The 57,671-nt window shown below is 62.0% G+C and carries 40 protein-coding genes and 2 pseudogenes (2 of these 42 only partly in view); 23 read left to right on the forward strand and 19 right to left on the reverse strand.

Features of this window, described 5'->3' with window-relative positions:
* The 3 genes from ABD833_RS16670 to ABD833_RS16680 form a co-directional block, all read left to right on the forward strand.
* Positions 1-557 carry the 3' end of a GMC family oxidoreductase gene (locus tag ABD833_RS16670; protein ID WP_345074523.1) on the forward strand. 1,117 nt of this gene lie to the left of the window's left edge, so the window shows 557 of its 1,674 coding nt (coding positions 1,118-1,674); its start codon lies off the left edge, out of view; it ends in the stop codon at positions 555-557.
* 109 nt (positions 558-666) lie between these two features.
* Positions 667-2,004, forward strand: a complete 1,338-nt coding sequence (locus tag ABD833_RS16675; protein WP_345074524.1) for a family 1 glycosylhydrolase — start codon at positions 667-669, stop codon at positions 2,002-2,004.
* Positions 2,005-2,169: 165 nt separating this feature from the next.
* Positions 2,170-2,892: a M16 family metallopeptidase gene (locus tag ABD833_RS16680; protein WP_345074526.1), complete on the forward strand. Its 723-nt coding sequence runs from the start codon at positions 2,170-2,172 to the stop codon at positions 2,890-2,892.
* Positions 2,893-3,151: 259 nt separating this feature from the next.
* Here the strand turns inward: ABD833_RS16680 and ABD833_RS19405 are convergent.
* Positions 3,152-3,359: pseudogene (locus tag ABD833_RS19405) on the reverse strand (catalase); the annotation flags it as partial.
* Between the two features lie 389 nt (positions 3,360-3,748).
* Here ABD833_RS19405 and ABD833_RS16690 point away from each other — a divergent pair.
* From ABD833_RS16690 to pulA, 3 genes are all read left to right on the forward strand, one after another.
* A complete protein-coding gene (locus ABD833_RS16690) occupies positions 3,749-5,998 on the forward strand; it encodes a T9SS type A sorting domain-containing protein (protein ID WP_345074527.1) in 2,250 nt (749 codons plus the stop codon).
* A 352-nt stretch (positions 5,999-6,350) separates the two neighbouring features.
* Positions 6,351-7,106, forward strand: a complete 756-nt coding sequence (locus ABD833_RS16695; protein WP_345074528.1) for an alpha/beta fold hydrolase — start codon at positions 6,351-6,353, stop codon at positions 7,104-7,106.
* Between the two features lie 192 nt (positions 7,107-7,298).
* Positions 7,299-9,305: a type I pullulanase gene (gene pulA, locus ABD833_RS16700; protein ID WP_345074529.1), complete on the forward strand. Its 2,007-nt coding sequence runs from the start codon at positions 7,299-7,301 to the stop codon at positions 9,303-9,305.
* A gap of 203 nt (positions 9,306-9,508) precedes the next feature.
* Here the strand turns inward: pulA and ABD833_RS16705 are convergent, their stop codons facing one another.
* Positions 9,509-11,845: a patatin-like phospholipase family protein gene (locus ABD833_RS16705; RefSeq protein WP_345074530.1), complete on the reverse strand. Its 2,337-nt coding sequence runs from the start codon at positions 11,843-11,845 to the stop codon at positions 9,509-9,511.
* A 386-nt stretch (positions 11,846-12,231) separates the two neighbouring features.
* On the opposite strand from ABD833_RS16705, the gene ABD833_RS16710 reads away from it, so the two are divergent.
* Entirely contained in the window at positions 12,232-12,648 is a 417-nt protein-coding gene (locus tag ABD833_RS16710; protein WP_345074531.1) for a transposase family protein, read from the forward strand.
* A 71-nt stretch (positions 12,649-12,719) separates the two neighbouring features.
* Positions 12,720-13,175 (forward strand): annotated as a pseudogene (locus tag ABD833_RS16715) (transposase family protein); the annotation flags it as partial.
* 34 nt (positions 13,176-13,209) lie between these two features.
* On the opposite strand, the gene proS reads toward ABD833_RS16715, so the two are convergent.
* Complete coding sequence (gene proS, locus ABD833_RS16720) at positions 13,210-14,685, reverse strand: proline--tRNA ligase (RefSeq protein ID WP_345074532.1); 1,476 nt, start codon at positions 14,683-14,685, stop codon at positions 13,210-13,212.
* A 210-nt stretch (positions 14,686-14,895) separates the two neighbouring features.
* Here proS and ABD833_RS16725 point away from each other — a divergent pair, with 210 nt between their 5' ends.
* Positions 14,896-16,293, forward strand: a complete 1,398-nt coding sequence (locus tag ABD833_RS16725) for a hypothetical protein (protein WP_345074534.1) — start codon at positions 14,896-14,898, stop codon at positions 16,291-16,293.
* Between the two features lie 61 nt (positions 16,294-16,354).
* Complete coding sequence (locus tag ABD833_RS16730) at positions 16,355-17,902, forward strand: OmpP1/FadL family transporter (protein ID WP_345074536.1); 1,548 nt, start codon at positions 16,355-16,357, stop codon at positions 17,900-17,902.
* Positions 17,903-17,974: 72 nt separating this feature from the next.
* On the opposite strand, the gene ABD833_RS16735 is transcribed toward ABD833_RS16730, so the two are convergent.
* Positions 17,975-18,907, reverse strand: coding sequence for a hypothetical protein (locus ABD833_RS16735; RefSeq protein WP_345074538.1), 933 nt, complete (start codon positions 18,905-18,907; stop codon positions 17,975-17,977).
* 280 nt (positions 18,908-19,187) lie between these two features.
* Between ABD833_RS16735 and ABD833_RS16740 the strand changes: the two genes are divergently transcribed.
* A complete protein-coding gene (locus ABD833_RS16740; RefSeq protein WP_345074539.1) occupies positions 19,188-20,675 on the forward strand; it encodes an energy transducer TonB in 1,488 nt (495 codons plus the stop codon).
* 2 nt (positions 20,676-20,677) lie between these two features.
* Here the strand turns inward: ABD833_RS16740 and ABD833_RS16745 are convergent, their stop codons facing one another.
* The 5 genes from ABD833_RS16745 to ABD833_RS16765 form a co-directional block, all read right to left on the reverse strand.
* Positions 20,678-22,120 carry an aldehyde dehydrogenase gene (locus tag ABD833_RS16745; protein ID WP_345074540.1) on the reverse strand — a complete coding sequence of 481 codons (1,443 nt, stop codon included), beginning with the start codon at positions 22,118-22,120 and terminating at the stop codon, positions 20,678-20,680.
* Between the two features lie 120 nt (positions 22,121-22,240).
* Positions 22,241-23,782, reverse strand: coding sequence for a DUF2079 domain-containing protein (locus ABD833_RS16750; RefSeq protein WP_345074541.1), 1,542 nt, complete (start codon positions 23,780-23,782; stop codon positions 22,241-22,243).
* Between the two features lie 69 nt (positions 23,783-23,851).
* Positions 23,852-24,847: a glycosyltransferase family 2 protein gene (locus ABD833_RS16755; protein WP_345074542.1), complete on the reverse strand. Its 996-nt coding sequence runs from the start codon at positions 24,845-24,847 to the stop codon at positions 23,852-23,854.
* Between the two features lie 14 nt (positions 24,848-24,861).
* Entirely contained in the window at positions 24,862-25,605 is a 744-nt protein-coding gene (locus ABD833_RS16760) for a class I SAM-dependent DNA methyltransferase (RefSeq protein WP_345074544.1), read from the reverse strand.
* A gap of 91 nt (positions 25,606-25,696) precedes the next feature.
* A complete protein-coding gene (locus ABD833_RS16765) occupies positions 25,697-27,997 on the reverse strand; it encodes a DUF6311 domain-containing protein (RefSeq protein WP_345074546.1) in 2,301 nt (766 codons plus the stop codon).
* Between the two features lie 397 nt (positions 27,998-28,394).
* Between ABD833_RS16765 and ABD833_RS16770 the strand changes: the two genes are divergently transcribed.
* From ABD833_RS16770 to ABD833_RS16780, 3 genes are all read left to right on the forward strand, one after another.
* Positions 28,395-28,940, forward strand: a complete 546-nt coding sequence (locus tag ABD833_RS16770) for a carbohydrate binding domain-containing protein (RefSeq protein WP_345074548.1) — start codon at positions 28,395-28,397, stop codon at positions 28,938-28,940.
* Between the two features lie 138 nt (positions 28,941-29,078).
* A complete protein-coding gene (locus ABD833_RS16775) occupies positions 29,079-29,633 on the forward strand; it encodes a hypothetical protein (protein ID WP_345074550.1) in 555 nt (184 codons plus the stop codon).
* 8 nt (positions 29,634-29,641) lie between these two features.
* Positions 29,642-31,534 (forward strand): hypothetical protein, encoded by a 1,893-nt coding sequence (locus ABD833_RS16780; RefSeq protein ID WP_345074552.1) that lies wholly within the window; start codon positions 29,642-29,644, stop codon positions 31,532-31,534.
* Between the two features lie 67 nt (positions 31,535-31,601).
* Here ABD833_RS16780 and ABD833_RS16785 read toward each other — a convergent pair whose 3' ends face one another.
* The 3 genes from ABD833_RS16785 to ABD833_RS16795 all read right to left on the reverse strand — a co-directional run bounded on the left by ABD833_RS16785 (position 31,602) and on the right by ABD833_RS16795 (position 34,415).
* The gene (locus ABD833_RS16785) at positions 31,602-32,747 is read right to left on the reverse strand and encodes an acyltransferase family protein (protein WP_345074554.1); all 1,146 of its coding nucleotides are present in this window, start codon (positions 32,745-32,747) and stop codon (positions 31,602-31,604) included.
* A gap of 52 nt (positions 32,748-32,799) precedes the next feature.
* Positions 32,800-33,522 (reverse strand): glycosyltransferase family 2 protein, encoded by a 723-nt coding sequence (locus tag ABD833_RS16790; protein ID WP_345074555.1) that lies wholly within the window; start codon positions 33,520-33,522, stop codon positions 32,800-32,802.
* Positions 33,523-33,623: 101 nt separating this feature from the next.
* Positions 33,624-34,415, reverse strand: a complete 792-nt coding sequence (locus ABD833_RS16795; RefSeq protein WP_345074557.1) for an SDR family oxidoreductase — start codon at positions 34,413-34,415, stop codon at positions 33,624-33,626.
* A gap of 800 nt (positions 34,416-35,215) precedes the next feature.
* Here ABD833_RS16795 and ABD833_RS16800 point away from each other — a divergent pair.
* The 5 genes from ABD833_RS16800 to ABD833_RS16820 all read left to right on the forward strand — a co-directional run bounded on the left by ABD833_RS16800 (position 35,216) and on the right by ABD833_RS16820 (position 39,627).
* Entirely contained in the window at positions 35,216-35,737 is a 522-nt protein-coding gene (locus ABD833_RS16800) for a 3-hydroxyanthranilate 3,4-dioxygenase (protein ID WP_345074559.1), read from the forward strand.
* A 110-nt stretch (positions 35,738-35,847) separates the two neighbouring features.
* Entirely contained in the window at positions 35,848-36,858 is a 1,011-nt protein-coding gene (locus tag ABD833_RS16805; RefSeq protein WP_345074561.1) for an amidohydrolase family protein, read from the forward strand.
* A 90-nt stretch (positions 36,859-36,948) separates the two neighbouring features.
* Positions 36,949-38,235 (forward strand): kynureninase, encoded by a 1,287-nt coding sequence (gene kynU / locus ABD833_RS16810; protein WP_345074563.1) that lies wholly within the window; start codon positions 36,949-36,951, stop codon positions 38,233-38,235.
* 76 nt (positions 38,236-38,311) lie between these two features.
* Complete coding sequence (locus tag ABD833_RS16815; protein WP_345074564.1) at positions 38,312-38,998, forward strand: hypothetical protein; 687 nt, start codon at positions 38,312-38,314, stop codon at positions 38,996-38,998.
* 26 nt (positions 38,999-39,024) lie between these two features.
* The gene (locus ABD833_RS16820; protein ID WP_345074565.1) at positions 39,025-39,627 is read left to right on the forward strand and encodes an alpha-ketoglutarate-dependent dioxygenase AlkB family protein; all 603 of its coding nucleotides are present in this window, start codon (positions 39,025-39,027) and stop codon (positions 39,625-39,627) included.
* Between the two features lie 65 nt (positions 39,628-39,692).
* Here ABD833_RS16820 and ABD833_RS16825 read toward each other — a convergent pair whose 3' ends face one another.
* On the reverse strand, positions 39,693-42,359 hold the full coding sequence (locus ABD833_RS16825; protein ID WP_345074566.1) for a TonB-dependent receptor: 2,667 nt from the start codon (positions 42,357-42,359) through the stop codon (positions 39,693-39,695).
* A 626-nt stretch (positions 42,360-42,985) separates the two neighbouring features.
* Here ABD833_RS16825 and ABD833_RS16830 point away from each other — a divergent pair.
* Positions 42,986-44,383 carry an FAD-dependent oxidoreductase gene (locus ABD833_RS16830; RefSeq protein WP_345074568.1) on the forward strand — a complete coding sequence of 466 codons (1,398 nt, stop codon included), beginning with the start codon at positions 42,986-42,988 and terminating at the stop codon, positions 44,381-44,383.
* 51 nt (positions 44,384-44,434) lie between these two features.
* Here the strand turns inward: ABD833_RS16830 and ABD833_RS16835 are convergent, their stop codons facing one another.
* On the reverse strand, positions 44,435-44,935 hold the full coding sequence (locus ABD833_RS16835; protein WP_345074569.1) for a hypothetical protein: 501 nt from the start codon (positions 44,933-44,935) through the stop codon (positions 44,435-44,437).
* Between the two features lie 269 nt (positions 44,936-45,204).
* Here ABD833_RS16835 and ABD833_RS16840 point away from each other — a divergent pair, with 269 nt between their 5' ends.
* Both ABD833_RS16840 and ABD833_RS16845 read left to right on the forward strand, forming a co-directional pair.
* Positions 45,205-47,832 carry a T9SS type A sorting domain-containing protein gene (locus tag ABD833_RS16840; RefSeq protein ID WP_345074570.1) on the forward strand — a complete coding sequence of 876 codons (2,628 nt, stop codon included), beginning with the start codon at positions 45,205-45,207 and terminating at the stop codon, positions 47,830-47,832.
* Between the two features lie 189 nt (positions 47,833-48,021).
* Positions 48,022-50,973, forward strand: coding sequence for a T9SS type A sorting domain-containing protein (locus ABD833_RS16845; protein WP_345074572.1), 2,952 nt, complete (start codon positions 48,022-48,024; stop codon positions 50,971-50,973).
* A gap of 91 nt (positions 50,974-51,064) precedes the next feature.
* Here ABD833_RS16845 and rpoN read toward each other — a convergent pair whose 3' ends face one another.
* Positions 51,065-52,645, reverse strand: a complete 1,581-nt coding sequence (rpoN, locus tag ABD833_RS16850; protein ID WP_345074573.1) for an RNA polymerase factor sigma-54 — start codon at positions 52,643-52,645, stop codon at positions 51,065-51,067.
* Between the two features lie 238 nt (positions 52,646-52,883).
* Here rpoN and asnS point away from each other — a divergent pair, with 238 nt between their 5' ends.
* A complete protein-coding gene (gene asnS / locus ABD833_RS16855; protein ID WP_345074574.1) occupies positions 52,884-54,287 on the forward strand; it encodes an asparagine--tRNA ligase in 1,404 nt (467 codons plus the stop codon).
* A 140-nt stretch (positions 54,288-54,427) separates the two neighbouring features.
* Here the strand turns inward: asnS and ABD833_RS16860 are convergent, their stop codons facing one another.
* The 4 genes from ABD833_RS16860 to ABD833_RS16875 form a co-directional block, all read right to left on the reverse strand.
* Entirely contained in the window at positions 54,428-54,685 is a 258-nt protein-coding gene (locus ABD833_RS16860) for a hypothetical protein (protein WP_345074575.1), read from the reverse strand.
* A gap of 64 nt (positions 54,686-54,749) precedes the next feature.
* Complete coding sequence (locus ABD833_RS16865; protein WP_345074576.1) at positions 54,750-55,784, reverse strand: hypothetical protein; 1,035 nt, start codon at positions 55,782-55,784, stop codon at positions 54,750-54,752.
* Positions 55,785-55,923: 139 nt separating this feature from the next.
* Positions 55,924-57,342: an MBOAT family O-acyltransferase gene (locus tag ABD833_RS16870; RefSeq protein WP_345074578.1), complete on the reverse strand. Its 1,419-nt coding sequence runs from the start codon at positions 57,340-57,342 to the stop codon at positions 55,924-55,926.
* 143 nt (positions 57,343-57,485) lie between these two features.
* On the reverse strand, positions 57,486-57,671 hold the 3' portion of the coding sequence (locus ABD833_RS16875; protein ID WP_345074579.1) for a hypothetical protein. Its footprint extends 324 nt past the window's final position; the window shows 186 of its 510 coding nt (coding positions 325-510); the start codon falls outside the window, past its right edge — the gene reads right to left on this strand; the stop codon is at positions 57,486-57,488.

Consider the following 57,671-nt stretch of genomic DNA (forward strand, 5'->3'; position numbering starts at 1 on the left):
ACCGGCCCAAGGATGCGGACTTTGCCGGCGGCTACCTGCTGCAGAGCATTGGCGTGATGCCCGTGACGTTTGCCGGGGAGGTGGCCCGGGGGCGCGGGTTCTGGGGGCCGAAGCTGCGCGCCTACATGCAGCAGTACAACCACGTGGCCGGCATCAACATCCTGGGCGACTGCCTGCCCCACGCCGATAATTTCCTGGAGCTGGCCGAAGAGAAAGATGCCCGCGGCCTGCCCAAGCCGCGCATTCACTTCACCAACCACGAAAACGAGCACCGCATGAATGCCCACGCCGAGCAGCTGATGCGCCGCATCTGGGAAGCGGCCGGGGCCACCGATATCTGGTCGTTTCAGCGCAGTGCCCACATCATCGGCACCGCCCGCATGGGCCTCAGCGGCGACGACGCCGTGGTGGATGCCCACGGCCGGGCCTTCGACGTGCCGAATCTATACATCTGTGACAACTCGGTTTTCCCGAGTGCGTTAGGCGTAAATCCGGCCTTGACGATTATGGCCCTGAGCCTGCGCACGGCCGACAAGTTTCTGGAGAACCTGACGTAGCCGTAACGCGAAGTTTTACTTCGCGCCCGGCACCCGACCCGTACAACTGCACCTCAATCCACCCCCTCACCGCGCGGACGAGCCGCGAAGTGAAACTTCGCGTTACACCATGGCCAAAGGCTTTTTAACTCAGATTAAGGACCGCTTCGGGGCGGGCGGCTACGCCGGCGACCAGTACGGCGGGGCCGGGGGCCAGGATGGCAGCGGCCTGCCATCGGGCGACCCCGGCAACTTCATGTTCGCCACCGGCATCGAGTGCTCCTACCCGACCATCGACCACGGCAAAACCCGCCGCGACCTGCTGGCCGAGTGCGACCACTACAACCGCTACCAGGAAGACCTGGGGCTGGTGAAGGAAATGGGGCTGAAGGTGCTGCGCTACGGGCTGCCGTACTACCGCATTCAGAAAGCGCCCGGCAAGTACGACTGGGAGTTTGCCGACCGGGCCATGGCCGAGGTGCAGCGCCTGGGCATCACCCCGATTCTGGACCTGCTGCACTTTGGGGTGCCCGACTTCATCGGCAACTTTCAAAACCCCGAGCTGCCGGTACACTTCGCCGAGTATTGCGGGGCCGTGGCCAAGCGCTACCCCTGGGTGCGCTATTACACGCCCGTGAATGAGATTTACGTCACGGCCAAGCTCAGCACTAAGGACGGCGTGTGGAATGAGCAGCTGAAAACCGATAAGGCCTTCGTGACGGCGCTCAAACACCTGGTGGCGGCCAGCATTATGGGGACCCAGCAGATTGCCCTGAACCGGCCCGACTGCATCATCGTGCAAAGCGAGTCGGCCGAGTTCACCCACGAGCTGCGGGCCACCCGCACCCCGGCCATCCAGATTGAGAACAAGCTGCGCTTCCTGGCTCTGGATCTGCTCTACGCCTACCATCCGGATGCTGAGGTGCTCAACTATCTGTTCGATAACGGCATGACGCGCCGCGAATACGACTGGTTTATGGCCGGCGAGCCGCCGGGCTACCAGATCATGGGCAACGACTACTACGGGCGCAACGAAAAAATCGTGCTGCCCGACGGCACCATGCACACCAGCATGGATGTGCTGGGCTGGTACAACATCACCCACGACTATTACCAGCGCTACCTCAAGCCGGTAATGCACACCGAAACCAACGTGTTCGACCCCAAGGAAGCCCCGGCCTGGCTCTGGAAGCAGTGGGTGAACGTGCTGCGCATGCGCAAGGAAGGCATCCCCGTACTCGGCTTCACCTGGTACTCGCTTATCGACCAGGTCGACTGGGACATTGGTCTGGGGCAGAAGCTGGGCCGCGTGAATGCCTGCGGCCTCTACGACCTCGACCGCAAGCCCCGCCTCGTAGCCGACGCCTATAAAATGCTGCTGCAGGAATACGGCAACATCACCATCGTGCCCCACGGCGAGCTGTTCGAAGTGACCCGAAAACCGGCCACGCTGAAGGTGGAAGTATAGCTGCGAATACGATGCAGGTTCAGTAGGAGAATTCCGGGTTGGGTTTGGCGGATATTGCGTAGGCTGAGGACGTTTTGCGGACTTCTTCACCCCCTATTCCTATGAAAACCCTAGTGAAGCGCCGCGCGGCCAGCTGGAGCGTGGCCGCCGGATTGCTGACGCTGGGTGCGTGCTCCCCGAAAATGGCGGCGGTGGCTCCGGCTCCGCCCGCCGCCCCAATGGCTGCCGCCGCGCCGGCCCGGGCGGCGGCCCCCGGGTTTCAGACCCCCGGGCCCGGCCCCGCGCATCGAAGTAGCCAGGTCCCGGACCCGCCCCGACGTGCTGACCCTGGACCGCCCCGGCGCACCCCAGTCCACCATCATCCTCGGCCTGCCCGTGGTTGACCCGTCTCACCCCGACTACCTGCGGATGCGGGTGATGAACTCGTTGCTGGGCGGCTCGTTCGGCTCGCGCATCACGCGCCACATCCGCGAGGACAAGGGCTACACCTATTCGCCCTACAGCTACCTCGAAACGCACTACCGCACCGGCAACTGGAGCCAGAACGCCGACGTGACCACCCAGGATACCGGCAACTCGCTCCGGGGAATCATGTACGAGATTGAGCGCCTGCAGAAAACCCCGCCCTCGGCCGGGGAGCTGAAAGGCATCCACAACTACGAGTCGGGCCTGTTTGTGCTGCGCAACTCCACGCCGGGCGGCATCATCGGCCAGCTCAACACCCTGGACCTGCACGGCCTGCCCGATTCCTACCTCACCGAGCAGGTGAGCGAAACCGCCCGCAAGTACGTGCGCCCCGAAGCCATGACCATCGTGGTGGTCGGCGACAAGAAGATCATCGACCCGCAGATCAGGAAGTTTCAGGCCTCGCGCAAAAAGGCGCTGTAACCAGCCCGCGCCGTGGTGCCACGACTTTTTCGGTCGTGGTACCACTATCGTTGCTGACGCGGGGGGGGCGTTCAATGATAGTGGTACCACGACCGAAAAAGTCGTGGCACCACGGGGTTGTCGATCAGGTTGCGCTGGGCCGGCGGAACAGGTTGCCGGCCCGGGTGTAGTGGTCGTCGGGGCCGGGGCCGCCGTTGTCGCCGGTGCTGAAGCGGGCCAACAGCTTGCACTCGTTGCCCACTTTGCTGAACAGCCTGGCACGGGCGGGGTGGGTGATGTCGTGGGTGACGGTGCACGTGCCAGGCGCCGCTGCCCCTGGCGCGGACCACGCGCTTCGGAATCCGCTCCCGGTTGCAGTGGGCCGACTTCCCGTGCAGGAAATAGTCCTGGAGCCGCAGCGGACCGCGGGCACCGGCCGACTGGGAGCTCTGGTTATCGAAAACCGGGCGCCCCGAAGCCGTCGTCAGCTTCCTGGGGTGGGTTGCAAGCGGGCCGGGGCCGGGGGGTGAGGCGCAACGTTAGCGTAGCCAGGCCGCGTCTGTCCTGCCGGGCAACTCAGGAAAATGGCTGGTTCGCCGGCTTATTGTTCTATATGATTTATTATATATAAAGTATTTTTTTTCGGCTAAAAACGCCCATTAAAGCCTGATTTTACATAATTGATATTTCTTTTATACAAAAAAGCCGGAAATGTCGGCCTTATTCCCGGGAGACCGTATATGCGCTTCGAATCTGCTACGCGAGTGTGCACCAGCGGCGGTTCTTCGTCTCATCTTTCCTCCCGAACAACATGAAACCCTCAACTTTTACTCGTAACGCCCGGTTGGTTCTCCGGCAGTGGCAACCTCTGCTACCCTTGCTCGCCTTGTTCGCGAGTCTGGGCCTGACGCATACCGCGCAGGCCCAGGCCAACAGCAGCATCACGGGCTCGTCCATCATCATCGACCGCGGTACTGGCAACGAAACCTTCGTAGGCAAGGGCGGTACTGCTCCTTCCGGTTTTGAAGGACAAAATCTGGGTACGTTTGATGTATCTGACTTCGGCACCAGCCTGGTGCTCAATGGTGGGAGCCTGTTCACTACCGAGGCCGCTCCGGATATTATCCAAAGTGGTGTTCTTTCATATGGGGTAACCAACACTGCTACCGGTGCAACCAACGGTGTTAAAACGGTGCAGTTGCCGCTGGTAAATACTACCGGTGGCGCCAAAACCTTTTTTACTGACCTGGCCAACCAAAACCTGCTCATTGGCACTACTGCCAACTCTACCCTGGCCCCTGGTAGCTACGTAGTGAACATATTTTTCACCGCCAACGGGTTCAACTCAGCAGAACCGCGTGCTTTCACCATTCAGGACCCACCCGGCTCAACTTACCAGGCCACCTTCACCGTAACCGGCGTGCGCCCCACCGAAGGCCCGAACTCCACGACCTGGACCGGCGGCAAAAACGACAACTGGTTTGATGATGCCAACTGGACGCAGGGCGTACCCACAGCCACCAAGGATGCCACGGTTCCGGACTTCGGCTCCGGCTCTACGGTCCAGTACCCCAACATCTACAGCGACGCCATCAAGCCCGCTACTACCACTACCACCACCGTGCAGAACCCCGATGGGACGTTTTCGACGGTGACCACCACCACGCCCGGCTACAACAACACGGGCTCGGGCCCGGCCCGCACCCGTAGCCTCACAATGCAGGGCACCAGCCAGGCCCAGCGGTCTATTACCCGCCTGAACGTGGGTCGCCTGGAAGTCTACGGCGACTTCAACAATAACCAGGACAGCTTCATCCAGCGCGAAAACACGACCATCAGCTTCACGGGCACCACGCAGTCTATCAGTGGCTCGACCTCCGGTTTCGTGAACGTGGAAATTGACGGTGGCGGCGTTAAGACGCTGGTAAACAGCTTTTCCATCACGCCCGGTGGCCAGCTCCGTTTTATCAATGGCATTCTGAGCACTGATATCGGCAACACGAAGAACAACTTCGTGGAGCTTGCTCCTCCTACCGTGGTGGGCACCACGCCGATTGCCTCGGGCCGGCTCGTGGGCGAGTCGGAAACGAGCTACCTGCGGGGATTCGTGAAAATAGCGCAGCCCGGCACCCTCACGACGCAGGATTACGGCAACGTTGGCCTGACGCTGACCTTTTTCACCAACGACCCCGGCCTGGTAACCGTGACCCGTAATACGGGCGAAAACTTCCTCACCATCAGCAACGGCGCCAACAGCAAGCCCAGCATCCGGCGCATCTTCGGGGTGCGGCCCGCCGACGCTCAAACCAGCAACGGCGGCCTGCGGGCTACTATGGTATTTCATTACCTGGACAACGAAACCAAAAACCTGGCTCCCAACAGCCAGATGCTGGATGAAAGCAAGCTGGCCCTGTTCGTATCTACTTCCTCCGGCGACCTCTTCGGTCAGTTGGGCCGCGATGCCCTGGATACCGGCACCAACAACCTGACCAAAAACAACGTCACCTCGTTTGCCACTTTCACCCTGAGCGAGTTCACGTCGCCGCTGGCAGTGCCACTGCCCGTCACGCTTACGGCTTTCGGAGCCAAGCGCATCGGGCCCAATGCCGAGATTACCTGGGAATCGGTGACGGAGCTAAACAGCCGGGGCTACGAGGTGCAGGTATCGTCTGATGGTCGCGTGTTCCGCGCCCTTGCCTTCATCCCAAGTGCCTCGCCCAACAGCAACCGGCTGCGGGGCTACCAATACCTGGATACTGAAGCCAATAAAGGCGGCATCCGCTACTACCGTCTGCGTCAGGTTGATGTGGATGGTAAAGAGCAGTTCTACGCCCCGAAAGCGTTGAACTTCACGGGGACGGCCGCGGCAGAATCCCGCCTCGAGGCGTATCCTAACCCTTTCCAGAGCGACGTTCGCCTGACGGTACAGTCCACGGTCGTCGGCAAAGGCCGGCTGGTCCTGCTGGATATGACCGGCCGGGTGGTGCGCGAGCAGGCGGCCGAAATCACGGCCGGTGCCAACGACCTGGAGTTGCCGGGCCTGACGAATCTGCCGGCCGGCGCTTACGTGTTGCGCGTGCTGATGCCCGATGGCAAGGCCCAGAGCCTCCGCGTGCTGAAGCGCTAAACCCGCCTTGCACTCCTGCAAAGAGCCGACTTCCTCTCCGGAAGTCGGCTCTTTGCTGTCCGCGCAGGTCGGCGCGGAACCAGTTGCAGTGCTGACCCCGGTTTTTGAAGTGCGCGTGCCAACGCTTTTTTTACCCGCCAGGAAAACTTGCTGACTCTTCCCGATCCTGCTTCTGGCTGCGGCCTGCGCCGAAGCGCCCAACGCAGAAACCTGTACCGGCCGCGACTCGGCCCAGCTGCCCGCCCGACTACAGGTGGGGCAGGCCGGGCAGAAAATTCGGTGGAAGCAAGCGGATCATACTTTTTTCGCCTCCGTAAGTTCAGTACCTGTTCCACCGCTTCGCCCTTCCGCCATGCTCACTACCGCCCCGCTTACCTTCGTTTGTCTGCATTATTGGGCTGGTTCCGGGCTGGAATGGCAAGCGGTGGCCGGGCTGCTGGCCCCGGAATACGAGGTGCTGGGGCTCGACCTCGGCGGCTTTGGCGCGGCCCCGGACCCGGCCGGCGGCTACTCCGTGGCTGCCTACGCCGACCAGATTGCGGCGCAGATTCAGGAAAGCCGGCTGCCGCGCTACGTGCTGGTGGGGCACAGCATGGGCGGCAAGATTGCCCTGGCCCTGGCCGCCCGGCAGCTCCCGGGATTGGCGGGGCTGGTGCTGCTGAATCCCTCCCCGCCGACCTCCGAGCCCATGACCGACGCCGAGCGGCAGACTAGCTTGAAAGCCTGGGGAAAGCCTGGGGCAGCGGAAAAGACCTTTCGTAAAATTGTGGTGCGGCCCGTGCCGGAGGTGATGCACGCGCAGATCGTGGCCGACAACCTGCGCAGCACCAAAGCGGCCTGGGAAGCGTGGCTGCTGCACGGTAGCCGCGAAGATATTTCCGGCCGCCTCAGCCCGCTGACGGTGCCGTGCCTGATCATCGCCGGCGGCTCCGACCCGATTATGTCGCCTTCCGTCCACGGCCTCGAAACGCTGCCGTTTCTGCCCGAAGGCACACCGCTGGAAATCATTCCCGGCGCGGGCCACCTGCTGCCCTACGAAGCGCCGACGGAAGTGGCCGCGCTGCTGCGCGAATTCGCCGGGAAGCATATGCTGGCGGCCGGTATGTAGTCAGCAGAAAGCAGTAACGCGAAGTTTCACTTCGCGATGCCTGAACGAGTCGTCTGCCGCCGTCAGCAACGACTCGCGAAGTGAAACTTCGCGTTACCCAATAGCAGTATTCTGATTCGGAAACTGCTGAAACGGCGGCGGCAGTTCTCCTGCAAAGCCGGAATGCTGCGGGCTTTTCAGCAACTTTGCCGCATGAATTTTCTGCCGTTTCTAAGCCTGCTCCTCGTGGCCACCGCCTGCGCCGTTTCGCCGAAACCGAACCCCAAGCGGCCGGATTTCGCCGCCTATCCTACCTACGGCGGTTCCGACCTGGGCCTCACGTTCGTGCAGGGGCACGCTCAGCTGCGGGTGTGGGCCCCCACGGCCGACGCCCTGCAGCTCAAGCTTTACGCCGCGGGTACGGGCGGGGAGCCGGTGGCCACCTACGCCATGCAGCAGTCGGCGGGCGGCACCTGGGTGTACAAGCTGCCGGCCCCGGCCCCGGGGCGGTTCTACGTGGTGCAGGCCACTATTCAGGGCCGGCAGATGGCCGAGGTACCCGACCCCTACGTGCACGCCGTGGGCCTCAACGGCCTGCGCGGCGCCATCCTGGACCCGGCTACCGCCAACCCCGCCGACTGGTTCGACGACCGGCGGCCGCCGCTGAAGCAGGCCACCGACATCGTTATCGGCGAAGCCCACGTGCGCGACCTGACCATGCACCCGCAGGCGGGCATCGCGCCCAGGGGCAAGTTTCTGGGCGTGGCCGACACCGGTACGAAGGGTCCCGGCGGCGTCAGCACCGGGTTGCGGCATCTGCAGGAGCTGGGCATCACCCACCTGCACCTGCTGCCCACCAACGACTTCGCTTCGGTAGACGAAAGCCGGCTGGCCGACAACCGCTACAACTGGGGCTACGACCCGCTGCACTACTCCGTGCCCGAGGGCTCCTACGCCACCGACCCCGCCGACCCCGCCGCCCGCATCCGGGAGTTCAGACAGCTGGTCCAGACCCTGCACCGCCGCGACCTGCGCCTGGTGCTCGACGTGGTATACAACCACACCGCCAACGCCGCCCGCAGCTCTTTCGACCAGCTGGTGCCCGGCTACTACTACCGCCAGAACCCCGACGGCCGCTATTCCGACGCCACGGCCTGCGGCAACGAGGTGGCTTCGGAGCGGACCATGGTGCGCAAGCTGATCGTGGAGTCGGTGGCGTACTGGGCCCGGGAGTACCACGTCGATGGCTTTCGGTTCGATCTGATGGGGGTGCTGGACATCCGCACTATGCGGGCCGTACGCGTGGCGCTGGACGAAATCGACCACAGCATTTTCGTGTACGGCGAAGGCTGGACGGCCGGGGCCAGCCCCCTGCCCGAAACCGAGCGGGCCGTGAAAGCCAACCTGCCTAAGCTTGACCGCGTGGCGGCCTTCGGCGACGAGCTGCGCGACGGCGTGAAGGGCCACTACGCCCGCCAGACCGAGCCCGGCTTTGCCAGCGGCCAGCCCGGTCTCGAAGAAAGCGTGAAGTTCGGTATCGTGGCCGCCACCCAGCACCCCCAGCTCGACTACGCCAAAGTGAACTACTCCAAGGCCGCCTGGGCCAACGAGCCCGGCCAGGCCATCAACTACGTGGCCTGCCACGACGACCGGGTGCTGTGGGACAAGCTCACGGTGGCCAACCCCGGCGCGACGGAAGCGGAGCTGATCCGGATGGACCTGCTGAGCAATACCATCGTATTCACGTCGCAGGGCGTGCCGTTTCTGCCCGTCGGCGACGAGTTTCTGCGCACCAAGGGCGGCTCCCACAATTCCTACAACCTGCCCGACAGCGTGAACCAGCTCGACTGGGCCCGCAAAAGCCAGTACCCGGGCGTGCTGGCGTTTTACCAGCAGCTGATTGCAATGCGTCGGGCCCACCCGGCCTTCCGGCTGCCCACCCGCGCGCTGGTGCAGCAGCACCTGCACTTTCTGCCCGCCATGCCGGCCAACACCATCGGCTACCAGCTGCAAAACCACGCCGGCGGCGACGCCTGGGGTACCATTACGGTCCTGTTCAACGGCAACCGCGCCCCAACCGCAGTTCCCGTGCCGGCCGGAGCCTACACCGTAGTGCTGCGCGGCGCCGAGCTGAACACCAAAGGCCTGGAGAAGCTCACGCACGCCGGTCAGTCCCTAAGCCTGCCCGCATCCTCCGCCCTGATTCTGGTGCAGAATTGAGTTGCCAGTTGCGTGTTGCCAGTTGCCAGTTGCGTGTTGCCAGTTGCCAGTTACGTGTTGCCAGTTGCCAGTTATGTGTTGCCAGTTGCCAGTTCGTTCAACCGCCCCACACCGGCAACATGCAACTGGCAACTGGCAACACGTAACTGGCAACACATAACTGGCAACTGGCAACACATAACTGGCAACTGGCAACTGAAAACTCAATCCAACGACCGGTCGCGGAAGAGGACGTAGCCGATGTGGGCGAAGACGCCGAACTGGTTGTTGGGGTCGTCGTAGCGGATGAACTGCAGGGCGGCGGGGCCTACGGGGGTCTGGTAGACGAAGCCCGTCATGGCCGTGAGGTAGGGGCGGCTGAGGGTGGTGCCCCGCTCGGCAAATAGCGGATTGAACTCCTGACGCTCAAACGGGCGTACCACGGTATGCACGTACACTTCGGTGCGCCATTCCAGCTGCCCCAGAACAGCCTTCACGTAGCGCAGGCCGGCGGCGGCGTAGGCCGTGCCCCGGTAGCGGTCCAGAAACAGGGTGCGCGAATCGGGCAGGGGCAGGAAGGCGGGCGACATGGTGAGGGAGGCGCGGTAGGTGGCAAATGCGCCCTGGGTGGTCGCCACCGCCTCCAGCAGGTAGCCCCAGGCGTGCACCTGCCGGCCCACGGAATCGACTTTGTTGAAAGTGAAATAACGCTCGCTGAATATCTCGCCCTTTAAAAACCGATGGTTGCGCGTCAGGCCCTGCAGGTCGCCGGCCGTAGAGCCGGGAGCGTAGGTTTCCTGGCCCGTTACGGCCCGCGCCCCTACGCGCACACGCTTGCCGCTGACCGCGTATTGCCGGCGGTTCAGCGAGTTGCGGTCGAAGCGGCCCGCCGCCGTGAAGCCGTCGAAGCGGTCCTGGTCGAGGGTGGCGTTGTTGCTGATTTCGTTGGTATTGGCGTACCGGTCGCGGTTGCTGAAAGCGCCGCCGCTCAGGATGTAGCGGCTGCGGAAGTTGGGGCTCAGGCCCACCTGAAGCTCCACCTTCAGGTCGCGCTGCTGGAGCTGGGTGTTCTGAGCGGCCGAGCCCAGCAGGCCGCCCGTATCCTGGAAGTTGAAATTGTTGAACGTGACCGTGGGCTCGAAGTACAGCGGCGTCCGCCCCGGGATGCTGACCCGGAAGGAGCCGCGCGCGCCGTTGTAAAAGCGGCCCACCGTGGCGTCGGCCTTCACCGTGTAGAGGTAGCGGTAGAGGTAGCGGTAAGCCACGCCCAGGTAGAAATTGCTCACGGAGCGCGTCGAGAGCAGCACGCCCAGGTCGGTGGTCAGGTTGCTGTTCTGGCGGGCATCAATACCCAGCACGTAGCCCTTCTGCCCCCCGTCGTAGCGGATGCGGGGGTACACGTCGTTGAAGAAGTCGTTGTTGACGAGGCGGTAGTAGCCTTCCTCGATGTCGCCGGGGGAGTAGCCGGAGCCGGTTTTGCGGAAGAAGCGCCGCACAAACTCCTGCTGTTGCCGGGGCAGGCCCTGCACCGTTATCTGGGTGAACTCGGGCTTGGGGGCCCGCTCCTGAAACGCGCGGCGGCGCTGCTGCAACGCCAGCGTGTCTTCGCGGCGGGTGATGCGGCTCAGGGCCAGCTCCATCTTGCGGTCGGCGGCCTGCTCGCCCAGCTGCACCAGCTGCTTCACCTTGTTGAAGTCGGCGGCGGTGATGCCGTCCAGGTCGGGCTGGATGAAGATGCCGCGCTTGCCCACCGAAATCGTATCGGCCACGTTGGAGCCCAAAAACAGCAGGGTGCTGGTGAGCAGCGCATCGTCCTTTTCCTTGGGGTATTTGCTGAAGGCCACGTCGCCCACGTTCACCCCGATAATGATGTCGGGCTTGAACTCTTCCCGCATTACGCCGGTGGGGAAGTTGTCGACCACGGCCCCGTCGAACAGGTAGCGGCCGTCCTGCCCGCGGATGGGGCGGAAGGCCAGCGGAAACGACATGGAGTTGCGCACGGCATCGGACAAAGACCCCCCGCGCTGCACCACCTTCTCGCGGGTAAACACCTCAGTAGCCACGCTGCGGTAGGGCACCAGCAGCTTGTTGAAGTCGTAGCCCGAAATAGCCCCGGCCGGGGCCAGCATGGTGGCCAGCACGTAGTTGAGCGTCACGTCGCTCACCAGCGGGGCCGACACCCGGGTTTTGAACGTCGAGTCGACGGCCAGGCGCAGGTGCAGGGCCGCGGGCGTGGGCTCGGCATCGTAGAAGTTGTAGACCTTGTCTTCCGGGGGCAGCCCCGATACCCAGTTCTGGAAGTCGGGCTTGAGCACGATTTCCTCAATCTCCCGGGGCGAGTAGCCCGCCGCGTACAGGGCCCCCACGATGGCGCCCATGCTGGTGCCGACGATGTAGTCGATGGGAATCCGGTTTTTTTCCAGCTGTTTGAGCACGCCCACGTGGGCCAGACCTTTGGCCCCGCCGCCGCTGAGCACGAGGCCCACTTTCTGGGCCGCGGCCGGTGCCAGGGAGCAGATTGACACCAGGAAAAACAGAAACCAGTAGTAGGGTTTGCGCATATGTTTGGAGGGAAAGCTCACCTGTTGGGCAGCGGCATTCCTACGCAGACGCAGGGTAGGAGTTGTGCTAAACTACGGCGCCAGATTACTCTGGGACTTACGCAAAACCGTTGAATTATCTTTCACGCAGGGTTGAAACGCGGGGTCTCGCAGGGTTTTGTTCCGTTCGCCCTGCGAGACCCCGCGTTTTAACCCTGCATGAGATGACTTTCGCGAACCCGCGCGCAAGTCCTGCAAATAACTGGCGGGGTTACGCAGTTAGAGCTCCCGCGCGCTGGAGAAAGGCTTTTGCCAACTGCCCAAAGGCCGTTTCCAGGTAGCCCGCCGATGCCCTGCGTAACACCAGGCGCTAAGTTAACCCGCGAAGCGGCGCCGCACATTTGGGCATGGATTATCTGGCCCTACGCGAGCGGCCGCGACAGTTTCTGGCCCTGACCAGTCGGTTGCCGGCCGGGTTTGACGACTTGCTCACCGCCTTCGCCCCGGCCTGGGAGCGCTACCACCGCTACCATACCCTGGACGGGGCCAAGCGGCGGTTGCCGGCCCACGCCGAGCGGGCCAACGCTACGCTGGCGGGCAGCGACACGAAGCTCTTTTTTCTGCTCACCTACCTCAAAAGCAACAGCTTGCAGCAGCACCAGGCCGCCAGCTTCGGCGTCTCGCAGACCCGCGTCAGCCGCCTGACTACGGTCCTGCTGGGCGTGCTCACCCAAGTGCTGCGCCGGCGTGGGCTGCTGCCCGTGCGCAACGGGGCTGAACTAGCCCGGCACCTGGCCCAGCACCCGGACCAGGTCTTTACCTAGGATGGGGTTGAGCATGGGGTGCCGCGCAACCCCGACGGCGAAGCACAGGCCGAGGAGTACAGCGCAAAAAAAAAGCTCACCGCCTGAAAAACATGACCTTGTGCGACGATACGCAGTACGTGTACTTTCTCTCCCCCACGGAAGGCGGGCGGGTACACGACAAAAAAATGGCCGACGAGTACGCCCTGCACCTGCCGGCCGGCAGCGTGCTGCGCCAGGATTTGGGCCTGCCGGGCCACGCCCCGGCCGGGGTCGAGATGCCCCACAAAAAGCCGCCGAAGCGGGAGCTGACCTTTTCCCAAAAGCTCTACAATCAGCTGCTGAGCCCCTTGCGCGTCGTCATCGAGCACGCCCACAGTGGGATCAAACGCCTGCGCATGGTCAGCGACACGGTGCGCTTGCGCGGCGAGTGGGTGCGCGACACAGTCATGGTCGTGGCCTGTGGCCTGCACAACCTGCGCGTCCGCAGTCCCCACCGGGTTTATCTCGCGCCCACACCCGCGAAACTCACCCAGATACCCGCATAAGCTTTAATGATTGAGCATTTCCTGACGCGGCTGGCTAGTAAGCGCGGGCGAAGTACACGCGCCGGGCACTGGGCTGACCGGTCAGCATATCCACGCCTTCCTCGTCGGGCTCGGCCAGGGCCAGGCAGCGGATAGTGGCTTTGGTTTCTTCCTTGATGCGCTCCTCGGTTTCGGCGGTGCCGTCCCAGTGCGCCACCACGAAGCCGCCTTCGCCTTCCAGGGCCTGCTTGAACTCCTCGTAGGTATCCACGCGGGTGGTGTGGGTTTCGCGGAAGCGTAGCGCCTTGTTATAAATGTTCGCCTGAATATCGTCGAGCAGGGCGGCCACCGTGTCCACGATGTCGGCTAGGGGCAGGTTCATCTTTTCCTTGGTGTCGCGGCGGGCTACTTCCACGGTGCCGCCTTCCAGGTCGCGCATACCGACGGCAATGCGCACCGGCACGCCTTTGAGCTCCCACTCCGCGAATTTGAAGCCCGGCCGCTCGGTGTCGCGGTCGTCGAACTTCACGCTGATACCGCGCTCCAGCAACCCCTGCTGCATGGGGCGGATACGCTCGGTCAGCTCTTCCAGCTGCCCGGACTTGTAAATGGGCACGATGACGACCTGAATCGGGGCCAGCTTGGGTGGCAGGATCAGACCTTCGTCGTCGGAGTGGGCCATAACCAGCGCGCCCATCAAACGGGTGCTCACGCCCCAGCTGGTGCCCCAGACGTATTCAAGCTGGCCTTCCTTGTTGGTAAACTGCACGTCGAACGCCTTGGCGAAATTCTGCCCCAGGAAGTGCGACGTACCGGCCTGCAGGGCTTTGCCGTCCTGCATCAGCCCTTCAATGCAATAGGTATCCAGCGCCCCGGCAAACCGCTCGTTTTCCGACTTGATGCCTTTCACCACGGGCAGGGCCATCCACTCCTCGGCAAACTGGGCGTAGACGTCCAGCATCTGGCGGGTTTCGGCAATGGCTTCCCCGGCGGTAGCGTGGGCCGTGTGGCCTTCCTGCCACAGGAATTCGGCGGTGCGCAGAAACAGGCGGGTGCGCATTTCCCAGCGCATCACGTTGGCCCACTGGTTGATGAGCAGGGGCAGGTCGCGGTAGCTCTGAATCCAGCCTTTGTAGGTGCTCCAGATAATGGCCTCCGAAGTGGGCCGGATAATCAGCTCTTCCTCCAGCTTGGCGTTGGGGTCGACGCGCAGCTTACCGGGGTTGTCGGGGTCGGTCTGGAGACGATAGTGGGTGACCACGGCGCACTCTTTGGCAAAGCCCTCGGCGTTCTTTTCCTCGGCTTCGAACATGCTTTTAGGCACGAGCAGCGGGAAATAGGCGTTCTGGTGGCCGGTCCGTTTGAACATGTCGTCGAGCTGGCGCTGCATCTTTTCCCAGATGGCGTAGCCGTAGGGCTTGATGACCATGCAGCCGCGCACGGCCGAGTTTTCGGCCAGGCCGGCGCGCTTCACCAACTCGTTGTACCAGAGGGAATAATCTTCACTGCGCTTGGGCAAACTTTTGCTCATAATCGGGGTATCTTTGGTAGGGGGAAAAGGGCCTAAATGTGGTACAGGATTTGCCTGCGTTTCCGGGCACCGTTTCGCCCCCAAATTACGTTAAAATTAAACCGGAGTAAGCGGCGCTGGTCAGACAACCATCCGGCCTCTGTTCCCCTCTTCAGCGTAACGGTTCCCTTGTTCTCTCTCTTCCGGCCCTTTCTATACGCGCAAGCAGCCATGAAAAAGATCCTAACCGCATTCTTACCGGCCCTAACCCTGCTGACGCTGGGCGGTTGCGCCAGTACGTCGCACCTGACGTCTACGGAGGACGACGGCGTGTACTACTCTTCCGCCGACCGAACTACCCGCAACGCTCCGACCGCCACGGCTTCTTCCAGGCAAGCTGATGCGCAGCCTGCGCAGGGCAGCACCACCCAGGCCGGCGACGACGAGGCCCCGAATCCGGAGTACCGTAGCGGTAGCACCGGCCGTTCATCGGGCACGGTCAGCAGCGCGGAGTATTACGATGACGAATATGGCTACGCGGGCCGTATTCGCCGCTTTTACCAGCCCGCGTACCGCGGCTTTGGCCACGGCTACAACGATTTCGCCTACACCGACCCCTTCTGGTACAGCGGCGGCTACTCGCCCTACGGCTGGGGACCCGGGTATTACGGGGCTTTCTATGATCCTTTCTATGGCCCTTATGGTAATCCCTTCGTGTATGGAGGCTCCTTTGTCAATATCAACATCGGCTTTGGCCGGCCTTTCTACAACCCCTGGCGTTCCGGCTTCGGCTATGGTTACGGCGGCTATGGATACGGAGGGTTCAACGATGGCTACTGCAACGGCTTCTATAACGGGCTGAACAGCGGCTATGGCCGCAGGTATGGTTCCGCTGAAAGATACTCTGGTCCCCGGCGGGACGGGGCGCGCAGTGCCGTATCATCCTCGGCCGCTCAGCCCGGCAGCAGCCGGGGCCGCATCGAGCAGGGTGGCGTAGCTAACCCCGGCGGAGTTTCGGCTACCAATGGCCTGTCCGGCAATGGTAATGCTGCCCCGGCCGTAGTGCCTGGGCGGGGCCGCATCATACGCAGTGCCGGCGGTAGTGGTACCGCTGTTGATGTTCCGGTTCGGCAGCCGGTACGCGACCAGGTTAACGTAACCCGCGACCTGACCGATCAGCAGATTAAAGAGCGCGAAGGCCGGATCCGGCAAGCGGCGGAGGTTTCGGGGCAATCCGGTAACCCCATGCCGGGCAGCAGTGACGCGGTGGACCAGCCCCGGCTGAACACCGACGCGATGCGGGAGCGCAGACGCACGGTTGATAACGGCAACTCTTCGGGAACCGATGTTTCCCCGGCCACTCCCCGGGATTATGCCCAGCCACGGCGGGGGCGCTACCGTGAAGTAGCGCCGCCCCAGTCCGGAGGCAGCAGTGACCAGCCGCAGCGGCCTGCCCGACAGCGGGTATACCGGGAATCGACTGAGCCCAGCCGGTCCGGTGAGCAGCCGGCGCGGCAGCGTACCTATTCGGAGCCTTCCCGTAGCAACGCGCCTTCGGGCAACTCCAACTCCGGCAGCAACAGCAGCGGTGGGAATAGCGGGTCCCGGGGCCGGGGGCGGATGCAATAAGCCCTGCCCAGCCAATTAACTGAGTGTGAACAGTCGACCAGCGGCTTCCTTTCTTTCCTCGATGAAAAACGTTAAATACTGGCTTGGCCTGGCCCTGACGGGGTGGGCCAGCCACGCCTTTGCCCAGAATGAAACCGACGCGTTGCGGTATTCGCGGATCCAGTTTGGGGGCCCGGCCCGCACCTTGGGTATCGCTGGGGCCAACGTGGCTCTGGGTGCCGACCTGGGCAACCTAAGCAGCAACCCCGCGGGCCTGGGACTTTTCCGCAAGTCGGAATTCAGCTTTACGCCCGGGCTGGGCCTGGGGCAGTTTGACTCCCGCCCTCTTTCGTCCGATAACACGCTGACCGACAATAGCAACAGCTTTCATATTGGCAGCCTGGGAGCGGTCTTCACCGGGCGCCTGGCGGATGAGGATAACAGCTCCGACTGGCGCGCCGCCAACTTTGGCGTGGGCCTGACGCGGATCAATGATTTCAACGTGCGCTACCACTACAATAATACCGTGGACAACAACCGTTCGCTGCTGGCGCGGTTGGGTAATCCCAGTATTATCGACAACAGCCTGGAGGCTACGTACACCGATATCGACGAACAATACGACAACGAGGATTACTACTCGCTCGATGGGCTGGCTTATGGCGCGGGGCTGACGGGATACTACGAAGACCAACGCGGTAACGACTCGTTGGGAGCAGTACGGCGGATTGGACCAATTCTGCAGAACGAAGTGGTACTATCCACTGGCTCCCAAACGCAGTTCGATCTGGCTTTCGGGACTAGCTACCGCGACAAGCTCTACCTGGGAGCAGCCCTGGGCATCGTTTCCACCCGCTACAACGAAACCCGCACCTTTCAGGAAAGGGAAGCCAACGACCCCACCAACGCCACGGCCTTTACCAGCCTGACGCGTCGCGACCAGGTTGAAACCCGGGGTAGTGGGGTGAATCTGCGCGTGGGCGCTATTTACCGTCTGCACGATGCCGTTCGCTTGGGCGCGACCATCCAGACGCCCACCTTTATGCGCCTGACGGATAACTATTCCACCTCGTTTGACACCCAGTTCAGCCGCGCCCCGCGGACCAATTTTGGGACTTCGGGTTCGGTCCGGTCACTGCCCAGCGACTATACCTACTCCCTGACTACTCCCTTCCGGGCCTCGGGCGGGGCTGCCGTCACGATTGGTAAGTATGGCTTCCTGACGGGTGATGTGGAGTATGTAAACTACAGCCAGGCCCGGCTGGGTGGCGACAAGGAAACCAACAACAACGACACCTTCGACGCGGAAAACAACGCCTCGAAAACCTTGTATGGCTCGGCCGTGAATCTGCGCTTCGGCGGGGAGGCCCGGCTCGATATTTTCCGGCTGCGCGCTGGTTATGCCCGTTACGGCGACCCGTATAAAGCCAATGAGTTTGACCGGACCCGGCAGTTTTTTACCGCTGGGGTAGGGTTACGGCAGGGCAAGTTCTTCCTGGATGCGGCGAGTGTGTATGCCCTGGAAAAGCGTTACGACCAATCCTATTCCCTGGCTGACCAGGCCGCTCCGGTCATCAACGTCAATGGTAACCGGTACACGACTTCCGTCACTATCGGCACCACTTTCTGAGCCTGGGCTTATCCGTTAAACAAAGGGCTGCTCCAAACGGAGCAGCCCTTTGTTTGGCCTTGTTCCGGCCCCTTACTTCGTGATTCGAACCTGCAAAAGCACGGTGGGAACCGGGGTGGTAAGGAGAATATCCTGCACGTAGAGGAGGCCGGATTTCTGGTCTTTGGTCCGGAAGGCGTAGACCTTGCCTTTGGCTATAGGGTCGGTATGAGTGAGTGGGGGAGTGGCCGGCGTTCCGAATGCGGCAATCAGCTCTCCGCTGGTATCAGCCCCGTCGAAGCCGGTTTTATCAAGCGTAGTGGTGCGGAACTCGGTGGGCCGGGTGGTCCATTTCGGCACATGCGTAACCAGCGCATCGTTGGGGGCGGCCAGGTAGATACCACTTTGATTGGCCACGTACACGACGTCGACTATATTCCGGGCATCTGCGTTGGCTCGCACCGTGTAGCGGGGCAAAGTCAGGCCCGGCAGCAGGGCCAGAAAGCTGCGGCGGTTGCCGTTGCCATTGGGAGCCTGCAACTGAGCCGTATAGCCGTGGTAGGCGTTGGCCGAGTCGTTGTTGCGCACCTGCAGGCGAAATCCCCGGCGCACGGTATTGCCCCCGGCGTCTTCGGCCTCAAACCGCCACTGCTCCCGGCCGGAAGTGGTACGGGCGTTGAACGTGGTTTGCAGCACAAAATCCTTCGTCGTGATGGCGGAGTCGAGGTAGGTGAACTCCCGGTCGGCCGGGACACTGCCGGGCACGAAGCCCTGAGGATAGCTTACGGGGTTTTTGAGGGGAGTATAGGTTACCAGAATGCGTACGCGCCGCAGGGGAACCTCCGCATCCCGGGTATCGGCATACAGCTTGAAGGTCAGCGTGTCGCCGGGGCGGGTATCGTCGCGGTTGAAGCTGACGTAGCGGCCGCTGCCCACCAGATCGAGGCGCGGCCCCGCATTTTGCTTGGAACAGGCCGTCAGCAGGCTGAGCAAAGACGGGACAATAAGAAGCAGTCGGTAGCGCATAGGGAGCAAAGGTGGGGAGAAGCCGGGAAGTTTCCTGCCAACAGCCTGGTTGCCGCCGCAGGCCCGGGTAAACCATCGACGTTGGCCAGCCCGAATCAAACCCACTAACCCAGGTAACGCCTGGTAGGGGCCGGTATTTCACCCGCCTGCCTCCACCGGCCCATCATACCGGCTTTTCCGACATTGGGTCTAGGCTCCGCCGTAAGCTCCGCCGGGGCGCAATAAAATGCCTTACGAGGCGGTTGTTTCGGTGGTTTTTCCGTAGAATGCCTCCATGCGCATGCTTAAGATCAAACCCTGCCTCCTGCTGGGGGGCTTCCTGCTGGCTGGTTTAGGGAGTTGCCAGACGGAGAAGCCAGTCCGTTCGGAACCAGCCGCGCCGGTAAACCCGGCGCCTGCCCTGAACGACTCATTGCCCGCAACGCCGGCAACGGGACAGGCCGTTTCCCGTTCCTGGCACCGGCTGGCGCATCGCACCAATCCCAACGCCCCGTTGGTCTACCGACGAGGAACCCTGCGGCCGTCGGCAACCGATACCACGGCCCCGCCACCCTCCGAAGCGCGGCTGCATGATCTGACCCTGAAGGCCAGCGAGTATTTCCGGATCGACCCTACCCAACCGGCGGAAGTTCACGGCCGCGAAGGCACTATCGTCCGCCTGCCGGCGCAGATTCTGGTGGATGCGCGGCAGGTGCCGGCCGCCGGTCCCGTGTGGATAGAGCTGAAAGAGTGCTACACGCTGGCCGACATGCTGCTGTCGAACCTGTCCACGGTGACTGCCGCCGGCGACCTGCTCGATTCGGGGGGGATTGTGCTGGTGCGGGCTTCGGCCGCCGGGCAGCCGTTGCAGGTAGCCGCGGGGCAGGCCTTCCAGCTGGAGGTTCCTTTTTCGCGGCGACAAAAAGGCATGCGGCTGTTTTATGGCAACGGCAACCGGCGTCAGTCCCCTACGCATTGGGTGGCGGCCGGCCCCACCAACCGTCAACCGGCCCAGGAAACTATTGCCACTCAGGCCACCCGGATGCCCAGCTACGGCAATGGTCCGGCCGATATCAACCGGCTGATCCGGTATCCGCCGGCCGCGCAGGCCAACAAAACCGAAGGCCTGGTATACGCTTCCTTCGTGGTTGATGAGGCCGGGCAGGTGGTGGCGCCCACTATTCTGCGCGGCATCGGCGACGGCTGCGACGAGGAAGTGCTCCGGGTACTGCGCCAGACCTCCGGCCACTGGACTCCCGCGCAGCAGGGCGGCGAATTCGTGAAAGTGAAGATGATGCTGCCCATCCGCTTCTCCTTTCAGCCGGGGCAGATAACTGCTGCAACGGCTCAGGACGCGACTATTCCGGTCGATACGGTACCGGCTCCCGCCGATGACAGCCCGGAGGAAGTCGCTGCCGTGGAGCCGGCCGCCGACCATTACGCCTTTCCGGCTGACCGACTGGGGTGGCTGACCTGTGAGCGGGTGTGGCGCCCCGGGGGGCCGCCGGTGGCTTTCACGGCTACCGCGGCAGCTGAGCCGACGACCAGCGTGCATCTCGTATTTCAGGCAAGTAATACCATCGTGCCGGGTCAGCCCCAGGCCGATGGCTACCATTTCGCGGGGGTGCCCGCCAACCAGCCCGCGGTGGTGGTAGGCGTGCAGTACCGGAATGGCACGCCGTATCTGGCACTACGGCAAACCATCACCGGGCAGTACCCGGCCGAAGACCTGGAGTTCCGGGAAACGACCCTGGCCGAGCTGGAAAAGGCCCTGGCAAAGCTGGAGTAGCCTTACAGCTTCACGCACACGTTCTGCGCTTCGGTGAAAAACCGCAGCGCTTCCAGCCCGCCTTCGCGGCCTACGCCGGAGTTTTTCATGCCCCCGAACGGCGTACGCAGGTCGCGCAGCAGCCAGGTATTGATCCAGACCACGCCGGCGTGCAGCGCGTGGGCAACCCGGTGGGCCCGGTCCAGGTCGCGGGTCCAGACGGTGGCCGACAGGCCGTAGTCGGTGCCGTTGGCCCATTCCAGCGCTTCGGCTTCCGTGTCGAAAGGCGTCAGGGTGACCACGGGTCCGAATATTTCTTCGCGGTTGGTGCGGCAGTCGGGGGCCAGGCCTTCAAACACCGTGGGCTGGAGGAAGTAGCCCCCGGCGCAGCGCCCTGCCAGCTGCACGCGCTGCCCGCCCGCCAGCAAGGTGCCGCCTTCCTGCCGGGCCAGCTCGATGTAGGCCTGTACTTTCAGCAAATGAGCCTCGCTTACCAGCGCGCCCTGCCTGGTGTCTTCCTGCTGCGGGTCACCCACGGTGAGACCAGCTACGCGGGCCAGAAAAGCGGTTTTGAACTGCTCGTACACGGGCCGCTCAATAAAGATGCGCGACCCGCAGAGGCAAATCTGCCCCTGGTTGCTGAAGCTGGACTGCACGCTGGTACTCACGGCCGCCGCCAGGTCGCAGTCGGCAAAAATGACGTTGGGGTTTTTGCCGCCCAGCTCCAGCGAAAGCTTTTTAAACATCGGGGCCGCCGTACGGGCAATATGCTCGCCGGTCTTGGTGCCGCCCGTGAAGCTGAGGGCTTTTACCAATGGGTGCTCTACAATGGCCTGCCCCGCGCCCGGCCCGGTGCCGTGCACGATGTTGAGCACGCCCGCGGGCAGCCCGGCTTCCTGGCACAGCTCCGCCAGTAAAAAAGCCGTGGCGGGCGTAATTTCCGAGGGCTTGGCCACCACGCAGTTGCCGGCGGCCAGCGCGGGGGCAATTTTCCAGGTGAAGAGGTAGAGCGGCAGGTTCCAGGGCGAAATGCAGCCCACCACGCCCAGCGGGTGACGCACCGTATAGTTCAGAGCCACGCCTTCCTGGAAGTGGGTTTCGGAAGCGAAGTGCCCGATGCCGGTGCCGAAGAAGGCGAAGTTGCTGGCCGCCCGCGGAATATCCACCACCCGGGCCAGGGCCACGGGCTTGCCATTATCCTGACTTTCGGCCTGGGCCAGCCGCTCCAGATCCCGCTCAATCAGCCCGGCAATACGCACCAATAGCTGCCCCCGCTTTTCGGCCGCCAGGGCGCGCCAGGCCGGAAAAGCGGCCTGAGCGGCGGCTACTGCCAGCTGCACGTCGGCGGCGTCGGAATCCGGAATCCGGCCGTAGACCTGCCCGGTGGCGGGGTCGATGTTGTCGAGGTAGCGGCCGGCGATGGGAGCCACGAACCGGCCGTTGATGAAGTTTTGAATCTGGAGCATGAGGATGGCGGCAAAGGCGGAGGTGGGGCCCGGCAAAGCTACGCAAAGCCGGGGCCGGCCCGCTTGGGGGCTTGTTTTCCAGCCTCCGGGCGTCAGCGTCAGCGGGCGCAGTCCGAACGGCTACTTCCGCGGGAGGGGAACTTCGTCAGCGGCCTGGATGGTGGTGCGCTCCAACAGGATAAACTGCGCATCTTCATACACCACCCGGATGGTGGGCCGGGTGCGGAGGCGGGCTAGCTGCTGCATTTGCTCTTCAACACTTAGTGGCCAGGAGGTCTCCTTAGTGGGATGCCGCAGCAGCGCGATATACCGGGCATCGCGCAGCACCGGGAAGTGGTAGAGCTTGCTCCGGTCGGTCAGCCAGGGGGCCAGGTTCGACTGCGCGCTGAGTGCGGCTTCTGCGGGAATGCGGGCCAGGGCGGTGTGCAGGGCCGCCACGTTGAGCGGGCTGCGGTAGTGACGGCGGCTCAGGAAGTTGGTGTTTTCCCGGTTGTACCACTTGCTTTGCCGCCCGTACAGGGTCCCGATGGTCGTCAGAGCGGCCAAAACGAGTGTTATGACCAGATAGCGCCGCCGGGTGGCCGGGGGCCGCTGCCGGCTGGTTTCCGCTACGGCCAGGGCCAGCAAAGGGGCAAACTCGATGGAATACTGCCCATTGATGCCCCAGAGGCCGTAGTCGTTGGCCAGCAGCTTCTGGGCCAGCACGGGCACCAGCATCAGCAGATACCAGGGCCGCCACACCAAGGCCACACCCCCCGACAGCAGCAGGACGCCCCACATTTCCAGCTTGATGTAGTCGTATGCCGGGTCACCGGTGATGTTGACCAGCAGGCTCTGGACCAGCTGCTGCGGGTGGAGCACCAGCTGACCCGCAATGGCGGGTAGCGAAGTGCCCAGGTGCTGGTAGCGGATCAGCTGCTGAAAGGGCCGGTGGGCGTAGTCGAGTGCCGGCATCAGCCACTTGGTTACCAGCCCGAAATATACCACTGCGCCCAACGCGCCCAGCAGGGCCACCAGCACCAGCTGCCGCTGCCGGCGGTATTGCCACGCCGCGCCCAGGGCCACGGCGGCGGCCAGCAGCGCCATATTTTCCTTGCTGATGAGCAGCAGCCCATAAGTCAGCGCGACGCCGGCCCAGCGCCGCTCGCGGAACCAGTGCAGCAGCCACGGCAGCATCATCGCCCCAACTACGTTGTCGTGGTAGTCGAAGCTGAGCGCGGAGTAGATTCCCCAGATGCTGTAGAAGTAAGCCAGGATCAGGTTGGCCTCAGGCAGCGGGGCGCCCTGCCCACGGGCAAACACCCAGACGCCGCGGCCGCCCAGCAGGATGGCCCCCAGCTGGACGAGCAGCAGCGTCCAGGAGCCAAACAGCCAGTACAGCGGGGCCACCAGCACCGGAATCAGGGTGAAGTGGGCCGAGAAAAAGCTGGTCGGGGCCGAGTCGGTGAGCAGGGTGGTCAGCGGGGCCCGCAGCTGACTCAGCTCCCGCAGCGCGTGGCTGGCCATGCCCAGGTCGAGGGCGTATGTGCGGAAGTTGTAGTGGTTGACCAGGGAAATGGCCGCGAAAATAACGCCGAATCCCAGGTGCAAAGCCCACTGCGTCGGTTGGCCGGCCAGCCGGGGCTGGCTTTGGGCAGCCGGGGAGACAGAAAATAACGACACGGGGCGCGGCATTCGGGAGGGCAAAAGCAGGGAAAGTACGCGGGCCAGGGAGGCCAGGCCGGAAAGTGCCTAAGCGGAATGACCGATGCCTGACTGCTGCAGCGGTGGCGGAGCGGCACCCACCGGAATATTGGTATCCGAGATGATGTAGAGCGGCCGCTGGCGCACGTTGGCGCTGAGGCGGGCAATGTATTCGCCGATGATGCCCACGGCAATAAGCTGCACGCCGCCCAGAAACAGGATGCTGACCATCAGCGACGCCCAGCCGGGCTCGTACTCATGGCTCACAAAGCGGGCGTATAAGGTGTAGAGCATCACCAGAAAAGCCAGCCCCGACACGAGAAAGCCGCCGATGGTGGCCGCTTTCAGGGGCGCGTCGGAGAAGCCCGTGATGCCGTCCAGGGCCAGCCGGATCATCTTGCGGTAGGTGTAGCCGGTTTCGCCGCCCGCCCGTTCCGCCCGGTCGTATTCGAGGTAGGTCTGGCGGTAGCCGATCCAGGAAATCTGGCCCCGGATAAACTTATTCTGCTCCGGCATCAGCTTGAGGGCATCGACCACCTTGCGGGAGATAATGCGGAAGTCGCCGGTATCGACGGGGATGGAAATGTTGGTGATGCTGGCCAGGAGGCGGTAAAACAGCTTGGCCGTGAGCTTCTTGGCCGCGCTTTCGCCCTGGCGGGAGCGGCGCTTGGCGTACACCACCTCGTAGCCGTGCTGTAATTTCTGATACAGGTCCGGAATCAGCTCCGGCGGGTCCTGCAGGTCGGCATCAATGATGGCCACGGCCTCGCCCGCCGCCAGGTCCAGCCCTGCCGTAACGGCAATCTGGTGGCCAAAATTGCGGCTGAAGTCGATGTAGCGCACCCGGGGGTCGCGGGCCGCCAGGTTCTGGATCAGGGCCAGCGACCGGTCGCGGGAGCCGTCGTTGATAAAAATAAGCTCGTAGCGCAGCTGCATCGGCTCCAGCACGCCGCTCAGGCGGGTAAAGAGCGCGGCAATGTTTTCTTCCTCGTTGTAAATCGGGATGATGACGGAAAGGTCGACCGGGTGGGATGGCACAGACATAGAGGACAGATTTTCTAAACAGGCTTACGGGCCAGCGCGAACGTGCTGATGCCGACGGGCAGGTTCACGTGGCGCAGCAAGCGGTTTTCGCACCGCAACAGCGTGAGCAGGGCCCCGTTCAGGATGCCGGGCAGCACCTGCAGGTCACCGGAAGGAGGGCTTTGGGACGTGGGCCGCAGGCGCTGCACCAGCCGCACGATGGCGGCGGGCAGAAACAGGGCCGAGTTCCAGTACGACTGGCGCTGGGTATGCAGGCCCGCCCTTGTCAGGCTCTGGCGCAGCTGCTCCGCGGAATAGCGCCGGAAATGATGGTTGACCACGTCGTGGTCGCTCCACAGCAGCTGAAAGGCCGGCACAAACACCAGCAGGCAGCCCCCGGGCCGCAGCACCCGCAGCCATTCGCGCAGGGCCTGCTGCTCGTCTTCGATATGTTCGAGCACGTCGGAGGCTACTACGACGTCGAAGGCGGCCGTCGGGAAACTAAGCCGGGCGCCATCCATAACCTGCACGTTGGGCACCTGCCGCCGCCGGGCCAGGGCAATAGCGGGCGCACTCAGGTCGATGCCGGTGAGGTTGGTATAGCCTTCGTGCCGGAGGCGCTGCAGCAGCGGCCCCCCGGAGCAGCCCACTTCCAGCAGGGCCGTATCCTTGGCGAGATTCAGATCCTGCACCAGCGAGAATATAAAATCCCGGCGCGACTGAAACCACCAGTGCTGTTCTTCCAACTCATGATAGGTGGTCTCGTAAGCTAAATCCATTTGGTAAAGGTATCGGATTGATGGTAGTCCGGCGGCCCCGGGCCAGGGTGGGCGCGCCGCCGGGCAGATTTTCTTCCGGGACTGGCCCGCTTCAGCGGCCCAGCGGATAGCCGTTCAGAACGGGCTGCCGCCGCGTATCGAGCCAGTACACGTCCGTGTCAGCCGGTCGGATCAGCAGGTCGTCGGCCAGCAGGTCGCGGTTGTAGTAGCGGACCTCCAGGCCCGTCACGCCGGGCCGCACGCGAACGGGCACGACCATGCGAAACCAGTCGCCATCGATTTCCATCGACAGGCGGCCGTCCGCGTTTTGTTCGTCCACCACTTCCTGCTGGCGGTATTGCCGCACCTGTAGCCCGCCGGTCCCATAATCAGTTTTGGCATTGATCCACACGCTCACTTCGTAGCGGCCGGTGTCGGCCGGCGGGGGTACCGGGCCGCGGTAAAGCACCGACCACTGTTCTTTGGGCTCGTGAAAGGCCCCCGCTGCCAAGCGGCCGCGCCGGTCGGGGCTTTGGCCGAACGATTCGCGTACGACGCCTTTGGGCGTGGTTGCATATAGTCCGCCTGGCCGCACCGCCAGCTGCGGCAGCAGTACCCGCGCTTTCGCCCGCTCCCGGGCCAGCCCGGTGGCCCCCAGGGCTGCCAGCGGCAGCTCGTACAGCTTAGCCTCGGGGGAGGACACCAGTAGCCGGGAGATGCTGACCAGCCGCTGCTCTTCCGGCGTGAGCACATCCGGCGTTACCAGCAGCAGAATAGGCTTGCGCGAGGGAAAGTCGTTGAGGAGGGGCTTTTCCACCAGGGGGCTGCTCAGCAGCTGCACGTGCCGGAGCATCTGCTCAACGGAAGGCCGGGAAACGTAGGTGGCCAACTCCGGCAACCCGGTGGCCAGCGCCAGCTTGTGGGCCTGGAATACGGAGTTGGCGGAGCCACTGAGGTCAATCTTATCCGTGCCCTTGTTCATGTAGGGCAAGGGCAGAATGGCCTGGAAATCGGAAGGCCGGCGGCCGGCCCAGCTGAGCTGCGGGGCCAGACTGGTGCCCGGGTCCATGAAAGCCCGGGCCCCGTAGCCCTGGGCTACTTCCGCGGCTTTGGTGGAAATATTGATCCACGCTTCGGCGCCCCAGATAATTAACAGCAGCGGAATCCAGGGCAGGGCCCGGAGCGGAATACCCCGCTGCCGCTGGTAGCGCGCCAGCCGGTACAGATAGTAGGCGACAAAAACGCTGCACGCGTAGTAGAACGGCCAGGCAAACCGGCCCAGGGCCCGGAACTGCTTGAGGGGCCCCGTATAGTCGAGCAGGCCCTCAAGCCCCGGCAGAATGAATGGCAGACCAAGGGAAAAAAGCAGCAGGAGCGCGGCGGCCCACATGCCGGTGTATAAGCTAGCCGGTACGCCCTGGCCCAGACCGCGGCGCTGGCGGCGCCGTTTGCCCCACTGCCACACCAGCCGCAGCCCCGCCACGGCCAGTACGCCCGTGCAGACCAGCCCGATATAAGAGGAGGCCTCGAAGCTGATGTCTTTGGTATGGAAAAGCCCGGCCCATAAGGGCCGCAGCGGCGCCAGCGCGGGCGTAAAAACGCCGCCCGGGGTAGCCATATACACCAGAAAGCCGAACGGATTGGGCGGCCGGTCAGTGATAGGGTCAGTGGCCCAGAGCCAGCCCCGGAACAAGAGCAGGGGCAACAGCGCCGTCAGGGTCATGCGCCAGAGCAGTGCCAGGGGCCGGGGCCGCTGGAAGAACAGCACCACCGCGTGGGCCAGCAGCAGAAAGCAGCCGCAGGCGAGGAAATACAGCATCACCGCGCCCATCAGCAGGCTGCTCACCCCGAACAGCACATACCACCGCCACTGCTGCGGCGCTTCCTGCATCCGGATGATGAAGTACCAGAGCAGCGGCATAAAGCACGCGTAGCTCAGCGACATATGCCCCCCGAGCCGCTGCACCTGGGGCGACAGAAACCCGATAATCAGGGCCGTGAGCACCGCGTACCAGATGGCCAGGCCCAGCCGGCGCAGGATGGCGTACAGCACGGGCGGGGTAGCCCACAAGCTCAGCAGCGCCAGCAGGTTCGTGATGCCTATCGTGTGCTTGGCGGCCGGGATGCCCAGGTGCTGCAGCCCGGCGATGCTCCAGGCAATAAGCGGTTGCAGGTTGGGGTAGTTGACGTTCTCGCCGAACGGGTAGTTCATGCCCGAGAAATGCTGGCCGGAGTCGTAGAGAGCGTAGTAGGCCGTGGCAAAGTAGCTCTGGATACCGTCGCCGCCGGCCTGGAAAAAGTAGTCGTCCGGGTTGGCCAGCACGGGGCCGAAGAAAGCCACCAGCAGTCCGGCGCTAGCCAGGGCCACGATGAGCAGACCCAGCCAGTGGGCATTGCGACGCAATAGAATCATACTAGGAACACAAGTCAGATACTTCCGGCGCAGCCGGAATAAAACAGGGAGGCGTAAATGGCGGCGAAGGTTACCGCTACGAAGGTCAAAACTACGGTATGCGGACCATAATAATCCTTACTATATCCTGCGGTCAACCTATATTTGCCCGGAAAACCCGCCATTTATCCCGCCCGCTTTGTTATGCACCGCTCATTATTCCGGATTGTAACTGTGGGAGTGGCGGCCGGCTTGCCTGATTGCGAAAAGACCGCAGTCCGCTATACCCGCCCCGACGCTTGGTCGGGCGCGACACTCTTCTGACGCTCGGGCCCAACCGCCCGGGCCTGGCTCAACCCCGGCCCGGCGGCTATTCCAGGCAAATTGATTTTTTACAAGCTCACTTCTTTTTACCCCAATGCGCATTCTCTCCTCTTCGCTTTCTTTTCTGTTTGTTGGTGTGCTGCTCGTCGGCTGTGGTGGCTCCGATACGGCCGTTAAGGACGATAAAACCCTGGTAGACACCAACTTCGATAACCTGGTGGGCTGGGTGGATAACGCCAGCGGCTCGTTAAGCAAAAAATTCGCGCACAGCGGCAAATATTCCCTTACTGTCGGCGGGGGCACGGAGTACGGCGGCGCCGCCTTCCACTCGCCCCTGGGCCAGATCACCGCTACCAAGCCCCGGAAGCTGACGCTGCACGGCTGGGTCAGAACCGATGAGCCCAACACACCCGCGCAGCTGGTGGTGCAGGTGACCAAGCCGGGAACCGACGAGAAAGTGTTCTGGAAAGGACTGCCGCTGTCGGCGGGCAGCAAGCCCGGCGAGTGGACCGAGCTCAAAGCGGACCTGGTACTGCCCGAAAACGTGGCCAACGACCAGATTCTGGGCGTCTACCTGTGGGGCAACAGCGCGGGCAAGCCCATCTTCCTGGACGATCTGACCATCGTCAGCGCGGAATAACGGCGGCCGGCCCGGCCCGCTACCACTTCCGGCCTGCCGGCTGGTCTGGCGCAAGGGCTTTACCACCAGCCGCTACCGGTATGGCCTACGCCGACCGGTAGCCGCCGATACTTTAGTCTTCGTCTTGCTTTGAAATCTATGCGACTCCGGTACGTTGTTTCCCTTGGTTTGGCGAGCCTGTCGCTGATGGTTTCCTGTAAGTCGGAGGTCCCGGTCACGACGGGCGAGGGTAGTCTGCTGGCCAACGATTTCGAGGCCAGCGCCGGGTGGAACGACGTCCAGGAGGGCTTGCTTACAACCGACAAGGCGCACTCCGGCCGCTGGTCTGTTCAGACCAACCCGGGGATTCCCTTCAGCTACACCTACGTGCGGCAGCTCGACCGGCTCGACCCTAAGCTGACCCGGGCCTATGAGCTGCGGGGCTGGGCGCTGCGGGCCAGTACGGGGAGCACGGCGCGCCTGGTGGTGCAGGTAACCAGGAGCCGCACCGATACTGCCAAAGTGTTCTACCGCACCCTTGATATCGGGAAGGTGGTCAAGTCGTTTAATAAGTGGCAGGCCGTAACGCTGCCCGTGACGCTGCCCGCCACCGCTGCCGCCACCAACGAGGTGAAAATATACCTCTGGAACGATCAGGCCACGGCCCCGACGTACGTCGATGACCTGCAGCTCACGGCGGTAGCTGCCAACTAGCACTACCTATGTCCCAATCTCCTGAAGCCGGGGTAGTCTCCGGCCCCCGGGCTCCCTGGAGTGCTCTGGCCCTGGCGGGGCTGTTTATTCTGATGGTGCAGGCCCGCCTGTGGGCGCCCTACTGGGATACGCACAACGTGCAGGCTATCCTGACCTGGGACGTAATGGGCTACTACCTGTATCTGCCGGCCCAGTTCATCTACCACGACCTGTCGCACCTGACGTTCGCGCCCGACATCATGCGCGAGTACCAGCCCAGCAGTGGGTTCTACCAGGCCTTTCAGGTGCCCGGCGCGGCCGAGGGCACGCTGGTGATGAAGTACACCTGCGGCCTGGCGCTGCTGTTCACGCCGTTTTTCTGGCTGGGCCACTGGGCCGCCGGGCTGGCAGGCTACGCTCAGGATGGCTTTTCGGCCCCCTATCAGATAGCCATTGCCTTTGGGGGTCTGCTCTACGCGCTGCTGGGCCTGGGAATCTTGCGCCACGTGCTGCTGCGCTACTGCTCCGACCTGCTGACGGCGGCGGTGCTGGTGCTGCTGGTGCTGGGGACCAATTACCTGCAATACGCCGTTTTCGACGGGGCCATGGCCCACAACTACCTGTTCACCCTCTACGCCCTGCTGCTGGGGCTGGTGATCCGGTGGCACGAGCGGCCCCACTGGAAATGGGCTGCCGCCATGGGCCTGGTGTTGGGCCTGATGATTCTGATCCGGCCCACGGAGGCCGTGGCGGGGCTGCTGCCCGTGCTGTGGGGGGTAGGCTCCGTCGCCAGCGCCAAAGCCAAGCTCCGGCTGCTGCTCCGGCGCTGGCCCGACGTGCTGCTGCTGGGTTTATGCCTGCTTCTGGGGGTGCTGCCGCAGCTGCTGTACTGGAAGTGGGCTACCGGTCACTTCCTGTTCTATAGCTACCAGGAGCAGACGTTCAGCTTCCTGCGGCCGCACGTGCGGCAGGTGCTGTTCAGCTACAAAAAGGGCTGGCTGCTGTATACTCCCCTCATGCTGCTGCCACTGGCGGGCCTGGTGGTGCTGTGGCGACGCAACCGGGCCGTGGCCGTGCCCGTGCTGGCCTACTTTCTGATCAATCTGTGGATTGTATCGGCCTGGGATATCTGGTGGTACGGCGGCAGCATCGGCCAGCGGGCCCTGGTGCAGTCGTATGCCGTGCTGAGCCTGCCACTGGCTTACCTGCTGCATTGGGTGACCGAGCAGCGGCCGCGGCCCGTGTTGCAGCTGGCCTTTCTGGGGCTGGTAGTGCTACTGGTCGACCTGAACCTGTTTCAGCACTGGCAGTACATGAGCTCCATCATTCACCCCGAAGAAATGACGCCCAGCTACTACTGGGCCATTTTCAACAATGCCCAGCCCACCCAGTCCGATTATGCCCGCCTCGACGTGCCCGCGCATTTGCCGGCGGCCGAGTGGAAGTACGACCGCCGCACCCTGGGTAAGCTGGATTTCGACGCCGAGCCCGTTTCGGCCGCAACCGGCATCACCGCTGAATTCGGCTACTACAGCAAACAGTCGTTCCATTCCGATGCCGGCCATCAGTACGGCCCGGCGCTGCTGCTGAAAGCGGGGGAGGCCCGGGTGGCGCCCGGGCAGTGGCTGCGGGCCTCGTGCCAGGTGTATTCCGACTACGGGGCCTGGAACTCCAAGCTGGTGCTGTCGGTAGATCGGGCCGGTAAAACGGTGCAGTGGTACGGCATGCGCCTGCAAAACAAGCTGAGTGCGAACCGCCGCTGGAATCAGGTCTGGTTCGACGTTCCGCTGCCCGCCGACGCGCAGCCCGACGATTTGATCAAGCTCTTCGTGCTCAATGAGAATGGCTCCCCCAGCTTTATCGACGATGTGCAGGTGGAAGCGCTGACGCTGAAAGAGCCGCCGGCCGTAAGCGCCCGCTAGCTCCGGGGCGGTATCCGGGCGGCACCAGTGGGAGCGAAGCGGCGGGGAAACTGGTGGGCACTGGCGCCTAGGCCCGGGCGGTGCGCACGACCTCAAAGCGCTTTTTCAGGCGCAGGATCTGCTTTTCGAACAGCTCGTAGGAAACCGCCGATACGGCCACGGTGAGCAGCACGATGATGACCACCCGCAGGTACGGGTTGTACTCGTTCGGCGGGAAGCTGTCCAGGGGGAAGTTATCATCGAAGGAAAAGATGATGGGGCTGTGGTACATGTACAGGCCGTAGGAAATCTTCCCCAGGTAATCGACCACCCGCTGCACGGCGGCCGGCGCGGTCGGCGTCAGCTCGTTGAAGACGACGTAGCTGAAAATAAGCATCAGCGGGGCTACGTAGAGATATTTCTTGAAAGCGGCCAGGTGGGTGGTGCTGAAATCGGAGCCGTCGATAATGCTCAGCAGCAGCCCGAGGAAAAGCCCGGCGGCGGGCAGCAGCCACGGGGCCAGCTGCAGCCGGATGGGCTGGGTGAAGTGCCGCCACGCCAGCAGCCCGCCCAGCGCCAGCAGGTCGCAGCGGCTCAGCGTATGACAGTAGATCGTCATCCAGTTGCCTTCCACCGTGAGCGACAGCGTGGCGTAGATGCGAAAGGCAATGCTCAGGACCACGATACCGCCGAACAGCGCCGGCAGGCGACGAGTGGGCAGCAGGAGCACCAGCAGGGGAATAACCAGATAAAACTGCTCCTCGATGCACAGCGACCAGAGGGGATTGAGTGTCGCTACCGTCCAGTTGTTGGTTTCAATCATCCAGAAATTACCCCAGAAGTAGAGGTAAGGCCGGAAGTCGATTTCGGGGTGGGCATCGGCGTGCAGCCACCAGGCCACGCCCACGATCAGAAAATACAGCGGGAAAATCCGCAGGGCCCGTCGCACGTAGAAGCGCGGCAGGCTGATGGTGCCCGTGCGGGATTTTTCGGCCAGCAGCAGGTACGTAATCAGAAAGCCGCTGATGAGCAGAAAAAAATCGACGCCGACCGGCAGGTTGTGCAGCACCTTGCCTACCGAGCGGGGCAGCTGGCGTAGCTCGGCCAGGCCCAGGGTGCTGTGGTAGATAACAATGGCCAGGGCCGCGAAACAGCGGAGCGAATCCAGCCCCGTGAATTGCACGGCCGGTCGGGCGGCCACATCGGGCGTAGCAGTAGCGGACTGCAGCGGCATAAGCAGGCGGGGAAAGATGGGGGATGAGCCGGGGAGCGGCGACGAGGTATGACTAGCCGAACAGGCCGTATTTCAGAATGCAGTAGATGGCCCGGACTCCGTCGCGCCAGCCAATCTTCTTGCCCTCGGCGTAGGTGCGGCCGTAGTAGCTGATGCCCACTTCATAGATGCGCACATTGGGCACCCGCGACACTTTCGCCGTTACTTCGGGCTCGAAGCCGAACCGCTTTTCCTCCAGCGTCAGACCCTGAAGAATGTCGCGGCGGAACAGCTTGTAGCAGGTTTCCATGTCCGTCAGGTTCAGGTCGGTGAACATGTTCGACAGAAAGGTAAGCACATTGTTGCCGATGCTGTGCCAGAAAAACAGGATGCGGTGCGGGTTGCCGCCCATGAAGCGGGAGCCGAAGACCACGTCGGCGAAGCCCCGCAGAATAGGCTTGAAGAGCACGTTGTACTCCTCCGGATCGTACTCCAGATCGGCATCCTGAATGATGACGTAGTCGCCGGTAGCCTCCCGGATGCCGGTGTGCAGCGCGGCCCCTTTGCCCTGATTCACGCTGTGGTGCAGCAGGCGCAGCCCCATTTCGGGGTAGCGGGTCGTGTACGCCGCAATGACTTCGGCCGAGTTGTCGGTCGAGCAGTCGTTTACCAGAATGATTTCCTTCTGAATGTTATGGACCAGCTTCAGCTCGCGCAGCAGATCGAGAATCTGGTGGATGGTGCGCGCTTCATTATAAACCGGAATAATGATGGAGATGGTGTCGAACTTAACCAAAATGCAGCGGGCGTTAGGAAGAAACGGGTAAAAATAAGCCGGAATATACTGCCGGGCACTATGCCTGGGTGCTCACCGCGGCATTCGGGGCCGTGGGCATTTTAGAGGCTGCCCGTGCGGCCGCCATCCACGGGCAGGTTGATGCCGTTGAGGTAGCCCGCCGCCGGCGATGCCAGGAAGGCGACGGCCTGGGCTACTTCCGCCGCCTGCCCGAAGCGCCCGGCCGGAATCAGCCGCAGCATACCGGCCTCAATATCCTGAACCGATTGTCCGGTCTGCGCCGCTTTTTTGTCGATCAGGGACGTGTGGCGCTGGGTGAGGGTAGCGCCCGGCAGCACGTTGTTGACGGTGATGCCGCTGCCGCCCAGCTCGTTGGCCAGGGTCTTGGCCCAGTTGGCTACCGCGCCCCGGATGGTGTTCGACACGCCCAGGTTGGTCAGCGGCACCTTCACCGAGGTACTGATGATGTTGATGATGCGGCCGTAGCGCCGGGCCTGCATGGCGGGCACCACCGCCTGGGCCAGCAGATGGTTGCATACCAGGTGCTGCTCAAATGCCGCCCGGAACGCGGCCACGGGAGCCGCCAGCAGCGGCCCCCCCGCCGGCCCGCCGGTGTTGTTGACCAGAATATGAAATCCGTCGGGCTGGGCCGTCAGATACGTCCGGAGCTGTTGGGCCAGGGTTTCGGGGGCGCTGAAGTCGGCCACGATAAAATCGTGCTGCTGACCCTGGGGCGTGGGCAGCTCCGCGGCCACCTGGCGCAGGCGGGCTTCGTCGCGGGCCAGTAAGGTGACGGTGGCGCCAAGCCGGGCCAATTCTTCGGCGACGGCGCGGCCGATGCCCTGGGTACTGCCGCCGACGAGGGCGCGCTGGAAGGAGAGGTCGGGTTGCACGCCCTAAAAGTAGGCAAATGTGCTAATGCGTTGGAATGTGCTGATGTGGTAATGTGTTGGAATGTGCTGATGTGGTTAATGTGTTGGAATGTGCTGATGTGGTAATGTGGTTAATGTGTTGGAATGTGCTGATGTGGTAATGTGTTGGAATGTGCTAATGTGGTAATGTGGTTAATGTGTTGGAATGTGGTAATGTGGTTGATGTGTTGGAATGTGTTGGAATGTGTTGGAATGTGCTGGTGTGGGGATGCGGCGGGTGGGAACGGCCAGCATATTTGGCAGGCCAGGGCAGCTTTGGCTGATGCTTCTGCAGGATGCCAGGGGAAAGGCTTTCAGCTTTTGTAAAGCGCAGTACATTTGAATACCGGACGGCGTCCCCGGCGCCAGCTGGGCCCGACGGGTGCGGCCTCCAATGCCGGGCTCCCCAAACAGCTCATTCCCCGCTCCCCCGCATACTGCTATCCCGGCATAGTATTGCGTTACTACATTCTTACCTTATAGCGGTCTTATATTCCGTGTACCAGTCGTCTGCTGTAACCACACCCGCACATTCCCTCGCATCCGCATAGTCCACACATCCGCACATTCCCACATTAGCACAGTCCACACATCAGCACATTCCCACATTAGCACATTCTCGCACATCAGCACATTCTCGCACATCAGCACATTCCCGCACATCAGCACACTCCACACATCAGCACATTCCCGCACATCAGCATATTCCGCACATCAGCACACTCCACACATCAGCACATTCCAACACATTCCAACACATCAGCATATTAACCACCCCGCCCATGCCCGTTTCCCGTCCTTTTAATTTTCAGCACTGGATTGATGAGCACCGCCATTTGCTCAAGCCCCCGGTCGGCAATCAGCAGGTGTTCAAAGACAATAAAGACTTTATCGTGATGGTCGTGGGCGGCCCCAACGCCCGCAAGGACTACCACTACGACGAAGGCGAGGAGCTGTTTCTGCAAATCGAAGGCGACATCGTGGTCAAGATTATCGAGGACGGCAAGTCGGTGGACATTCCCATCCGGGCCGGCGAAATGTTTCTGCTGCCGCCGGGCGTGCCCCATTCGCCCCGGCGGCCGGCCGGCACGGTGGGGCTGGTGCTGGAACGCTACCGCACCGCCGGGGAGCTCGACGGCTTCCAGTGGTACTGCGAAAACTGCGGCCATAAGCTCCACGAGGCGTTTGCCGAAATTACCGACATCGTCCGGCAGCTGCCGCCCATCATGCAGGCTTTCTGGCAGAATGATGAGCTGCGCACCTGCACCAGCTGCGGCACCTACCTGGAAGCCCCCGCCCAGTAAACGGTTTGGTTTTAGTTTTTGGTTGTTCGTTTTTGGCTTTTGGAAAGCCCCCCAAACCAAAAACGAACAACCAAAAACCACCAACCAAACAACTCCCCCTTCCCACCCGAGTGCTTAAAATCGATATTCACACCCATATTTTGCCCGAGCGCTGGCCCGACCTGCGCGAGCGGTACGGCTACGGGGGCTTCATCCGGCTCGAACACCACAAGCCCTGCTGCGCCCGCATGATGCAGGACGACAAGTTCTTCCGCGAAGTGCAGGACAACTGCTGGGACCCCGAAGTGCGCATGCGCGAGTACGACCAGTTCGGCGTCCAGGTGCAGGTGCTCAGCACGGTGCCCGTTATGTTCAGCTACTGGGCCAAGCCCCACGATGCCCTCGACCTGAGCCAGCTGCTCAACGACCACATTGCCGGCGTCGTGAACCGCTACCCCGACCGGTTCGTGGGGCTGGGGACCATCCCCCTGCAGGCACCCGATCTGGCCATCCGGGAGCTGGAGCGCTGCATGAAAATCGGGCTGGCCGGCGTGCAGATCGGCTCCCACGTCAACGACTGGAACCTGGACGCGCCCGAGCTGTTCGAAGTATTTGCCGCGGCCGCGGAGCTGGGCGCCTGCGTGTTCGTGCATCCCTGGGATATGATGGGCCAGCAGAAAATGCCCAAGTACTGGCTGCCGTGGCTGGTGGGTATGCCGGCCGAAAGCACCCTGGCGCTGTGTTCGCTCATCTTCGGCGGCGTGCTGGAGCGGCTGCCCAACCTACGCGTGGCCGTGGCCCACGGCGGCGGCTCCTTCGCCAGTACCATCGGCCGCATCGAGCACGGCTTCCAGGTGCGCCCCGACCTGTGCGCCATCGACAACAACGTGAATCCGCGCGAGTACCTGGGCCGCTTCTGGGTCGATTCGCTGGTGCACGACCCGCCGATGCTGGACTATCTGGTGCAGACGCTGGGAGCGGATAAAATCACGCTCGGCTCCGACTATCCTTTCCCGCTGGGTGAGCTGGAGCCGGGCAAGCTGATCGAATCCATGCCTTATCCGGATGCCCTGAAGGCGCGTCTGCTCGCCGACAACGCGCTGGCCTGGCTGGGAATAGGGCCGGAACGGTTCCGCCGCTAGCTGCGCGTGGGAGGCAAAAGAGGAGCTGGTTGGGCAATAGCCAAAATTCTGTCCCGGCTCCGGCCCCGGCGGCTGCCTATCTTTGCCGTAATGACCCCGTATCAGCCCACCCCCGAATTTGCCGCTGCCCTCGATTCCCAGGACCCGCTGCGCGGCTTCCGCGACCGGTTCCACCTTCCCCCCGGCCCCGACGGGCAGCCCGGCATCTACCTGTGCGGGAACTCGCTGGGGCTGCTGCCTAAAACGGCCCGGGCCGCCGTAGAGCAGGAGTTCACGGCCTGGGAGCAGCTGGGCGTCGAGGGCCATTTTCACGGTACCTCCCCCTGGATGCACTACCACGAAACCCTGGCGGCGGCCTCGGCCCGGCTGGTCGGTGCGAAGCCCGTGGAAGTGGTGGTGATGAACAACCTGACCACCAACCTGCACCTGCTGCTGATTTCGTTTTACCGCCCCACCGTGACGCGCTACAAGGTGCTGATGGAAGGCGGAGCCTTCCCTTCCGATCAGTACGCGCTGGAAAGCCAGGTGCGCCTGCACGGCCTGGCGCCCGACGAGGCCATTGTGGAGCTGGTACCGCGCCCCGGCGAGCACACGCTGCGCACCGAGGATATTACGGCCAGAATTCAGGAGCTGGGCGAGTCGCTGGCCACGGTTATTCTGGGAGGCGTAAACTACTACACCGGCCAGGCCTTCGATATGGCGGCCATCACCACGGCCGGCCACGCCGTAGGAGCCACCGTCGGCTTCGACCTGGCCCACGCGGCCGGCAATATTGAGCTGCACCTGCACGACTGGGACGTGGACTTTGCCTGCTGGTGCACCTACAAATACCTTAACTCCGGCCCCGGCGGCACCTCGGGCGTCTACGTGCACGAGCGGTTTGCCAACCGGCCCGACCTGCCGCGGCTGGCGGGCTGGTGGGGGCATGACCCCGCGGACCGGTTTAAGATGAAAAAAGGTTTCCGCCCGATGGAAGGCGCCGCCGGCTGGCAGCTCTCCAACGGCCAGATTTTCCCCATGGCTATTCACCGGGCGGCGCTGGCCCTGATGGAGGAAGCGGGCGGAATGCCGGCCCTGCGCCGCAAGAGTGAGCGGCTGACGGGCTACCTGGAATTCCTGCTGCGCCGCCTGAACCTGCCGGCTACCACCCTGGAAATTATTACCCCCGCTGACCCGGCCGCCCGGGGTGGCCAGCTTTCGGTGCTGGTGCACCGCAACGGCCGCGCCCTGTTCGATTTCCTGGCCCGGAACGGCATCGTTGCCGACTGGCGCGAACCCAACGTTATTCGCCTGGCCCCGGTGCCGCTCTACAACTCCTTCATGGATGTGCAGCGGGCCGGAGCCGCCATCGAAAAATGGGTGGCTCAGGCCGAATAGTTATACCTTTTTAATTGTTGGCCTTACGTAGAAGTAAGGAGCGCTTCTGCGTAGTTCAATCTATCGTACCCGAATCATGGCTGAAGAATACGCGGACAAAATGGGCCGCAAAACCGACGCCGAGCTGCACCACTACGTAACCGGCCGCGCTCAGTACCGCGACGATGCCGTGCTGGCCGCCCTCGACGAGCTAACCCGTCGGGGCCAGCCCCACCCCGACGATGCCGCCGTACGCCCGGCGCTGGCAGCCCTAGTGCAGGCCCAGGCCGACCAGGCCGGGGAAGTCCGGCGGCTGGCGGAGCAGGAAGCTACGGCCGAGGCGTTGCCGGTTGGGCCGGCGCTGTATTCGCCGGCTACCATTGCCATGTTTTCCATCCTGCCCATGTCGACCATGCTTGGGGGTGGGGTGCTGCTGGGGATGAACCTGTTCAAGCTGGGCCGCCGCCGGGCGTTGCTGGGGCTGGTGCTATTCATCATCGCGTACATCGTGGCGGGTTCTCAGCTCCTGACCTGGGCTATTATGCAGCAGGGGCTGAATCCGTTTCTGGGTACGCTGCTGTTCAACGTGCCGGCCCTGCTGGCCTACCTGCTGTGGTTCTGGCCCCGCTACGTGGCTACGCCGGCCTACCGCAGCCGGAGCATTCTGCCCCCCGTCGTCGTCTGCTTTCTGGTTATCTGGGGCCTGCAGAAGGCAATGCCCTACCTCATCAAGCAGCAGCCGAAAAAGGTACAGCTGGAAATGGAGCAGCTCATGAAGCGGTAAGCGCACGAATTCCGGATTGATACCCTATGCCGCTCACGCTGTTGCCCCTGCCCCAGGCCGAAGTGCTGCTGGATCCGGACTTCCTGCCCCCGGCGGCCGCCGAAAGCTTACTTGCCGAGCTGACGGCCACTATTCCGTGGCGGCAGGAGCCGATCAGGATTTTCGGTAAAGAGATACTGCAGCCCCGCCTCACGGCCTGGCACGGCGACCCCACGGCTCACTACTCCTACTCCGGCCTCGCGCTGACGCCTCAGCCCTGGACGCCCGCGCTCCAACAGCTCCGCGAACAGGTGCAGGCGGCTACCGGCAGCCGGTTCAACAGCGTCCTGCTCAATCTCTACCGCACGGGCCAGGACAGCATGGGCTGGCACGCCGACAATGAGCCCGAGCTAGGGCCCGGGCCCACCATCGCTTCCGTAAGTCTGGGAGCCCCGCGCCGGTTTCGACTCCGGCCCCGTCAGCCGCAGGAGGTTCTCCACGCGCCGGTATCGATACAGCTGGCGGCGGGCAGCTTACTGGTCATGCGGGGCCCTACCCAGCAGCACTGGCTGCACGCGGTGCCCAAAACGGCCGTTGCCACCGGGCCGCGGCTGAACCTGACGTTTCGCCTGGTGGTTGGCCGCTGCTAGCCAGCGGCAAAAAAAAGGGTCCCGCGCAATTCGCGCGGGACCCTTCTGGCTTTACACCCGGGACGCTACTTAACGTCGAACAACAACCCGATATAACCCAGGCGGCCGATGCCGGCGCTGCCGTAAGTCTGCACGTTGCCGCTGTCGAACAGGTTCGATACCCCGGCCTGCAGGGTAGTGCGCAGCTTGGTGATGTTGTAGCCGGCCTGCGCATCCACGGTGTGGTAAGCCGCCAGGCGGCCCGTGGCAAACGTCGATTCGTAAAGGTAGGAATCAGTCCAGCGGTAGTTCACGGTGTAGCCCAGCTTGCGGCTCAGCGCCAGGCCCGTCAGGCCAAAGTTGTACTTGTGCCTGGGCGTGTTGAAGAAGGTCTGAAAGCTTTCGGGCAGGTCCTCGGAAACCAGGTCGTTGAAGCTGTAGTTGGCCGACAGAATCAGCGGGGCGCCCACGGTGTAGCTCAGCCCGACCGAAGCGCCCTGGGTTTTCACTTTCTGCGCCACGTTGGCCGAAATCTGAATAGCACGGGCCGGGTTGGTCGCCGACGGAACCGGCGAAGCGGGCCGCGTGCCGTCGATGTTGCCAATAAAGGTCTGGGTGCCAATGAAGTCATCGTAGCTGCTGCGGAAGTAGTCCACGTCCAGCGAAACCTTGCTGGCCACCTGGGCGCGGTAACCCACCTCAAACGTGTTTACCTCTTCCAGGCGGAGCGCGTCGGCATGGTACAGGGCTCCGCGGGTAGTGTAGCCATCGAAACCCTTGCCGATGTTGCCCAGCAGAATAGCGCGGCCTACGTCGAGGCGGATGTACTGGTCGGTTTGGGTAGGAGCGCGGAAGGCGCGGTTGTAGCTGGCGCGGAAGTTCTGCTGGTTGTCGCTGCCCGCCGAATATACCACCGAGGCGCGGGGGGAGAAAGCCGGCGCGAAGTTCTTGAACTCATCAACCCGGCCCGCTACCGACAGCTTCAGGCGCTCGGCCAGCAGCGACTTGGTGATTTGCGCGTAAGCCCCGTACTCGTGATTCTGGATCCGGTCGCCGTCTTTCGTATCGGAGAAGAGGGAGCCGTCGGAGCCCAGCAGGAACTGGCGGTAGGCTCCGCCCACAATCAGCTCGGCAAAGCTGAACTTGAAGTTGTACTGGGCGCTGGCATCGTTGAGGATAGAACGCAGAATCACGCGGGCCCCCTGCCCCGGCGTGCCGTCGTGGATGATCCGGTCGCGGGCCTCATCGAAAGCCGGCGTCCCCGGCCGTAGCAACGGAGCGTTGGTGTTAGCAAATGTGCGGGCCGAAGCGGCGGCGGCGGCGGCATTGCCGCCATTGGCGGCAAAGGCCTGATTGTACACTGCGGCATACGTGCCGAAGTAGCGCTCGGCATAGGTGCCGGGACGCGTCCCGCCACTGCCATTGGGGACGTTAAAGTTGGGTGCCGGCTGAGTTTGCAGGAAAGCCCCCAGAAATCCCAGGTTGTAGCTCCCGTCCGTTTTAGGATCCCGCTTGCCGGAATAGTCGCGGGTGGTGTAGCCGCGCACAAACCAGTTGGTGCCTTTCACTTCCACGCGTCCCTGGTGGCTGCCGCTGTTTTCGAAGCGGTAGCGGCTGGCACCCTGGAAGATGGTTTTGCTGTTCACGTACTTGTAGTCTGCCGTCGCCTTCACGTTGTCGGTCAGCAGGTAGGAAACGGAAGGATTTACCTTGATAATCTTAGCCTTCTGGTCGCCCACAATCAGTTCCTTCTCCGAAAACCCGGGCAGAAAGACCGTCTGTTTGTTCAGGGCCCCGCCCGAGGGCCCGAAAGTATTGCCTAAATCGCCGTAGCGGTTCACCGCGTCGTAGCCTAAGTTGGAGTCGGCCGTATGATTGTTGGGTTCAATGGTAGTCGAAGTAGGGTCCTGGTTATCGGCCAGAAAATCCTGGGCGGTCAGCATGCCGCCGGTGATCTTGACGGCCAGGCGGTCGGTGAGCTTTTTGGCGTAGCGCAGCTGGCCGTCGAACAAGTCCCGGTTGCCGCCGCGCAGCCGCACGCTCAGCCCTTCACTCACGAAGGGGTCTTTGGAGTTGAACAAGACCACGCCGTTGAAGGCGTTGGCCCCGTAGAGCGCCGAAGCCGGACCGTGCACGATTTCAATGCTTTCCACGTCGAGGTCCGGAATGCCGAGCAGGTTACCGAAGTTGCTGCTCAGGCTGGGCAGCTGGGTGTCCATGTAGTCGGCCATCTGAATCACGCGCTCCGAGCGGGAGCTGTTGAAGCCGCGGGTACTGATGCTGGAGGTCAGCAGGCTGGAGCTGTTTACGTCCACGGCCTTGAAGCGGGCCAGGCCGGCCAGCAGGTCCGGCGTCGTCAGGCTTTCTACCTGCCGGGTGTTCACCTTCTCAACCGTGACGGCCACCTGGGAGATGTTCTCCGCCACGCGCGACGCCGACACGACTACGGCGTTGGTGATGTTGGTCGTTACGGGCAGTACTACCCGCACTTCCTGCTTGGCCTGCGAAACCCCGATTTCGCGGGTTTCATACCCAATAAACGATACGGAGATAATAACGGGAGGCTCGGTGAAGTCGGCTTTCAGGACAAACTTGCCGTCGCGGTCGGTGCTGCTGCCGATGAACGTGCCTTTGATGAAAACGGTGGCTCCGGGCAACGGCTCCCCGGCTTCAGTCTGCACCACTCCACTAATAGAAATGGCATTCTGGGCCTGGGTACTCTGAATATTGAGCAATACGAAAAGCAGGAGCAATAGAAAACGGTAGGGTTTCCTCATAGGTGAGAACGATTAGAAAGTGGGGATTTTCAGTAGCGAAAATCCTGCAAAACTAAGGGCGTCACCCGTACCAAACAAATACTCAAAGAATTGACTGTCAAAAATTTGGACAAGTATAAACCAAGGAATATTATATTGAATTATAAATTAATAGCGCTGCTGCAATGTATGTGAAGCTGTTTAGTATAGGACTACGCACTGGTTCGCCAAAGTTATTTCATGCAGGGTCTCGCAGTATTTTATTCCGTTCGCACTGCGAGACCCTGCGGTTTAACCCTGCGGGACCCTGCGTGAAAGATAATTCAACAGTTTTGCGTAAGTCCTATAGTAATTCAACCGGTCTGTCATCCTTCGCAGGCGTACGCCAGATGCAGGATGACAATCGACAAAAAATCGAATTGCTAAACCGCTTCATTGTTAGAGTATTAAATCAAAATATTCATTTAATACTCTAAAAGCACTCTCCGAAGTGACGGCAGGAATTGAATTTACAAACAGCCTGAATTTACTCCCCGCCGAAGCAGCGCATTTATCCGTTCAAGCAACTGCCCGGAAAACCTTACTTTCGCCATTACCCGCTGTTTCCGTCCTACTTATCTGCCATGCTCCCCCCATCTGCTCCTGCTGCTCAAACTCCATCCCTTACCATTATGGGAGCGGGCTTGGTTGGCTCTCTGCTGTCGCTGTATCTGGCCCAGCGGGGGCACGAGGTAACCATCTACGAGCGGCGGGCCGATTTGCGCAAAGCGGGTTCGGTGGAGGGCCGGTCCATCAATTTAGCATTGTCGGATCGGGGGTGGCGGGCGTTGGAGGGCGTGGGTATCGGGGAGGAAATCCGGCGGGTCGGCATTCCCATGTACCGGCGCGTGATGCACGACCAGCAGGGCCAGCTGAGCTTCCAGCCGTACGGCCAGGATAATCAGGCCATTTATTCCGTGTCGCGGGCGGGCCTGAACCGGACGCTGCTGGACCTGGCCGAGCAGAATCCCCGGATTCAGCTACGCTTCAATGAACAGTGTTTGGGCATCGATTTACGAGCCAACCACCTGGAGCTACGCGACACGCTGACCGGAGCGCAGCACACCGTACCTTTCCAGCAGCTATTCGGCACCGATGGGGCTTTCTCCGCCGTGCGGGGGGCTATGCAGCGGACGGACCGGTTCAATTATTCGCAGAGCTACCTCGAGTACGGCTATAAGGAGCTGACCATTGAGGCGGGCCCCGGGGGCGAATGGCCGCTGGAGAAAAATGCCCTGCACATCTGGCCCCGCGGCCAGTACCTGATGATTGCGCTGCCCAACCTGGATGGCTCATTCAACTGCACCCTGTTTTTCCCTTACGAAGGAGCGCACTCCTTCGCGGCCCTGCAGACGGCGGCGCAGGTTCAGGCCTTCTTCGAAGAAATCTTCCCCGATGCCCTGCCCCTGATGCCGGACCTGCGGGAGGAGTTTTTCCAGAATCCGGTTGGGTCACTGGTTACGGTCCGCTGCTTCCCCTGGGCTTTCGACGATAACGTGCTGCTGCTCGGCGATGCCTCCCATGCCATTGTCCCCTTTTACGGGCAGGGCATGAACGCCGGCTTTGAAGACTGTACGGTGCTGAATGAGCTGCTGGAGCATCACGGCAACGACTGGTCCACGGTTTTCGAGCAGTTTCAACGCCAGCGTAAGCCTGATGCCGATGCCATGGCTGAACTGGCGCTCTACAATTTCGAGGAAATGCGCGACCGGGTGGCTGATCCACGCTTTCTGCTCCAGAAGAAGATTGAGAGTAAAATAGCGGCGCAGTATCCCGGCCAGTGGCTTTCGCTGTACTCGCAGGTTACCTTCTCCCATATTCCCTATGCCGAGGCCTGGGCAAACGGCCAACGCCAGGAGCAGATCATGCGCCGCCTGATGCCTCACATCCAGGCGGAAGCCGACTTTGCCAAACCGGCAGTGCAGACCCTGATCCGGAATGAATTAGCGCAGCAGGAGCGCCAGCCGCCGTCGGAGGGGTAGGGGAGGGTTGCTGCCGCCGGGGAGCGACCGATCTGTCAGGAGGCGGGCCACTCACCCGAGCCTGATGCCGGTGCCGATTCCCAGCACGACACCCGCCCCCAGGGCCAGGCCCGCCCAGGCCTGACTTGGGGTGTGCGCTTCCAGGGCCAGGCGCGCGCTAAGAACCGCGCCGGCTACTACCACTGCGCCCAGCAGCCACCACAGCAGCCACTGGCTCTGGGGCTTGCTCAGGTAGAGCAGGATAAACAAGCTGACCATGCCGCCTACTCCGACGCCGTGGGCACTTATCTTCCAGCTCAGCGAAATCAGGAACGTCAGAAATACGGCCAGCATCATGCCCACCATCATTTGTCCAAGCAGTACATCAAAGATGGTGCGCTGGATCAGTACCGTGGCGGCCATACCGAAGCTGAACGTAGCCAGCAGTAGCGGTAGGGGCCTTTGGCTTCGTTCCCGCAGCAACAGCGAGTCCAGCTGCCCAAACCAGTAGAGCACGCCCGTGCCCAGCGTCGGAAGCACAAACGTGAAGACGAATACCACCGCTAATATCACCCATCGATCAGGTAATGAGGGGCGTGCGATAACCTCGGGGACCTGATAGCAGACCACATAATATAGGTACGAGGGGAGTAAAAGGGGGTGGAATAAACTGGATAAACTAGTGCTGATCAGCTTGTTCAATGAAGTATTGGCTATGGATGGGCTAAGTAAAGTAAGGCATAAAGAGCCAAAAGGCTTACATTTAGTCACCACTGCCGCCCGGCTTTTGGCTGACTGCAGTAGGGTTTCCGCAGAATCGTCCACCTAAAAATTATTGCCTAGTGAAAACTTTTTCCCAATTCCGACAGTGGGGTGTCCTGCTGCTGCTAGGAGGTGCTGCCCTGAGTGGCGGTGCCGTGTTATGGCAGAAAGGTGAGGTGCTCACCCAAAGGTCGGTTCCGGGGGAACCGGTTGACGAAAAAGAGGGTCAGGACAGTCCCGACCGGCCCGACCTGGCTATGGCCCAGGAGGTAGCGCGGACAATGGACCTGGCTACCGGCACCGTACCGCGGGAGCGTTTAGTGGCAGCGCAGGCTTATACCCAGCGGCTGATTAATGAGCAGGCCGCTAGCCGCCTGCCCGTCAGCAGCCTGGCCCAGATCGTCTGGAACGAGCGGGGCCCTACCAATGTGGCCGGGCGTATCCGGGCGCTGGTCGTTGATCCGGCCGATGCTACCAGCAATACGCTGTGGGCGGGAGCCGCAGGCGGCGGTTTGTGGAAAACTACCAACGCTACCGCCACTACCCCGACCTGGACCGCTATCGACAACTTTTTCTCAACGCTGGCGGTCACGGCTATTGCCTTCGACCCCCGCAACTCCGACGTCATGTATTTCGGCACGGGAGAGGGATTCTTCAATGGCGGGGCAGTGCGGGGCTTAGGCATCTGGAAATCAACCAACCACGGGGCGACCTGGACTCAGCTGCCCGGCACGGCTTCGGGAACCACGTTTCACTATGTCACCAAGCTCGTCGTGCACCCCGTCACCGGCGACGTATACGCCGGCACGCACGCGGGTCTGCGCCGCAGCTCCGATGGCGGCGTTACCTGGAGTAGTGTCCTGGCGGCCGGCAACGGGGCCGGTAGTAGCCGGGTTGCCGATATTGAACTTGGGGCCGATAACACGCTGTATGTCTCTACCGGGCTTTTTGCTCAGGACGGTATCTACCGCTCTACTACCGGCAATGCCGGCGCCTGGACCAACCTTAATACCCTGGCGGGCTCGGGCCTGCCTACCACTGGCTATCAGCGTATCGAACTGGCCTGCGCCCCGAGCGACGCTAAACGGGTGTATGCCATCATCGAAAATAGCGCTAACAACCAGGTGCTTGGTCTCTACCGCTCCAATAACGGCGGTGATACGTGGACGTCGATGGGTCTGCCGGGCGGCGTAGCTACGGCGCTGGCCAGTTCCCAGGCCTGGTACGACCTGGCGGCTGCGGTAGCGCCGAACAACCCCGATCAGCTGTACGTCGGCGGGCTGGATATTTTCCGGACGCTGGCGGCCAATACCGATCCGGTAGTCTGGCAGAAAGTATCGGTCTGGTTTGCCACCCCCGGCTCGCCCAACTTCGTGCACGCCGACCACCACGTAATTGCGTTTGCTTCGGCTGATGGCAACCGGGCGTACTTCGGTAACGACGGGGGCGTGTTTATTTCCGATAACGCCGTAAGCGCCTCGGATGCGCCGATTTTCAGCCAGCGCAACAATGGCCTGAATATAACGCAGTACTACGCGGTAGCCATGCATCCCGACAATGTGAACTACTTCCTGGCCGGCTCGCAGGACAACGGCACGCAGAAATACACCACCGCGGGCCTCAACGCTACTACCACCGCAACGGGGGGAGATGGGGGCTTCTGCTTTATCGATGAAGATGAGCCCCAGTTTCAGTTCACTTCCTACATATATGCCCAGTACCGCCGGTCCGTCAACGGGGGCAATTCGTTCAGCAACGTAAATATCAGTGGCACTCAGGGCTCCTTCATCAACCCCACGGACTACAGCAGCCGCGACAATACCATGTATGCCGGCTACACTTCCGGTCAGTTGTTGCGCTGGCCCAATGCCACCACGAGCAATGTTACCAATACTATTAATCTGACCCCGGGCGCGGGCAACGTTTCGCACGTAACGGTTTCGCCCAACCGCCCCAGCCGGGTGTTTGTCGGGACTAGTTCCGGCCGGGTAATTCGCATAGATGATGCTACCGGTGTCACGCCTACGGTAACTGATATTCGGATTGGAGCCGGCACCGTGTCCTCGGTGGCCGTGCAGCCGGGTAGCGACAGCCATCTGCTGGTGACTTACTCTAACTACGGGCAGGTAAGCGTGTGGGAAACGACCAACGCCGGAGCTACCTGGAGCAATGTGGAAGGCAACCTGCCGGACATGCCGGTGCGGTGGGCCATGTTCGACCCCGACAACAATCAGCGGGCCTTGCTGGCTACGGAGCTGGGCATCTGGGCTACCGATAATCTTTCCGCCGCCAGCACTACCTGGTTTCCGGCTAGCCTGGGAATGGCCAATGTGCGGGTGGATATGTTGCGGATGCGGAATTCGGACAAGCAGATTGCCGCCGCTACGCACGGCCGGGGCTTGTTTACTTCGGATGTATTTGCGCCTACGGCCTCGAAATCGGGGGTTGCTATCAGCGACAAGCTAGTGGATGGCGTTTATCCAAACCCTTTTGCCCAGGAGCTGAATGTCCAGTTTCAGCGGCCGGTAGCAGGCGAGGCTACCCTTACGCTGATCGATACGCAGGGTCGTAAGGTGATGAACCTGACGCGGCGGGTTGCTGGTCGGCAAGTGGCCGTATCGGCTCCGGCCGGCCTGGCGGCTGGGGTATATCTGCTTACCGTTCGGGTCGGTAATGAAACCGCAGTAAGACGGGTAGTGCATCGCTGATGAGTAGTGGCCCTGAGCGGCTGATTTAAGAAGAAAGGAGCCAGTGCGTAATGTCCTGGCTTCTTTTTTTGCCTTTAAATGAGTTGACTGTCTATTGAGCGGCATCGGGCTCATTGAACTCAGGCATGAATTTATTTATATTATGAATTAGAATAATCAATTATATTATTTCATGGATTAACTTGGGGAATGAAAATAACCGTTCTATCCCTCGTATCTGCCGGCCTTGGCTTGGTCGGGTTAAGCCTGACGGCTGGTTGTGGTAGTCAGCCGGCTGGTCGTTCGTGGCTGAACCCTTCTGAGACAACGGCGTCGGCCCCGGAAAACCGCCGTCGGGAACCAGAGAGCGAGAACCGCCGTCAGCCTGACCGCCCCGATCTGGCGCAGGCCCAGGAGGCCGCCCTCACCCGCGACCCCCAGACCGGTACCGTACCGCGCGAGCGGCTGCTGGTGGCCCAGGCTCAGATAGCCCAGCTGTTTCAGGCCCAGGCCCGGTCAACGGCCAGCAGTAGTCTGAGTGCGGCCAACTGGACGGAAAAGGGCCCTAGCAATGTTGCGGGCCGCCTCCGGGCCCTGCTGCCTGACCCCTCGGATCTGACCGGTAATATCGTGTGGGCGGGGTCGGTCGGTGGGGGCCTGTGGAAAACGACCAACGCCACCGGCCCAGCGCCAACCTGGTTGAAAATTGATGACTCTTTTGCTAACCTCGCCATCACCACGCTGGCCTGCGATCTGACCAGTGCCAACAATGACGTGATGTACTTTGGCACCGGCGAAGGCTTCTACAATGCGGATGGAATCCGGGGCCTCGGAATCTGGAAATCGACTGACCATGGTAATACCTGGGCCCAGCTGACGGCGACTAACAACCCCAACTTTCATTTTGTGCAACGCCTCGCAGTAGGGCCCAATGGGTACGTATACGCCGCTACTCAGGCGGGCCTGTGGCGCAGCATCAATCAAGGCACTTCGTGGAGTCTGGTTCTGGGAGCTGGTAATGGCTCAGTTGTCAATCAGTTCGGCGACATTAAAATCGGAGCCGATGGGAAGCTGTACGCCGCTGCCGGCTTGGTGGCTACCGGTGCCGATGGGATTTACCGTTCTGCCAATAATGGTGGTAGCTGGACTAAACTCACTGGTGGCCTGCCGGCAACAGGCTTCGGGCGGATCGAGATAGGCTGTGCGCCCAGCGACGCTAACCGCCTCTATGCTATCTTCCAAAGCAGCGTCACTTACGGGCTATTGGATATTTATCGGTCCACCGATGGCGGTACCACCTGGCTGGCCTTGCCTAAGCCTGACGATATTGATCCGGATATCAGCAGTACCGACTTTACCCGCGGGCAAGCCTGGTACGACTTGATAGTAACCGTTTCACCCACGGACCCCAACACGGTATTCGTCGGGGGCATCGACCTGTTTAAAACTTCCAACGGCGGCGCGGCCGTTGCTGCCACCGTGTCCTGGCAGCAGCTGACGCACTGGTACGGCGGGTTTGGCTTTCAGAATGTCCACGCCGACCAGCACGCCATTGTGTTTTTGCCGGGCTCGGGCACCCGGGCTTACTTCGGCAACGACGGCGGCTTCGCGACTACGGCCAATGCCACTGCCGTTATCCCGACCATCACTCACCGCAACAGCGGGCTGAACGTCACCCAGTTCTATTCCGTAGCCGTCCACCCTACCAACTACAACTATTTCCTGGCCGGCTCCCAGGACAACGGCACGCAACAGTTTGGAATACTGGCCGGCACGGCAACCCAGGACGTTATCGGCGGCGACGGAGCCTACTGTTTTATCGACGAAGACCAGCCCCAGTTCCAGTTCGGCTCCTACGTTTACAGCAACATCTACCGCTCAACCAATGGCGGGGTCTCTTTTCCGGTGCTTGTTGGAGATAATTCGGGCTCCTTTATCAACCCGATGGCCTACGACAGTAAGGCGAATGTGCTGTACTACGCTTATACCGCCAACAGTCTGCGGCGGACACTGCAGGCTACTGGGCTACCAGTTTCATCTACTATTACGCTGCCCTTTGGTTCCGGCATCGTAACCCACGTGGCCGTGTCGCCGAACGTGGATAACCGGGTGTACGTGGGCACCAATACCGGCCGGGTAATTCGCGTCGACAATGCTGCCAGTATATCACCCGCGGCCACTATTCTTTATGTGGATGCTCTGACCAACGTCTCCATCTCCGGTATCGCCGTGGAAGCCGGCACCGCCGGGCCCGACCCGGACCAGCATCTGCTGATTACGTTCAGCAACTACGGCGCGTCCCTGATCAGCGTACGACAAAGCGTGAACGGGGGCAGCAGCTGGACCGCCGCCGAGGGCAACATTCCGGACATGCCGGTCCGCTGGGTGCTGTTCGATCCTAAAAACGGCAACCGGGCCATGGTTGCTACCGAGCTGGGCGTGTGGACTGCCAACGATCTGACGGCCGCGGCTATTACCTGGCAGCCATCCAATACCAACCTGGCCAATGTACGCGTGAACATGCTGCGCCTCCGCCCGGCCGACCTGACGGTGGTAGCGGCTACGCACGGACGGGGAGTATTCACGTCCAATATCTTCGCCTTGCTGCCGCTGCCGGTGCAGCTTACCAGCTTCACGGGCCGCGCCACTGACCAGGGCGTAGCGTTACGCTGGCAGACGGCCAGTGAACTGAACGCGCGGAGCTTTGAAGTCGAGCGGTCAGCCGATGGGCGCACTTTTCGGAAACTGACGACCGTGAAAGCCGCCGGTACCAGCACCACGGCCCGCAATTACACCCACACGGATGGCACCGCTGGCCGGGGGCGCTACTTTTACCGCCTGCAGCAGGTAGACTACGATGGCACGGCTGCTTACTCGCCGGTCGTGACCGTAGCGGTGCAGGCCGTAGTAGCGCCCTTGTTCAGCAGCGCCTATCCGAACCCCTTCGAGCAGAAACTGACCTTGCAGCTGCCGCAACCGGTTGGAGCGGGCTTTACCGCCCTGCTCACCGATGCCCGGGGGCGGGTAGTTTTCACTACCCCTTTGCGTGGGGCCGGCCGTCAGCTGCCCCTGGTCGTGCCGACCAGCTTAGCCTCCGGGACCTACCTGCTCACGGTGCGCGGCGATGGTAAGCAAACCACTCAGCGCGTGCTGCGCCGCTAAAGAAATCCAGCGGCCCGGTTATTTCATTTCTCACCAAAAAGCCCGCCGGAATCAAATCCAGCGGGCTTTTTGGTGAGAAATGTACGAGGTCTTACAATTCCTTGCGCAGCCGGGCTACCGGAATATTCAGCTGCTCACGGTACTTGGCCACGGTGCGGCGGGCAATATTGTAGCCGCGGGCATTGAGCATTTTCTCCAGCTTGTCGTCGCTCAGCGGGCGCCCCTTGCTTTCGCCCCCGATAATTTCCTTCAGAATGTGTTTCACCTCGCGGGAGCTGGCATCCTCACCCGAATCGGTGGCAATGCCTTCGGAGAAAAAGTACTTCAGCGGATAAATGCCAAATTCCGTCTGCACCGACTTCGAGTTGGCCACCCGGCTCACGGTGCTGATGTCCATGCTGATTTCGGTGGCAATATCCTTCAGAATCATCGGCCGCAGCCTGCCTTCGTCGCCCTCCAGGAAGAACTCGTGCTGGTAGCGCACGATGGCGTCCATGGTGCGCAGCAGGGTCTGCTGGCGCTGCTTGATGGCGTCGATAAACCAGCGGGCCGAGTCGAGCTTCTGCTTCACGAACGTCACGGCCTCCTTCATCTTCTTGTCCTTCTTGGCCGCCTTATCGTAGGCCTGGAACATTTCGGTGTAGGCCGGCGCTACCCGCAGATCCGGGGCATTGCGCGAGTTCAGGGTGAGGCTGAACTGCCCGTTGTCGCTGGTCAGGATAAAGTCGGGGATAATGTACTGCACCTTGCCCAGGCCCACCGGCCCCGTCCCGCCGGGCTTGGGGTTGAGCTTCAGAATCAGGGCAACGGCTTCCTTCAGCTCATCATCTTCCAGGTCGAGCCGCTGCTGAATGCGCTGGTAGTGCTTTTTGGTGAACTCGTCGAACGTATCGTGCAGAATCCGCTCGGCGTGTTCCGTCACTTCGTCCTGGGGGCGGCGCTCCAGTTGCAGGAGCAGGCACTCCTGCAGGTCGCGGGCGCCAATGCCGGCCGGGTCAAAGCTCTGCACCACGTGCAGTACGGCCTCGATTTCGTCGGTGGTGACTTCGATGTTCTGCGAAAAGGCCAGGTCGTTGGCAATGGCCGACAAGTCGCGCCGGATGTAGCCGTCGTTATCAATGGAGCCGATCAGCTGGCTGCCAATGGCTTCCTGCTGCTCATCGAGGTCGGCGAAGCCCAGCTGGTCCATCAGCGCGTCGAGCAGGGAGCCGCCGGTGTCGGCCAGGGGCATTTCCCGGTCGTCTTCGGGTTCGCCGGGGCCATCACCCTGCATTTTGTAGCCGGCTATTTCGTCGTCGTTGAGGTAGTCGCCCAAGTCCAAGTCCTCATTGTCCTTGGCCGTATCGGCGGGCTCTTCCTTGGGGGGGAGCTCAATTTCGGGCTGCTCTTCCGCGCCCTCGTCGAAGTCCTCATCGAGCGTATTGTCGTCGCTGTCGAACTCCGAATCGGGGTCGTCAAAGTCCTCGTCGCCGTCGGCTTCGTCGTCACGTTCCTGGTCTTCGAGCTCGTCGTCGGTATTTTCGTCGCCTTCTTCCAGGGCCGGGTTCACTTCCAGCTCTTCTTTGATGCGCGTTTCCAGCTCTGCCGTGGGGATTTGCAGCAGCTTGATGAATTGAATCTGTTGGGGAGACAGCTTCTGGGAGAGAAGCTGCTTCATGTCAAGTCGTTGCATACTCGTAACTGCGGGTAGCCCCGCTCAGAAAGTGGCGGGGTGCTATTTCAAAGATAGAGCTTTCTGTACTTGAGTTGGGGAGAAAAAGTTGAGGCTAAATCCGGGCCTTGCCGGCTGAATACGGCGAATACGGGCCCAAAGCAAAACAATGGGCGCAGTTTACGCCGAACTGATTTCAGCGCTAGCCAAAACCTCTACCTTTGTTTCTCTGAGTTTTAACCCCCGAAATCCGAGTCCGATGTCTGTCAAAAGATCGAGCGTGCAGGACCTGCTCCGTAGCCAGGAGCTGGAGCGCGAAGTAGTAGTGAAAGGCTGGGTGCGCACCCGCCGTGGCAATAAATACGTGCAGTTCATTGCCGTCAACGACGGTTCCGGCTTCAACTCCATTCAGGTGGTGGCCGACGCCGAACGGTTTCCGGAAGAAAAGCTGAAGGCCGACGGCGTCGAAAACGGCGCGGCCGTAGCCGTGCGCGGTAAGCTGGTCGCCTCCCAGGGCAAAGGCCAGACGGTAGAGATTCAGGCCACCGAAATCGAGGTGCTGGGCAAAGCCGACCCAACGGAGTTTCCCCTCCAGAAGAAGGGCCACTCGCTCGAATTCCTGCGCGAAATTGCCCACCTGCGCCCCCGTACCAACACGTTCGGAGCCGTGCTGCGCATCCGCCACGCCATGGCCTTCGCCATCCACCAGTACTTCAACGACCACGGCTTCTACTACATCCACACCCCCATCGTGACGGGTTCGGACGCCGAGGGCGCGGGCCAGATGTTCCGCGTGACCACGCTTTCGGACCAAAACCCGCCACTGACGGAGGATAAGTCGGGCGTGGACTACAAGCAGGACTTCTTCGGCAAGCAAACCAACCTGACCGTGTCGGGCCAGCTGGAAGCTGAGGTAGCGGCCATGGCTTTGGGCAAGGTGTACACGTTCGGTCCTACGTTCCGGGCCGAGAACTCCAACACGGCCCGCCACCTGGCCGAGTTCTGGATGATTGAGCCCGAAGTGGCCTTCAACGACCTGCAGGACAATATGGACCTGGCCGAGGACTTCCTCAAAAGCCTGGTGAAATACGCCCTGGAACACTGCGCCGACGACCTGAGCTTCCTCACCGAGCAGTACGACAAGGAGCTGCTCACCCGCCTGCAGTTCGTAGTCGACAACGACTTTCAGCGCCTGACCTATACCGAGGCGGTGGAAATCCTGAAAACCGCGAAGCAGAAGTTTGAATTCCCCGTGGACTGGGGCACCGACCTGCAGAGCGAGCATGAGCGCTACCTCGTGGAGAAGCACTTCCGGAAGCCCGTTATCCTGACCGATTACCCCAAGGATATCAAGGCCTTCTACATGAAGCTCAACGACGACGACAAAACTGTGCGGGCCATGGACGTGCTGTTTCCCGGCATCGGCGAAATCATCGGCGGCTCTCAGCGCGAGGAGAACCTGGAAAAGCTGCAGGCCCGCATGGCGGCCATGAACGTGCCGGAGCACGACCTGTGGTGGTATCTGGAGCTGCGTAAATACGGCACCGCGCCCCACGCCGGCTTCGGCCTGGGCTTCGAGCGCCTGCTGCTGTTCGTGACGGGCATGGCCAACATCCGCGACGTAATACCCTTCCCCCGCTTCCCGAAAAGCGCGGATTTCTAGACCACGGATTCGTCCGGATTTCTGGACTACGGATTCGTCCGGATTTTTCGGATTGGTCGGATTTTGTGGACGATTTTTTCAATGCAGCAAGAAGGCGGCTCCATCAGGGGCCGCCTTCTTTGTTTGGGGAGGAGTCGGGCTTAGCAATAGTCGCGCAGCTCCTTGTCGTCCACGGCTACCAGGGTATCGAGCCGGATTTCGAAGCCGTCTTCGAGGCGCAGGTATTCGACTTTGTCTTGGATAAACAGGTCGGTGATGATGCCGCGGGTGGTGCTGGGGGGCGTGTCGGGCTCGGTGCGGTAGGTGAGGGTGCATTCCTGGCGCGTGGTGGCGCGGGCTTCCAGCTCGTCGTAGAACGTGCAGCTGATGGGGTGGTACTCGGGCTTGGGCGTGGTCATGGCGCGGGATGGGAATGGTACATCTTCGTCATACTACGTAGCGCCCGGCCCGTCCGGTCAGCTTTCAGACCGGCTTTTCCCCGGCCGTCAGCAGCCGGCGCAGCGGAGCAAACAGCGGGTGGCGGTCCAGAATAAGGGCGACGGCGACGGCTACTACCGGGGCGGCCAGCAGCAGCATCCGGCTCATCTCGCCCGAGAGCAGCATGTGGGCCAGCACGGCAGCCAGGACCAATAGCGCCGGTCCGGGCCGGAGCTGGGGCAGCCACTGCCGGATGGCCGTCCGTCCGCCCCAGAAACCAGCCAAGATCAGCAGGTTGAACAGCCCGAATACGCTGCTGCAGATGAAGAGGCCGCGGGGTGAAAGCAGCCAGTGCAGGTTGCTGATAATGTTGCGGCCGTGCTCCAGGGCATTGGCCACGCTCCCGACGGCCGCGGGCGGGACCTGGGCATCGACCACCGCGTGGAGCGCTACCACCAAACCCGCCGCCCCGGCCAGGGCCAGCAGCCGCTGCCACCACGGCACGAAGCGCCCATACAGCGCCAGCGGCAGAAACAGCCCGAACGACTCCTTCAGTACCGGCCCCACCACCAGCACGGCCAGCAGCAGCCACCCCAAACGGATACGCAAAGCATAATACAGCAGCACCACGGCCAATACCACGACACTATCGACGAGCACCAGACCGGTGACGTAGCTGGCGGCCCCGCTGGTCATGACGGCAGCCATACCGACAAGGGCCGGCCCCGCCGCCGCGCCGTGGGCCCGGGCCGTCCGGAACAGAAACAGGCCGGCCAGCGCCAGTACCAGCCCGTTGACCAGAAAGAAGCTGAGCCCAAAGGGACGGTTGCCGGTAGGGGAAATGAGGGCCGTAACCACCGCGAGGCCCCGGGCCAGACTGCCCGCTACCACCGGCACCACCACGCGGTAGCGGTGGGTGACGGGCACCGCGAAGTTGCCTTCCGCCATCTGCAAATAGCTCCGCTCATCCACGGTGTAAGCCGCATGATTGACCAGCACGAAATAGGCATTGCTCCACAGCAGGGCCAGGGCCAGCAGATACACGAGCAACAAGGACTGACGACGCACGGACCAGGACATACGGAAAGCAGGCACTACGCTACTGCGGCGTAATGTTACGCGGGACGCGGCATATATCCAGCCGGGCCCCAATGGCCGCTGGTCCCGCGGCCTACCCTGCGTATTGCCGGGTTGAATCGGCTTATCGTCCTGCCGACGCCTAAAACCGGAAATAGATGAACGGGTTGAAGGAGCTGCCCACGATGTAGCTGATGCTGAGAATTAGTAATACCGCGGTGAGCAGGGTGAGTGGAATGGCCCGGCGCAGCGCGAACTGCTGGGTGAAGAGCAGCTTCAGCCCGGCGCGCTCCACGTGCGGAATGGCGGCCCCAAACACGATTCCGGTAGCCAGCACCAGCGTGAACCGGAACTCCTGATTGAAGTACGGCAGCTCCGCCCACGATCCTGCGAACATCTGTTTGATATAAGCCAGCCCGGCGCCCAGCGAAGCAGCCCGGAACAGCACCCAGCCCACGACGGTAACCAGGAACGTGGGCACGATGCTGAAGGCCCCCAGTCGCTTGGTCAGCCGGAGCAGAAACAGCCGGTCCAGCACCAGAAACAGGCCGTGGAAGGCTCCCCAGGCAATGAAGTTCCAGGCCGCGCCGTGCCAGAAGCCCGACAGAATAAACACCGTCCACAGGTTGGCGTAGAGGCGGCCCGGGCTGACGCGGTTGCCGCCCAGGGGAATGTAGAGGTAGTCGCGCATCCAGCGGCCCAGCGTGATGTGCCAGCGCTGCCAGAACTCGGTGATGCTGCGCGAGATATACGGGTTGTTGAAGTTCTCCGGAAACTGAAACCCGATCATGCGGCCAATGCCGATGGCCATGTCGGAGTAGCCGGAGAAGTCGAAGTAGATCTGGAAGGTGTAGGCCAGGGCCCCCAGCCAGGCCAGCGGGGCCGACAGCTCGGCCGGGGCCAGGCCGAAAATACGGTCGGCTTCCTGGCCCAGCACGTTGGCAATCAACGTCTTCTTCGCCAGCCCCACCACAAACCGGAACAGGCCCGCCAGCTTGTGGTCGATGGTTTCAAAAGCCTTGCGGTCGGTGAGCTGGTCGGCGATTTCGTGGAAGCGCACGATGGGGCCGGCAATCATCTTCGGAAACAGCATGATGTAGAGCAGGAAGTCCCGGAAGCTGCGCAGCGGCTTGTTCACGCCCCGGTACACGTCGATGGAATAGGTGAGCTTCTCAAAGGTGAAAAACGAGATGCCGATGGGCAGCACCACCTTTTCCCAGGTCAGGGCCCCACCGCCCAACGATGTTTTTACGGCACTGAAGTTCTCCAGAAAGAAGTTGGCGTACTTGAAGTAGAACAGCATGCCCACGTTCAGGATGATGCTCAGAATAAGATAGATGCGCTTCTGCCAGCCCACGGACGGGTGCATCCGGCGAATGAGGAAGAAGTTCAGTACCACCGAGGCCAGAAACAGCGCCAGAAAGTTGAGCCCTCCCCAGGCGTAGAACAGCAGGCTGGCCGTGAGGGCCACGGAGTTCTTCAGCTTAGTGGGAGCCAGATAGTAGAGCAGCAGAAAAGCCGGGAAGAAATAAAATAGAAAGAGCGTACTGCTGAAAACCATGCTACGGCTGATGCAAGAAGAATAAGAACGGGGCAAAGTACTGACTTGCGACCCATATCCTCTCTTTTTCGCCGGGGCTTAAACGCCAAAAAGCCTCTCCGGCAGGAGAGGCTTTCTGATCGGGAATAGCCAACAAAGCAGGATTAGTCCTTCCCGTGACCTTTGGACTTGCCCTGTCCTTTGCCCTGTCCTTTGCCATGGCCTTCACGGCGGTCATCGTTGTCGTAGTCCCGCCGGTCTTCGTAGCTGCGGCCATAGTACTTCTTGGCCTGGCCGGGGGGCAGTCCTTTGCCGTTTTCCAGCCGCTTCACCTGACCCCGCGGCAAACC

It is taken from the genome of Hymenobacter fastidiosus, from assembly GCF_039539565.1.
GTDB lineage: Bacteria > Bacteroidota > Bacteroidia > Cytophagales > Hymenobacteraceae > Hymenobacter > Hymenobacter fastidiosus.

Bases quoted from the DNA above. Each gene is read 5' to 3' on its own strand.
- ABD833_RS16675 (WP_345074524.1), top strand. From the start codon at position 667: ATGGCCAAAGGCTTTTTAACTCAGATTAAGGACCGCTTCGGGGCGGGC.
- ABD833_RS16695 (WP_345074528.1), top strand. From the start codon at position 6,351: ATGCTCACTACCGCCCCGCTTACCTTCGTTTGTCTGCATTATTGGGCT.
- pulA (WP_345074529.1), top strand. From the start codon at position 7,299: ATGAATTTTCTGCCGTTTCTAAGCCTGCTCCTCGTGGCCACCGCCTGC.
- ABD833_RS16705 (WP_345074530.1), bottom strand. From the start codon at position 11,845: ATGCGCAAACCCTACTACTGGTTTCTGTTTTTCCTGGTGTCAATCTGC.
- ABD833_RS16710 (WP_345074531.1), top strand. From the start codon at position 12,232: ATGGATTATCTGGCCCTACGCGAGCGGCCGCGACAGTTTCTGGCCCTG.
- proS (WP_345074532.1), bottom strand. From the start codon at position 14,685: ATGAGCAAAAGTTTGCCCAAGCGCAGTGAAGATTATTCCCTCTGGTAC.
- ABD833_RS16725 (WP_345074534.1), top strand. From the start codon at position 14,896: ATGAAAAAGATCCTAACCGCATTCTTACCGGCCCTAACCCTGCTGACG.
- ABD833_RS16730 (WP_345074536.1), top strand. From the start codon at position 16,355: ATGAAAAACGTTAAATACTGGCTTGGCCTGGCCCTGACGGGGTGGGCC.
- ABD833_RS16735 (WP_345074538.1), bottom strand. From the start codon at position 18,907: ATGCGCTACCGACTGCTTCTTATTGTCCCGTCTTTGCTCAGCCTGCTG.
- ABD833_RS16740 (WP_345074539.1), top strand. From the start codon at position 19,188: ATGCTTAAGATCAAACCCTGCCTCCTGCTGGGGGGCTTCCTGCTGGCT.
- ABD833_RS16745 (WP_345074540.1), bottom strand. From the start codon at position 22,120: ATGCTCCAGATTCAAAACTTCATCAACGGCCGGTTCGTGGCTCCCATC.
- ABD833_RS16755 (WP_345074542.1), bottom strand. From the start codon at position 24,847: ATGTCTGTGCCATCCCACCCGGTCGACCTTTCCGTCATCATCCCGATT.
- ABD833_RS16760 (WP_345074544.1), bottom strand. From the start codon at position 25,605: ATGGATTTAGCTTACGAGACCACCTATCATGAGTTGGAAGAACAGCAC.
- ABD833_RS16765 (WP_345074546.1), bottom strand. From the start codon at position 27,997: ATGATTCTATTGCGTCGCAATGCCCACTGGCTGGGTCTGCTCATCGTG.
- ABD833_RS16770 (WP_345074548.1), top strand. From the start codon at position 28,395: ATGCGCATTCTCTCCTCTTCGCTTTCTTTTCTGTTTGTTGGTGTGCTG.
- ABD833_RS16775 (WP_345074550.1), top strand. From the start codon at position 29,079: ATGCGACTCCGGTACGTTGTTTCCCTTGGTTTGGCGAGCCTGTCGCTG.
- ABD833_RS16780 (WP_345074552.1), top strand. From the start codon at position 29,642: ATGTCCCAATCTCCTGAAGCCGGGGTAGTCTCCGGCCCCCGGGCTCCC.
- ABD833_RS16785 (WP_345074554.1), bottom strand. From the start codon at position 32,747: ATGCCGCTGCAGTCCGCTACTGCTACGCCCGATGTGGCCGCCCGACCG.
- ABD833_RS16800 (WP_345074559.1), top strand. From the start codon at position 35,216: ATGCCCGTTTCCCGTCCTTTTAATTTTCAGCACTGGATTGATGAGCAC.
- kynU (WP_345074563.1), top strand. From the start codon at position 36,949: ATGACCCCGTATCAGCCCACCCCCGAATTTGCCGCTGCCCTCGATTCC.
- ABD833_RS16815 (WP_345074564.1), top strand. From the start codon at position 38,312: ATGGCTGAAGAATACGCGGACAAAATGGGCCGCAAAACCGACGCCGAG.
- ABD833_RS16820 (WP_345074565.1), top strand. From the start codon at position 39,025: ATGCCGCTCACGCTGTTGCCCCTGCCCCAGGCCGAAGTGCTGCTGGAT.
- ABD833_RS16830 (WP_345074568.1), top strand. From the start codon at position 42,986: ATGCTCCCCCCATCTGCTCCTGCTGCTCAAACTCCATCCCTTACCATT.
- ABD833_RS16845 (WP_345074572.1), top strand. From the start codon at position 48,022: ATGAAAATAACCGTTCTATCCCTCGTATCTGCCGGCCTTGGCTTGGTC.
- rpoN (WP_345074573.1), bottom strand. From the start codon at position 52,645: ATGCAACGACTTGACATGAAGCAGCTTCTCTCCCAGAAGCTGTCTCCC.
- asnS (WP_345074574.1), top strand. From the start codon at position 52,884: ATGTCTGTCAAAAGATCGAGCGTGCAGGACCTGCTCCGTAGCCAGGAG.
- ABD833_RS16860 (WP_345074575.1), bottom strand. From the start codon at position 54,685: ATGACCACGCCCAAGCCCGAGTACCACCCCATCAGCTGCACGTTCTAC.
- ABD833_RS16865 (WP_345074576.1), bottom strand. From the start codon at position 55,784: ATGTCCTGGTCCGTGCGTCGTCAGTCCTTGTTGCTCGTGTATCTGCTG.
- ABD833_RS16870 (WP_345074578.1), bottom strand. From the start codon at position 57,342: ATGGTTTTCAGCAGTACGCTCTTTCTATTTTATTTCTTCCCGGCTTTT.